The organism is Pseudomonas sp. D4002 (assembly GCF_013385665.1).
In the GTDB taxonomy this organism is placed as follows: domain Bacteria; phylum Pseudomonadota; class Gammaproteobacteria; order Pseudomonadales; family Pseudomonadaceae; genus Aquipseudomonas.
The window spans coordinates 394,084-448,835 of sequence record NZ_JACAPN010000018.1 but is presented as its reverse complement, the minus strand read 5'-3'; the positions used below and the strand labels follow the sequence as shown (position 1 = coordinate 448,835).

At 60.7% G+C, this 54,752-nt stretch carries 43 protein-coding genes and 1 pseudogene (1 of these 44 running past the window's edge); 16 read left to right on the top strand and 28 right to left on the bottom strand.

The features are described 5' to 3' along the window. Positions 1–96 precede the first annotated feature (96 nt). Together HX824_RS13855 and HX824_RS13850 are read right to left on the bottom strand one after the other, a co-directional pair. Positions 97–1,722 carry a methyl-accepting chemotaxis protein gene (locus HX824_RS13855; protein WP_003210555.1) on the bottom strand — a complete coding sequence of 542 codons (1,626 nt, stop codon included), beginning with the start codon at positions 1,720–1,722 and terminating at the stop codon, positions 97–99. Positions 1,723–1,870: 148 nt separating this feature from the next. Continuing rightward, a complete protein-coding gene (locus tag HX824_RS13850) occupies positions 1,871–2,875 on the bottom strand; it encodes an amidohydrolase family protein (protein WP_008434016.1) in 1,005 nt (334 codons plus the stop codon). A gap of 140 nt (positions 2,876–3,015) precedes the next feature. Here HX824_RS13850 and HX824_RS13845 point away from each other — a divergent pair, with 140 nt between their 5' ends. Together HX824_RS13845 and HX824_RS13840 are read left to right on the top strand one after the other, a co-directional pair. Then, positions 3,016–3,432: an OsmC family protein gene (locus tag HX824_RS13845; RefSeq protein ID WP_003210558.1), complete on the top strand. Its 417-nt coding sequence runs from the start codon at positions 3,016–3,018 to the stop codon at positions 3,430–3,432. A 64-nt stretch (positions 3,433–3,496) separates the two neighbouring features. Next, the gene (locus tag HX824_RS13840) at positions 3,497–4,369 is read left to right on the top strand and encodes a pirin family protein (RefSeq protein ID WP_177054676.1); all 873 of its coding nucleotides are present in this window, start codon (positions 3,497–3,499) and stop codon (positions 4,367–4,369) included. 135 nt (positions 4,370–4,504) lie between these two features. Here HX824_RS13840 and HX824_RS13835 read toward each other — a convergent pair whose 3' ends face one another. The 4 genes from HX824_RS13835 to HX824_RS13820 form a co-directional block, all read right to left on the bottom strand. Beyond that, on the bottom strand, positions 4,505–5,233 hold the full coding sequence (locus HX824_RS13835; protein ID WP_008434010.1) for a dienelactone hydrolase family protein: 729 nt from the start codon (positions 5,231–5,233) through the stop codon (positions 4,505–4,507). A gap of 66 nt (positions 5,234–5,299) precedes the next feature. Continuing rightward, the gene (htpG, locus tag HX824_RS13830) at positions 5,300–7,204 is read right to left on the bottom strand and encodes a molecular chaperone HtpG (RefSeq protein WP_177054675.1); all 1,905 of its coding nucleotides are present in this window, start codon (positions 7,202–7,204) and stop codon (positions 5,300–5,302) included. An 89-nt stretch (positions 7,205–7,293) separates the two neighbouring features. Then, a complete protein-coding gene (locus HX824_RS13825; protein ID WP_003210562.1) occupies positions 7,294–7,746 on the bottom strand; it encodes a PaaI family thioesterase in 453 nt (150 codons plus the stop codon). Beyond that, positions 7,743–8,219 carry a PaaI family thioesterase gene (locus HX824_RS13820; protein WP_003210563.1) on the bottom strand — a complete coding sequence of 159 codons (477 nt, stop codon included), beginning with the start codon at positions 8,217–8,219 and terminating at the stop codon, positions 7,743–7,745. Before HX824_RS13820 ends, HX824_RS13825 begins: the two co-directional genes overlap by 4 nt. A 157-nt stretch (positions 8,220–8,376) precedes the next feature. Here HX824_RS13820 and HX824_RS13815 point away from each other — a divergent pair, with 157 nt between their 5' ends. Beyond that, positions 8,377–8,619 (top strand): hypothetical protein, encoded by a 243-nt coding sequence (locus HX824_RS13815; protein WP_003210564.1) that lies wholly within the window; start codon positions 8,377–8,379, stop codon positions 8,617–8,619. A 149-nt stretch (positions 8,620–8,768) separates the two neighbouring features. Here HX824_RS13815 and brnQ read toward each other — a convergent pair whose 3' ends face one another. The 10 genes from brnQ to sdhC all read right to left on the bottom strand — a co-directional run bounded on the left by brnQ (position 8,769) and on the right by sdhC (position 21,896). After that, positions 8,769–10,082 carry a branched-chain amino acid transport system II carrier protein gene (gene brnQ, locus HX824_RS13810; protein WP_177054674.1) on the bottom strand — a complete coding sequence of 438 codons (1,314 nt, stop codon included), beginning with the start codon at positions 10,080–10,082 and terminating at the stop codon, positions 8,769–8,771. Positions 10,083–10,499: 417 nt separating this feature from the next. After that, the gene (gene sucD, locus HX824_RS13805; RefSeq protein WP_003210566.1) at positions 10,500–11,381 is read right to left on the bottom strand and encodes a succinate--CoA ligase subunit alpha; all 882 of its coding nucleotides are present in this window, start codon (positions 11,379–11,381) and stop codon (positions 10,500–10,502) included. Beyond that, entirely contained in the window at positions 11,381–12,547 is a 1,167-nt protein-coding gene (sucC, locus tag HX824_RS13800) for an ADP-forming succinate--CoA ligase subunit beta (RefSeq protein WP_003210567.1), read from the bottom strand. The genes sucD and sucC overlap by 1 nt, the downstream gene beginning before the upstream one ends. Positions 12,548–12,761: 214 nt before the next feature. Then, complete coding sequence (lpdA, locus tag HX824_RS13795) at positions 12,762–14,198, bottom strand: dihydrolipoyl dehydrogenase (RefSeq protein WP_003210568.1); 1,437 nt, start codon at positions 14,196–14,198, stop codon at positions 12,762–12,764. Between the two features lie 95 nt (positions 14,199–14,293). Continuing rightward, positions 14,294–15,526: a 2-oxoglutarate dehydrogenase complex dihydrolipoyllysine-residue succinyltransferase gene (gene odhB, locus HX824_RS13790; RefSeq protein ID WP_008434003.1), complete on the bottom strand. Its 1,233-nt coding sequence runs from the start codon at positions 15,524–15,526 to the stop codon at positions 14,294–14,296. Between the two features lie 44 nt (positions 15,527–15,570). Continuing rightward, positions 15,571–18,402, bottom strand: a complete 2,832-nt coding sequence (locus HX824_RS13785) for a 2-oxoglutarate dehydrogenase E1 component (RefSeq protein WP_003210570.1) — start codon at positions 18,400–18,402, stop codon at positions 15,571–15,573. A gap of 262 nt (positions 18,403–18,664) precedes the next feature. Beyond that, positions 18,665–19,369: a succinate dehydrogenase iron-sulfur subunit gene (locus HX824_RS13780; RefSeq protein WP_003210571.1), complete on the bottom strand. Its 705-nt coding sequence runs from the start codon at positions 19,367–19,369 to the stop codon at positions 18,665–18,667. An 11-nt stretch (positions 19,370–19,380) separates the two neighbouring features. Then, positions 19,381–21,156 carry a succinate dehydrogenase flavoprotein subunit gene (sdhA, locus tag HX824_RS13775; protein WP_003210572.1) on the bottom strand — a complete coding sequence of 592 codons (1,776 nt, stop codon included), beginning with the start codon at positions 21,154–21,156 and terminating at the stop codon, positions 19,381–19,383. 3 nt (positions 21,157–21,159) lie between these two features. Then, positions 21,160–21,528, bottom strand: a complete 369-nt coding sequence (gene sdhD / locus HX824_RS13770; protein WP_177054673.1) for a succinate dehydrogenase, hydrophobic membrane anchor protein — start codon at positions 21,526–21,528, stop codon at positions 21,160–21,162. Then, complete coding sequence (gene sdhC / locus HX824_RS13765) at positions 21,522–21,896, bottom strand: succinate dehydrogenase, cytochrome b556 subunit (protein ID WP_008433998.1); 375 nt, start codon at positions 21,894–21,896, stop codon at positions 21,522–21,524. The genes sdhD and sdhC overlap by 7 nt, the downstream gene beginning before the upstream one ends. A 363-nt stretch (positions 21,897–22,259) precedes the next feature. On the opposite strand from sdhC, the gene gltA reads away from it, so the two are divergent. Then, positions 22,260–23,549, top strand: coding sequence for a citrate synthase (gene gltA, locus HX824_RS13760; RefSeq protein WP_003210575.1), 1,290 nt, complete (start codon positions 22,260–22,262; stop codon positions 23,547–23,549). A 162-nt stretch (positions 23,550–23,711) separates the two neighbouring features. Here the strand turns inward: gltA and HX824_RS13755 are convergent, their stop codons facing one another. The 3 genes from HX824_RS13755 to HX824_RS13745 all read right to left on the bottom strand — a co-directional run bounded on the left by HX824_RS13755 (position 23,712) and on the right by HX824_RS13745 (position 26,770). Then, positions 23,712–25,370, bottom strand: coding sequence for a cation acetate symporter (locus HX824_RS13755; RefSeq protein WP_003210576.1), 1,659 nt, complete (start codon positions 25,368–25,370; stop codon positions 23,712–23,714). Next, a complete protein-coding gene (locus tag HX824_RS13750) occupies positions 25,367–25,678 on the bottom strand; it encodes a DUF485 domain-containing protein (RefSeq protein ID WP_003210577.1) in 312 nt (103 codons plus the stop codon). Before HX824_RS13750 ends, HX824_RS13755 begins: the two co-directional genes overlap by 4 nt. 240 nt (positions 25,679–25,918) lie before the next feature. Further along, a complete protein-coding gene (locus tag HX824_RS13745) occupies positions 25,919–26,770 on the bottom strand; it encodes a glycine betaine ABC transporter substrate-binding protein (protein ID WP_008433997.1) in 852 nt (283 codons plus the stop codon). Between the two features lie 330 nt (positions 26,771–27,100). Between HX824_RS13745 and HX824_RS13740 the strand changes: the two genes are divergently transcribed. Then, complete coding sequence (locus HX824_RS13740) at positions 27,101–28,654, top strand: glycosyl hydrolase family 17 protein (protein ID WP_177054672.1); 1,554 nt, start codon at positions 27,101–27,103, stop codon at positions 28,652–28,654. A gap of 98 nt (positions 28,655–28,752) precedes the next feature. On the opposite strand, the gene HX824_RS13735 is transcribed toward HX824_RS13740, so the two are convergent. After that, on the bottom strand, positions 28,753–29,121 hold the full coding sequence (locus tag HX824_RS13735) for a hypothetical protein (RefSeq protein WP_003210580.1): 369 nt from the start codon (positions 29,119–29,121) through the stop codon (positions 28,753–28,755). A gap of 236 nt (positions 29,122–29,357) precedes the next feature. Between HX824_RS13735 and HX824_RS13730 the strand changes: the two genes are divergently transcribed. Together HX824_RS13730 and HX824_RS13725 are read left to right on the top strand one after the other, a co-directional pair. Continuing rightward, positions 29,358–30,656, top strand: coding sequence for a hypothetical protein (locus tag HX824_RS13730; protein WP_003210581.1), 1,299 nt, complete (start codon positions 29,358–29,360; stop codon positions 30,654–30,656). Further along, positions 30,649–31,437, top strand: coding sequence for a VacJ family lipoprotein (locus tag HX824_RS13725; protein ID WP_003210582.1), 789 nt, complete (start codon positions 30,649–30,651; stop codon positions 31,435–31,437). The genes HX824_RS13730 and HX824_RS13725 overlap by 8 nt, the downstream gene beginning before the upstream one ends. Before the next feature lie 30 nt (positions 31,438–31,467). On the opposite strand, the gene HX824_RS13720 is transcribed toward HX824_RS13725, so the two are convergent. The 7 genes from HX824_RS13720 to HX824_RS13690 all read right to left on the bottom strand — a co-directional run bounded on the left by HX824_RS13720 (position 31,468) and on the right by HX824_RS13690 (position 44,279). After that, the gene (locus HX824_RS13720; RefSeq protein ID WP_177054671.1) at positions 31,468–33,459 is read right to left on the bottom strand and encodes an FUSC family protein; all 1,992 of its coding nucleotides are present in this window, start codon (positions 33,457–33,459) and stop codon (positions 31,468–31,470) included. 71 nt (positions 33,460–33,530) lie between these two features. After that, positions 33,531–34,514: a GlxA family transcriptional regulator gene (locus tag HX824_RS13715; RefSeq protein WP_134327091.1), complete on the bottom strand. Its 984-nt coding sequence runs from the start codon at positions 34,512–34,514 to the stop codon at positions 33,531–33,533. A 34-nt stretch (positions 34,515–34,548) separates the two neighbouring features. Then, positions 34,549–35,454, bottom strand: coding sequence for a DUF808 domain-containing protein (locus HX824_RS13710; protein ID WP_177008362.1), 906 nt, complete (start codon positions 35,452–35,454; stop codon positions 34,549–34,551). A gap of 66 nt (positions 35,455–35,520) precedes the next feature. Continuing rightward, positions 35,521–36,942, bottom strand: a complete 1,422-nt coding sequence (locus HX824_RS13705; protein ID WP_177054670.1) for an efflux transporter outer membrane subunit — start codon at positions 36,940–36,942, stop codon at positions 35,521–35,523. Further along, complete coding sequence (locus HX824_RS13700; RefSeq protein WP_177054685.1) at positions 36,939–40,064, bottom strand: efflux RND transporter permease subunit; 3,126 nt, start codon at positions 40,062–40,064, stop codon at positions 36,939–36,941. Before HX824_RS13700 ends, HX824_RS13705 begins: the two co-directional genes overlap by 4 nt. Before the next feature lie 5 nt (positions 40,065–40,069). Next, positions 40,070–43,138, bottom strand: a complete 3,069-nt coding sequence (locus HX824_RS13695; protein WP_177054669.1) for an efflux RND transporter permease subunit — start codon at positions 43,136–43,138, stop codon at positions 40,070–40,072. A gap of 13 nt (positions 43,139–43,151) precedes the next feature. Then, positions 43,152–44,279 (bottom strand): efflux RND transporter periplasmic adaptor subunit, encoded by a 1,128-nt coding sequence (locus HX824_RS13690; protein ID WP_177054668.1) that lies wholly within the window; start codon positions 44,277–44,279, stop codon positions 43,152–43,154. Positions 44,280–44,520: 241 nt separating this feature from the next. Here HX824_RS13690 and HX824_RS13685 point away from each other — a divergent pair, with 241 nt between their 5' ends. Continuing rightward, complete coding sequence (locus HX824_RS13685) at positions 44,521–45,126, top strand: TetR/AcrR family transcriptional regulator (protein WP_003210590.1); 606 nt, start codon at positions 44,521–44,523, stop codon at positions 45,124–45,126. A gap of 211 nt (positions 45,127–45,337) precedes the next feature. Continuing rightward, positions 45,338–45,795: pseudogene (locus HX824_RS13680) on the top strand (transposase). Positions 45,796–45,921: 126 nt separating this feature from the next. Here HX824_RS13680 and HX824_RS13675 read toward each other — a convergent pair. Then, positions 45,922–46,362: a heme-binding protein gene (locus HX824_RS13675; protein WP_003210592.1), complete on the bottom strand. Its 441-nt coding sequence runs from the start codon at positions 46,360–46,362 to the stop codon at positions 45,922–45,924. 267 nt (positions 46,363–46,629) lie between these two features. On the opposite strand from HX824_RS13675, the gene gcl reads away from it, so the two are divergent. The 7 genes from gcl to HX824_RS13640 all read left to right on the top strand — a co-directional run. Then, a complete protein-coding gene (gene gcl, locus HX824_RS13670; RefSeq protein WP_063028181.1) occupies positions 46,630–48,405 on the top strand; it encodes a glyoxylate carboligase in 1,776 nt (591 codons plus the stop codon). Between the two features lie 10 nt (positions 48,406–48,415). Continuing rightward, positions 48,416–49,198: a hydroxypyruvate isomerase gene (hyi, locus tag HX824_RS13665; RefSeq protein ID WP_003210594.1), complete on the top strand. Its 783-nt coding sequence runs from the start codon at positions 48,416–48,418 to the stop codon at positions 49,196–49,198. Positions 49,199–49,374: 176 nt separating this feature from the next. Continuing rightward, positions 49,375–50,265 (top strand): 2-hydroxy-3-oxopropionate reductase, encoded by an 891-nt coding sequence (locus HX824_RS13660; protein WP_003210595.1) that lies wholly within the window; start codon positions 49,375–49,377, stop codon positions 50,263–50,265. A 152-nt stretch (positions 50,266–50,417) separates the two neighbouring features. Further along, entirely contained in the window at positions 50,418–51,713 is a 1,296-nt protein-coding gene (locus HX824_RS13655) for a glycerate kinase (RefSeq protein ID WP_003210596.1), read from the top strand. Continuing rightward, positions 51,703–53,118 carry a pyruvate kinase gene (gene pyk / locus HX824_RS13650; RefSeq protein ID WP_003210597.1) on the top strand — a complete coding sequence of 472 codons (1,416 nt, stop codon included), beginning with the start codon at positions 51,703–51,705 and terminating at the stop codon, positions 53,116–53,118. Before HX824_RS13655 ends, pyk begins: the two co-directional genes overlap by 11 nt. 129 nt (positions 53,119–53,247) lie before the next feature. After that, complete coding sequence (locus HX824_RS13645) at positions 53,248–54,123, top strand: urea transporter (protein ID WP_177054667.1); 876 nt, start codon at positions 53,248–53,250, stop codon at positions 54,121–54,123. 31 nt (positions 54,124–54,154) lie between these two features. After that, a protein-coding gene (locus HX824_RS13640; RefSeq protein WP_008434745.1) for an ion transporter crosses the window boundary here: on the top strand, positions 54,155–54,752 show its 5' portion. 227 nt of this gene lie beyond the right edge of the window; the window shows 598 of its 825 coding nt (coding positions 1–598); it begins with the start codon at positions 54,155–54,157; its stop codon lies beyond the right edge, outside the window.

The following is a 54,752-nucleotide window of genomic DNA, read 5'->3' as shown; positions in this document are numbered from 1 at the left end:
TTTGGTTACTTTGCCGCTTTTTTGCAAAGTGACTCGCTGTAAGAGCGAAACCATAAGCCGCCGTGACCGCAGCAACGGATATGCCCCCCCAACAACCTAAACCGAAAACCGAGCCACCATCGTGTTGAGATCCACCGCCAACCGCGACAACTCCTGGCTCGCCGCACTGGTCTGGTTCGCCCCCGCCGACGTCTGCTGTGCCAAATCGCGAATATTCATCAAATTGCGATCCACCTCCCGCGCCACCGCCGCCTGTTCTTCCGAGGCACTGGCAATCACCAGGTTGCGCTCATTGATCAGGGTAAACGCCGAAGCAATCTCCTCCAGCGCCGTCCCCGCCGACTTGGCGATATCCAACGTTGACCGCGCCCGAGTATTGCTCTGCTGCATGGAGCTGACAGCCTGATCAGTCCCCTGCTGAATCCCACTGATCATCTGCTCGATTTCCTGGGTCGACTGCTGCGTACGATGCGCCAAGGCACGCACCTCATCCGCCACCACCGCAAACCCACGCCCGGCATCCCCAGCTCGCGCCGCTTCGATGGCGGCATTCAGCGCCAGCAAATTGGTCTGCTCGGCAATCGAACGAATCACATCCAGCACCTTGCTGATGCCATATACCTTCTGCGCCAGGTCCTCCACCTGAGTCGCATTGGCCGTCACATCATCCGCCAGGGACTCAATCGACAACACCGTCTGATGCACCTGCTCGCGCCCGTGCTGAGCGATACGATCCGACTCCCGCGATGCCTGGGACGTAGCCACCGCGTTGCTCGCCACCTCCTCCACCGCCGCCGTCATCTGGTTCACCGCAGTAGCCGCCTGCTCGATTTCCTGACTCTGCTGATGCAACCCACGGGTGGCATCTTCGGTCACGCAACTAAGCTCTTCGGAAGCCGACGCCAACTGGCTGGACGAATCGGAAATACGCCGAATGGTTTCCCGCAGGCTCTCCTGCATGCTTTTCAGCGCCTGCTGCAAACGCGCCGGCTCATCCTGGCCGCTGACAGTAATCACCCCGGTCAGATCGCCACTGGCCACACCCTGGGCGACTTTCAAAGACTGGGATAACGGCAGCACAATACTGCGGGTCAGCAACAATGCCAGGCCGATGGTGATCAGCGCCGTCACGGCAATCATGCCAACCACCCAACTGCGCGATTGCGTGAACACACTTTGCGCCAGGCTCGCCGCCTGATTGGCACTGACCTTGTTCAACGTCACCAGCTCACGCAGGGTGCCGGCCAGTTCGTCGGCCAACTGGTTCATCTCGCCGTTGACCACCTTGATCGCGTCTTCCAACTGATTCGCCCGGGAAAACGCCATCACCTGTTCCTGGCGCTGCAGGTAACGCTCTTCCTCGGTTTTAAAGCGATCGAACAGCACCCGCTCTTCAGGCAGCACGATCAAACCTTCATAGAGGGACTGAGCCTTGTGCAGGCCGCTTTTCAGCTCGGTGATTTTCTGCTCATTCTGCGTGATTGCCTGCGGGTCGCGGTTAAGCAGCAGCCGCAACGTCAGGGCCCGCACCCGCAGCAGGTCCTGATTCATCTCGCCGACCGCCATCACGCTGGGCAGCCAGTTGTTTTCCACCTGGTCAGACTGCTGGCGCATATTGCCCATCTGCAACAAGGCGAACCCGCCCAGGGCAAACACCATCAGCGCCAGCAAACCAAACCCCAGGCCGGCGCGAGGGGCGATATTCAGACTTCTGATATTCATGCTCGGAATCCTTCCAAAAGCGCTGCATCCACCTGCAGCGGGCTCTTGAAAGGTATCGGCGAGTTGAGACGTTTGCCTAAGACGAAAACGCGATATCAAAACGCCTTATGATCGCCCCGCCCCGGCTGTAGCGATTCAGCTAAACCCATCACCTGGGCTTGGGCAGAATCGCCAGGAAATTGTCCCGTGCGACCTTTCTGGCCACATCCTCAGGCAACGCATCGAGGAACGGGTCAAAGCTGCGCATTTCCTTACCGAGCTTGTTGAAGCGTCCTACCACGTCTGAGCCAAGCATGAAGCGGTCCGGGAAGCGCTCCACCAGTTTTACCCACTCAGGGCGTGCCTTTCCCGCCTCATCCAGCAAGTAAGGCGTGAGCACGCTCCAGGACAGGTCGACGTACAGGTTCGGGTAAGCCTCCAGCATGCGCGCCAGGGTCGGCAGCAAAAAATCCATCTGCGTCTGGTGCCGATGGATCTCCATGCTGCTGCCCGCATGGGCCCAGATAAACCGGGTGTGCGGGTGATTACGTAGCGGCTCTTCCATTTCCGCCAGGTACAACGGATTTTTCTCACGCTTGGAGGTGATGTTGGAATGCACCATCACCGGCAGATCATTCTCCGCGGCCAGGTGATAGATGCGGGTCATCGCCTCATTGTTGGCCCTTGGGGTGTCGCCGGAGGTCAACGCGGTCAGGTCATCGTGACGGGTGAAGACTTCGCCGATGCCTTGCCAGAGCCCAGGATTGAGGTCGAGCATGCGCTGGATATGGGATGCAGCATTTTTATCGTTGGGATTGAAACCACTGAGGAACGGATGAAAGCGCTGACGTTGCTCCGGGCTCAGTTTATTGACCGCATCGGCGACGAACACGTCGGTGGCGCTGTACCAATAGGCGTCGGCGTCGTCCCCGGCGTAATAGCGCGGCCGCTTGGGTTCGTCCTCATGCCATTTCTTGGCCACCGGTATGCCGGAAATCATCACGTGCTCGATGCGATTATCGGCCATGGCCTTGAGTAATTTATCCATGCCCGCCGACTCCTGGAAGAAATCGACGTAATGCAGGTGTGCATCGCTGTAGGCATAGTCGCGAGCCTGCACCGCAAGGCTTGCGGCGGTCAGCAACAGGGCAATACTCAGGCGGGTCCGGCGCACGGGGGTATCTCAAACAAGGGCTAATGCCGGTAGACCTCGGACCGCGCCTGCGGGTTCAGCGGTAAACAACGGGGAACACCAACGTGCCAGCATGCTCTATAACTGCATGAGCTTCTTCCTGCCACCCTGTGAGGTTTGCCATGCCTGTTACCGTGAACACGCTGAACGCCGAAAACTTCCGCCACAGCGTCAATATCAATAACCACGAGCTGTTTACCGACCTGCCCAAGAGCTTGGGCGGCGACGATTCGGCGCCCTCCCCCCACGATTACTTCGACGCCGCACTGGCGTCCTGCAAGGCCCTGACCGTCAAGCTCTATGCGCAGAAAAAAGACATACCGCTGACCGGCGTGACCGTGGAAGTCACCCATGACAGCACCGAAGAGCAAAAGGGCAAATACAAGCTCAACGTCAAACTGACCCTCAAGGGCGTACTCACTGACGAGCAGCGCGACGAGCTGCACCGCGTGGCGGATCGCTGCCCGGTGCACAAGCTGATGACCACGGCCGAAGTCACCATCGAGACCCGGCTCTCCGAAGGCGCCTTCAGCCAGTAGCGGCAACCTCCCGTCGAGCGGGTTATGCTCAGTACCATCAGACCCGCTCAGACTGGGAAGCACCATGACCACCGTGACCGTGATTCGCCCGCGCGCCGAAGATGTGGAAGGCCAACCGATCCTGCGCCCACTGCCCTCCAGGCAATGTCGCAGCGTCGGGCCTTTCGTGTTTTTCGACCATATGCTGCAAACCCGTTATGCCCCGGGTACCGGCATGAACATTCGCCAACACCCGCACATCGGCCTCTCTACCCTGACCTACCTGTTTGAAGGCGAACTCCTGCACAAGGACAGCCTCGGCTCCGATCAGGTGGTCAAGGCCGGGGACGTCAGCTGGATGACAGCCGGCAGTGCCATTGCCCACGTTGAACGCAGCCCCGAGGCGTTGAAGGCCAGTGGTTTCAGCCTGCACGGGTTGCAAGTGTGGCTGGCCTCCCCCAAGGAACATGAACAAGGGCCTGGGCATTACAGCCATCATCCGGCCGCCAGCTTGCCGGTGAGCGATAACCTCGGCGTGCAGATTCGCCTGATTGCCGGCAGTGGCTTTTGCCTCGAATCGCCGGTGCCGGTGTTGTCGCCCACCTTGTATGCCGAGGTGCGGATGCAGACGGCTACCACCCTGCTGATCCCGGATGAGCATGAAGAACGGGCGGTGTATGTGCTGGAGGGTGAGGCGCAGTTGGATGGCGAAGCGCTGGAGGTGCATAGCCTTGTGGCGTTGCCGGCAGGCGCAAGCATGGGGCTGTTTGCCGAGACTGATTGCCACCTGGTGGTGTTCGGCGGCGCGGCGCTGGATGGGCCACGGCGGATTAACTGGAATTTTGTCGCGAGTGATCCGGCGTTGATCGAGCAGGCTCGGCAGCGTTGGGCGGCTGGGGATTGGCCGACAGTGCCGGGGGAAAGTGAGCGGATCGAGTTGCCTGGAGGCAAGGCTTAAGCGCTTTATTGCCTGTGAAACAGCCTTCGCGAGCAAGCCCGCTCCCACATTTCGACCGCGTTCCTTCAGGATGTACACGGTTAAAATGTGGGAGCGGGCTTGCTCGCGAAGGGGCCAGCTCAGGCAACCGAACTATCAGCCCTTGAACACTTCATCCAGCAAGTTATGCATCGACTGAAAGGCCCGCGCAGCGGTCTTCGCGTCATACATCATCTTGCCCGGCACATTCGCGTGCGGGTCGGTAAACGAGTGCACCGCACCGCCGTAGCTCAGCAATTGCCAATCCACACCGGCGGCGTTCATTTCGTCTTCAAACGCCGGCAGTTGCTCCTTCGGCACCAACGGGTCGGAAGCACCGTGCAACACCAGCACGGAACCCTTGATGTTTTTTGCATCGGCCGGGTTCGGCGTGTCGAGGCTGCCGTGGAACGAAACGGCAGCTTTCAACGGTGCACCGGTACGTGCCAGCTCCAGGGAGCAGCAACCACCGAAGCAGAAACCAAAGGTCGCCAGCTTCGAGGTATCCACCGCCGCTTCAGTCTGGGTTTTCAGGTGATCAAGCGCGACCTGCATGCGCTTGTTCAACAGCGGCCGGTCATTCTTCAACGGCATCATCGCCGCACCCGCTTCATCGCCGTTCGAAGGGCGGACGGTTTGCCCGTACAGGTCGGCAAGCAGCACCACGTAGCCCTTGCTGGCCACGCTCTTGGCGATCTCTTCAGCGCCGGCACTGACACCCATCCAGTTCGGCGCCATCAACAACCCTGGCAGCGGGCCCTTATGACTGGCATCAAATGCCAGGCGGCTTTCATAAGACTGGCCATCAATCTGATAGACCACGGAACGCACGGTGATTTGGCTCATCATTTACTCCAGGTGAAAGGCTCCAGAACGAAAAAACCCGCCGAAGCGGGTTTTTCTACAACGGTGTTAAACCGACAGTTCAACCAACAGCTTGTTCAGTCGGCGCACATAAGCGGCCGGGTCTTTCAGGCTGTCGCCGGCAGCCAGGGCTGCCTGGTCGAAGAGGATGTGCGACAGGTCGCCAAACCGCTCTTCGCTCTGCTCGCCGTCGAGTTTCTCGATCAGCGGGTGCGCCGGGTTGAATTCAAAGATCGGCTTGGAATCCGGAACCTTCTGACCGCTGGCTTCCAGGATCTGACGCATCTGCATGCCCAGGTCCTGCTCGCCGATGGCCAGGATCGCCGGGGAATCGGTCAGACGGTGGGAAACCCGCACTTCGCTGACGGCATCGCCCAAGGCGGTCTTGATTCGCTCAACCAGGCCCTCTTTGGACTTGGCCACTTCTTCAGCGGCTTTCTTGTCCTCTTCGGAATCCAGGTTGCCCAGGTCCAGGTCGCCGCGGGCGACGTCAACAAAGCTCTTGCCGTCGAAGTCGCTGAGGTAGCTCATCAGCCACTCGTCGATGCGGTCGGTCAGCAGCAGCACTTCGATGCCTTTCTTGCGGAAGACTTCCAGGTGCGGGCTGTTCTTGACCTGAGCGTAGGTTTCACCGGTCAGGTAGTAGATCTTGTCCTGACCTTCCTTGGCGCGCGCCAGGTATTCGGTCAGGGAAACGTTCTGCTCGCCGTCGTCACCGTTGGTCGATGCGAAACGCAGCAGGCCGGCGATTTTTTCCTTGTTGGCGAAATCTTCTGCCGGGCCTTCTTTCATGACCTGGCCGAAGTTTTTCCAGAAGCCCTTGTATTGCTCAGGCTCGTTTTTCGCCAGCTTCTCCAGCATGTCGAGGACACGCTTGGTCAGCGCCGACTTCATCGAGTCGATGATCGGGTCTTTCTGCAGGATTTCCCGCGACACGTTCAGCGACAGGTCGTTGGAGTCAACCACGCCCTTGATAAAGCGCAGGTACAACGGCAGGAACGATTCCGCCTGGTCCATCACGAATACGCGCTGCACATACAGCTTCAGGCCTTTCGGCGCTTCACGCTGGTACAGGTCGAACGGAGCACGGGCCGGTACGTAGAGCAGCGAGCTGTATTCCAGCTTGCCTTCGACCTTGTTGTGGCTCCAGCTCAGCGGGTTTTCGTAATCGTGGGCAATGTGCTTGTAGAACTCCTGGTATTCCTCGTCCTTGACTTCGGTACGAGGACGGGTCCACAGGGCGCTGGCGCGGTTGACCACTTCCCATTCCTGGGCTGGGGCTTCTTCGCCTTCGGCCGCCGCTTGTTCTTTCGGCAACTCGATCGGCAACGCGATGTGGTCGGAGTACTTCTTGATGATATTGCGCAGACGCCAGCCATCGGCGAACTCGTCTTCACCGGACTTCAGGTGCAGGACGATGCGGGTACCACGATCAGCCTTGTCGACAGTGGCGATTTCAAATTCACCCTCGCCCTTGGAAGACCAGTGCACGCCTTCGCTGGCGGCAAGGCCGGCACGGCGGCTGAATACTTCAACCTTGTCGGCAACGATGAAGGCCGAGTAGAAGCCCACGCCGAACTGGCCGATCAGGTGCGAATCTTTCTTCTGGTCGCCCGACAGGTTCTTCATGAAATCAGCGGTGCCGGATTTGGCGATGGTCCCCAGGTGGGTGATCGCATCGTCACGGCTCATGCCGATACCGTTGTCTTCGAGGGTGACGGTTTTCGCGTCCTTGTCGAAGCTCACACGGATTTTCAGTTCCGCGCCACCTTCCAGCAACTCAGGCTTGGACAGGGCTTCGAAACGTAATTTGTCGACAGCGTCAGAGGCGTTCGAGATCAATTCGCGAAGGAAAATTTCCTTGTTGGAATACAGCGAATGGATCATGAGGTGCAGCAGTTGCTTCACCTCGGTCTGGAAGCCCAGGGTTTCCTTTTGAGTTTCCACACTCATGGTCATCAAACTCCAATTGGATGGCAGTGGCCGCGCCCTTGAGGGTTGGCGGCGGGTTGTCATCAAAGTTGGGGGCTAAGACCAGGATTTCAAGGGCGAGCCGGTTCCTCAATCTTGAAATGCGCACGGGCGGTGGCAATCGGTTCGGCCGGGGTACTTTGCCACGCGGTAATCGCCACGTTGGCCACCCGCCGACCCTGGCGCCACACCTGGCATTTGGCGTAGGTGTCGCGAAACTGGCCGGCGCGCAGGTAATCCAGGGAGAAATCGATGATCTTGGGAACGCCAGGCGCACCGGTGAATACCAGCAAATGCAAGGCTGCGGACAGCTCCATGAAGCCCGCGATCACCCCGCCGTGGATCGCCGGCAATATCGGGTTACCAATGTTGTCCTTGTTGGCCGGCATGCGGAACAGCAATTCATCCCCCAGGCGCGTGCATTCGATACCGATCAGCCTGGCGTAGGGAATCAGGTTGAGCAGCGCTTCATAGTTGCCGCGCTCGTGGGCTTGCTGCAGACGGGTCTTGAATTGATGGGTCATGCCTGTTCTCCCTTGATTGCATTGCCCAGGCCCTGGCTGCCCTTGAGGCGCTTGCCCATGCGCATGAACGTACCCACCACGTGGGCAATCGGTTGCTGCGGATCGTCCTGGTAGGCGAAGCCGCGGGTGAAGATCACGTCGGTGGTCACCCGGTAGCACTGGGCAAAGCCGAATACCGGTTTATGGGGCTCGGCCGGGTGCATGTAGTCGATGCGCAGGTCCAGGGTCGGGCAAACCTCGAACTCCGGCAGTACGCACAAGGTAGCCATGCCACAGGCGGTGTCCATCAAGGATGTGATGGCGCCGCCGTGGATCACGCCGGTCTGCGGGTCACCGACGATATGCGGAGCATAGGGCAGCACCAGCGTCATGCCGTCCTCACTGGCGGCGTGCACCTGGATGCCCAGCACCTGGCAGTGGCGCAAGGCTGAAACAAAGCGCGTGGCACGGGATAAAAGAGGATTTTCGGTCATTCGTTAAAGACTCTTATTAGTGTGGAGCCGGCGGAGTAGACAACCTTGCTGAAAGTTCCCTAGGGAAAAGCCTTATATATCTGTGAGATTTAAGGAACTAAGCGTTGGGCATAGGCTCGAAAGGCCAGTAGATATCTTCAATAAGGAGAAACACCCCATGCGCAAGACTTTAGCTATTTCCATGATGCTGGCTGCTGCCCTCGGCCTCGCTGCCTGCGACAAAAAATCCGAAGACAAAGCCCAAGACGCCGCAGCCCACTCTGAGCAAGCTCAGAAAGACATGGCGAAAGCACAGGATAAAGTGAACGACGCTGCGAAAGAAAACGCCGATGCTGCCAAAGCTCAGGCTGAATCGAACGAAGCTGCTGCGAAAGAAGCAACACCTGCAACCGGTTCTTGAGTCTGACGACTTGAACACTGTGACGTGAAAAGTCATGTTGCAAAAGAAAGCCCGCTTAATAGCGGGCTTTACTTTGTCCGGTGTTTTTAACCCGGCCGGGCAGCTCGAAACTTCGAACTAAACCTCGGCACAAGTTAGTGGCTAAACGTTTAAGCCATCGCTTCACTGCGTTTGCCCAGCAGGCGGTCAATCACCACCGCAACCACCAGCGTCATCACCGAAGGCACCAGCCACGCCAGGCCCTGCTCGCTCAGCGGCAGGTGAGCCAGTTGCGATGGCATCCAGTCAGCCAGGCCCGCGCCCTTCAGCGCGTCAATGCAACCGAAGATGAACGACACCAGCATCACCGGGCCAACGATCCGGCCCTGCTCCTGCCAGAAGTCCTTACAGAAGCTCAGGGCCACCAGCACGATGCACGGCGGGTAGATGGCTGTCAGCACCGGGATCGAGAACGCGATCAGCTTGGTCAGGCCCAGGTTGGACACAAACAGCGAGAATACCGCCAGGATCACCACCAGGGTCTTATAGGACAGCGGCAGTACGCGGCTGAAGTACTCGGCGCAGGCGCAGGTCAGGCCCACCGCGGTTACCAGGCACGCCAGGGAAATCAGCACGGCGAGGAAGCCGCTGCCCAGGGAGCCGAAGGTGTGCTGGACGTAGGCGTGCAGCACGGCGGCGCCGTTGGCGGCACCGGCCGCCACTTCGTGGCTGCCCGAACCGAGGCGGAACAGGCTGATGTACACCAGCGCCAGGCCCACACCGGCAATCAGCCCGGCGATGATCGCGTAGCGGGTGATCAGCTTCGGCGACTCGACGCCACGGGAGCGGATCGCGTTGACGATCACAATGCCGAATACCAGCGCGCCGAGGGTATCCATGGTCAGGTAACCATTGATAAAGCCCTGGGAGAACGGTGCGGCCACGTACTCAGGGGTGGCAACACCCACATCGCCGGCCGGCAAGGCAAAGGCAGCAATGCCCAATACGGCCAGGGCGATGATCTTCAACGGTGCCAGGAAACGACCAACCGTATCCAGCAGACGGCCCGGGTACAGGGAGATGAAGAACACCAACAGGAAGTACACCGAGCTGTAGAGGAACAGCGCCAGCGGGCTTTCACCGGTCAGCGGCGCCAGGCCCACTTCAAAGGAAACGGTGGCGGTTCGCGGGGTGGCGAACAACGGGCCGACAGCCAGGTAGGCCGCCGCTGCCAGCAAGCCACCGGCGATCTTGCCGATCGGACTGCTCAACGCGTCCATGCCACCACCGACCTTGGCCAGGGCGATAACGGTGATCACCGGCAAACCGACCGCGGTGATCAGGAAGCCCAGCGCCGCCATCCAGACATGAGGCCCGGACTGCAAACCGACGATTGGCGGGAAGATGATGTTGCCGGCGCCCACGAACAGGGCAAAAGTCATAAAGCCCAACGCCAGGATGTCCTGGCTTTTCAACACTTTCATTTGAGGAAATACCACACTACTGAATCGGAATTTAGAGAGGGCTTCCCTATGGATGAGGGAAATACTGCCGGTCCGGATGGGGACCGACCGGTCTGGCGCGAGGCTTCCTTTTGGGAGGCACACGCATAAAGAGGCGGCTAGCCTAACGAATTTGCGGGTCAAACGCACTGTTGCGGGGCGAACTGTCCGATAAGCGACATTTTTATGTCGCGTTTTTATATCTAAATTTTGAAATACGATCGAATGTGGGAGCGGGCTTGCTCGCGAAAGCGGTGTATCAGCCACTCATGAGCTGACTGACACACCGCTTTCGCGAGCAAGCCCGCTCCCACATGTTGATCTCCACCAACCTTCAGAATGCACAAAGGCCACCCGAAGGTGGCCTTTGTGGGGTGAAGCGTCAGTTAAGCGCGAGGCTTACTTGACAGCCCAACCGGTCAGCTCGGACAAAGCCTTGCCGATGTCTGCCAGCGAACGCACGGTTTTAACGCCTGCGTCTTCCAGGGCAGCAAACTTCTCGTCTGCAGTACCCTTGCCGCCAGAGATGATTGCGCCCGCATGGCCCATGCGCTTGCCAGCAGGGGCAGTCACACCAGCGATGTAGGAAACAACCGGCTTGGTCACGTGTGCCTTGATGTAGGCAGCCGCTTCTTCTTCAGCCGAACCGCCGATCTCACCGATCATTACGATCGCTTCGGTCTTCGGGTCTTCCTGGAACAGCTTCAGGATGTCGATGAAGTTCGAGCCTGGGATCGGGTCACCGCCGATGCCGACGCAAGTCGACTGACCGAAACCGGCGTCAGTAGTCTGCTTGACAGCTTCGTAGGTCAGGGTGCCGGAACGGGAAACGATACCGACTTTACCTGGCAAGTGAATGTGACCTGGCATGATGCCGATCTTGCATTCGCCTGGAGTGATCACGCCTGGGCAGTTAGGGCCGATCAGGACTACGCCCAGCTCGTCGCACTTAACTTTAGCGTCCAGCATGTCCAGGGTAGGAATGCCTTCGGTGATGCAAACGATCAGCTTGATGCCGCCGAATGCTGCTTCCAGGATGGAGTCCTTGCAGAAAGGAGCTGGAACGTAGATCACGCTGGCGGTGGCGCCAGTGGCAGCTACAGCATCTTTCACGGTGTTGAACACTGGCAGGCCCAGGTGCTCGGTGCCGCCTTTACCAGGAGTAACGCCACCCACCATCTTGGTGCCGTATTCGATGGCTTGCTGGGTGTGGAAACTACCTTGGGAACCGGTAATACCCTGGCAGATAACCTTGGTGTCTTTATTGATCAGGACGCTCATTATTTGCCCTCCGCAGCTTTGACAACTTGTTGAGCAGCGTCGGTCAGGCTGGTAGCAGCGATGATGTTCAAACCGCTTTCTGCCAGTACTTTAGCGCCCAGTTCAGCGTTGTTACCTTCAAGGCGCACAACAACCGGGATTTTAACGCCGACTTCTTTCACTGCACCGATGATGCCTTCGGCAATCATGTCGCAACGAACGATGCCGCCGAAGATGTTGACCAGTACTGCAGCGACGTTGGAGTCGGACAGGATGATCTTGAACGCTTCGGTAACGCGTTCTTTGGTGGCACCGCCGCCTACGTCGAGGAAGTTGGCTGGTTTGCCGCCATGCAGGTTGACGATGTCCATGGTACCCATGGCTAGGCCAGCACCGTTGACCATGCAACCGATGTTACCTTCCAGGGCTACGTAGTTCAGTTCGAACTTGGCAGCGTGCGCTTCGCGCGGATCGTCTTGCGACGGATCGTGGAAAGTCTTCAGCTTAGGCTGACGGTACATGGCGTTGGCGTCGATGTTGATCTTGGCATCGAGGCAATGCAGATCGCCGTCAGCCTTGATCACCAGCGGGTTCACTTCCAGCAGGGCCAGATCGTGATCCTGGAACAGTTTGGCCAGACCTACGAAGATCTTGGCGAACTGGGCAACTTGCTTGCCTTCCAGACCCAACTGGAATGCCAGCTCGCGACCCTGGAATGGCTGAGCGCCAACCAGTGGATCGATAGTGGCTTTCAGAATTTTTTCTGGGGTTTCTTCAGCGATCTTCTCAATGTCCACGCCACCTTCGGTGGAGGCCATGAACACGATGCGACGGCTCGAACGGTCAACGACAGCGCCCAGGTACAGCTCTTTAGCGATATCAGTGCACGATTCAACCAGGATCTTGGTGACTGGCTGGCCATTGGCATCAGTCTGGTAAGTCACCAGACGCTTGCCCAGCCACTGCTGAGCGAAGGCTTTGGCGTCTTCTTTGCTGCGAACCAGCTTAACGCCGCCCGCTTTACCGCGACCACCAGCGTGGACCTGGGCTTTGACAACCCACTCGGTGCCGCCGATTTTGTCGCAAGCTTCTGCTGCTGCTTCCGGGGTGTCTACTGCGTAACCCTTGGATACTGGCAGGCCGTATTCAGCGAACAGCTGCTTACCCTGATACTCGTGAAGATTCATGCTTATTACCGTCTTCGTTAGGTACTGCGCATTCGGCGCTGCGCTCTTTATTGAGTGCCGCGCCACCTGTGACTGCTGCTTGCACAGTCAAACCACCAAAGGCCTGAACCCTGGGTGGTGAAACTGCGCAAGACTGCGTCCAGCGGATATTCCGCGGTGAGTCTTGCGCACAAGGCTCACGACGGGCAACCGCCGTGGTTTCTTATTATCTCGCTTAGCGCTTCTTCTTGTTGGCGATGTGGATGGCATGGCCATTCACTGCCAACGCGGCTTCGTGCAGCGCTTCGGACAGGGTCGGATGGGAGAAAACCATCATGCCGATGTCTTCGGCGCTGGTGCCGAATTCCATACCGATTGCGCCTTGCTGAACCAGTTCTGCTGCGCCTGGGCCGATCACGTGGACGCCCAATACGCGGTCAGTCTTGGCATCAGCGATGACTTTGACAAAACCACCGGTGTCGTTGGCTGCCATGGCACGGCCAGAAGCGGCAAACGGGAAGGTGCCGACGTTAACTTCAACGCCTTCAGCTTTCAACTGCTGTTCGTTCTTGCCGACCCATGCAATTTCCGGGTGGGTGTAGATAACAGACGGGATCAGGTCGTAGTTCATCTGGGTCTTGTGACCCTTGATGCGCTCGACAACCATGATGCCTTCTTCGGAAGCCTTGTGCGCCAGCATCATGCCGCGAACCACGTCGCCAATGGCGTAGACGCCCGGCACGGTGGTAGCGCAGTGATCGTCAACGTGGATGAAACCACGCTCGTCGATGTTCACGCCGCTGTCGGAAGCCAGCAGGTCAGTGGTCACCGGACGGCGACCTACGGCTACGATCAGCTTGTCGAAAGTGATGGTCTGTTCGCCATCCTTGTCGGTGTAGGTCACGACAACTTCTTCGCCGTTAACCTTGGAACCGGTAACACGAGCGCCCAGCTTGATGTCCAGACCTTGTTTGGTCAGGGTTTTCAGCGCTTCTTTGGACACTGCGGTGTCGGCAGCCAGCAGGAACGTGTCCAGGGCTTCCAGCACGGTCACTTCGGAACCCAGGCGGGACCAGACCGAACCCAGTTCCAGGCCGATCACGCCAGCGCCGATCACGCCCAGACGTTTTGGAACCGCTTGGAATTCCAGGGCGCCGGTCGAATCAACGATCACGTTCTGGTCGACCGGAGCCGGTGGAATGTCGATTGGACGCGAACCTGGAGCCAGGATCACGTTCTCGGCTTCGATGATTTCGGTCGAACCGTCAGGCTTGGTGATTTCAACTTTCTTGCCGGCCAGCAGTTTGCCGTGGCCTTGCAGGGAAGTAACGCCGTTGGCCTTGAACAGGGTAGCAACGCCGGAAGTCAGGCCTTTAACGATGTTGGCCTTGCGGCCGACCATCGCTGGCACGTCCATGGTCACGCCAGCGTGGTTGATGCCGTGGATGGCAAAACCGTCTTGCGCTTCGTGGAATTTCCAGGAGCTGTCCAGCAGCGCCTTGGAAGGAATGCAGCCAACGTTCAGGCAAGTACCGCCCAGCGCCAGTTTGCCTTCCTTGTCGGTGTATTTTTCGATGCAAGCAGTCGAGAGGCCCAGTTGTGCGGCCTTGATGGCGGCAACGTAGCCGCCAGGGCCTGCGCCAATCACTACAACGTCAAATTTCTGCGACATGAAAAAAAATCCTCTTTAGCTAAAAGCTTCAAGCCGTGAGCCGCACTCCGGCCTGCCTCGCGGCAGACCGGGTGGTACGGCGCACCGCCGCTTTATCAGATATCCAGCAGCAGACGAGCCGGGTCTTCCAGCAGGTTCTTGATGGTCACCAGGAAAGTCACGGCTTCTTTACCATCGATCAGGCGGTGATCGTACGACAGCGCCAGGTACATCATCGGGCGGATAACCACTTGGCCGTTGATCGCCATAGGACGCTGCAGAATGTTGTGCATGCCCAGGATCGCAGCTTGTGGCGGGTTGACGATCGGAGTCGACATCATCGAACCGAAAGTACCACCGTTGGTGATGGTGAAGGTACCACCGGTCATCTCGTCGATGGTCAGTTTGCCGTCACGGGCCTTCTTGCCGAAGTTGGCGATGCCGCCTTCGATTTCAGCCAGGCTCATCAGCTCGGCGTTACGCAGAACCGGTACCACCAGGCCACGGTCGCTGGAGACGGCAACGCCGACGTCAGCATAACCGTGGTAAACGATGTCGCCGCCGTCGATGGAAGCGTTGACTGCCGGGAAGCGTTTCAGCGCTTCGGTGGCCGCTTTCACGAAGAACGACATGAAGCCCAGGCGTACGCCGTTGTGGGACTTCTCGAACAGGTCCTTGTACTTCGAACGCAGGGCCATGACTTCGGTCATGTCGACTTCGTTGAACGTGGTCAGCATCGCCATGTTCGACTGTGCTTCAACCAGGCGCTTGGCCACGGTGGCACGCACGCGGGTCATCGGTACGCGCTTCTCGGTGCGGTCGCCAGCGGCGAACACAGGAGCAGCGGCAGCCGGGGCGGCAGCCTTGGCAGGCGCAGCAGCTGGAGCGTTTTTCTTGGCTTCAACGGCGGCAACCACGTCTTCCTTGGTCACACGGCCATCTTTGCCGGTGCCCTTGATGGACGCCAGGTTGATGCCGTTTTCGTCAGCCAGCTGACGCGCAGCCGGTGCAGCGATTGGATCTTCGCCACCCGCAGCCGGTGCAGCAGCTGGAGCTGCGGCAGCAGCCGGTGCAGCAGCGGCGGCAGGAGCAGGAGCAGCGGCAGCAGCACCGCCCTCTTCGATCGAGCCCAGTACCTGGTTCGACAGGACGGTAGCGCCTTCTTCGGCAACGATTGCGCCCAGCACGCCGTCAGCTTCAGCCAACACTTCGAGCACGACCTTGTCGGTTTCGATGTCGACGATCAGGTCGTCACGCTTGACGGCCTCGCCTGGTTTCTTGTGCCAGGTGGCAACGGTGCCATCGGCAACCGATTCCGGGAATGACGGGGCTTTGATTTCGATAGCCATTATCTGTGGGTCCTTAAAATTCGGTTTCAGTCAGCGCGAAGGCGTTAAACAGTGAAAGCATCTTGCAGCAGTTTTTCCTGCTGTTCGGCGTGCATCGACGCATAACCACACGCAGGTGCAGCAGAAGCATCACGACCGGCGTACTCCAGGCCCAGTGCCTGTTTGTGATTGCCGATGCTGCGACGCAGATGATGCTGGCTGCTGTACCACGCGCCCTGGTTCATCGGTTCTTCCTGACACCACACCACATTGGTGAGGTTGGTGTAAGGCGCGATGGCCTCCATCAGGTCGTCTTCCGGGAACGGGTAAAGCTGCTCGATCCGCACGATGGCGATGTCTTCGCGGCCTTCGGCACGGCGTTTTTCCAGCAAATCGTAGTAAACCTTGCCGCTGCACAGGATCAGGCGAGTGACCTTGGCCGCGTCGAGGGTATCGATTTCTGAAATAACGGTCTGGAACGAACCATCCGCCAGATCTTCCAGGGTCGAGATGGCCAATTTATGACGCAGCAGCGATTTCGGCGTCAGCACTACCAGCGGCTTGCGCAGCGGGCGGATCACCTGGCGACGCAGCAAGTGGTAGATCTGGGCCGGGGTAGTCGGCACGCACACCTGGATGTTGTGCTCGGCGCACAATTGCAGGTAACGCTCCAGACGGGCCGAGGAGTGCTCCGGACCCTGACCTTCATAACCGTGTGGCAGCAGCATGGTCAGACCGCACAGACGGCCCCACTTGTGCTCGCCGCTGGTGATGAACTGGTCGATAACCACCTGGGCACCGTTGGCGAAGTCGCCGAACTGGGCTTCCCAGATCACCAGCGCCTGAGGCGTGGTGGTCGAGTAACCGTATTCGAACGCCAGTACGGCTTCTTCGGACAGGAACGAATCGTACAGGTCGAAACGTGGCTGGCCTTCGTACAGGTTCTGCAACGGGATGTAGGTGCCCGCGTCTTTCTGGTTGTGCAACACAGCGTGACGGTGCGAGAACGTACCGCGGCCGATGTCCTGGCCAGTCATGCGGATCGGGTGACCTTCGAACGCCAGGGTCGCGTACGCCATGGTTTCAGCGTAACCCCAGTTGATCGGCAGGCCGCCGGCTTGCATCTTCTGACGGTCTTCGTAGATCTTCGCAACCTGGCGCTGTACGACGAAACCGTCTGGGATTTCCAGCAGCTTGGCCGACAGTTCCTGCAGGGTCTTCAGATCGAACGAGGTGTCGTGACGCGCAGTCCAGGCGTGGCCCAGGTACGGACGCCAGTCAACGAACAGCTCTTTGTTCGGCTCCTTGACCAGGCTTTTCACGACATGCAGGCCGTTGTCCAGCGCGTTGCGGTATTCATCGATCTTCGCCTGAACACGTGCATCGTCCACCACGCCGGCCTTGATCAGGCTATCGGCATACAGCTCACGGGTGGTGCGCTGCTTGGTGATTTGCTGGTACATCAACGGTTGGGTGCCGCTAGGCTCATCCGCTTCGTTGTGACCGCGACGACGGTAGCAGACCAGGTCGATGACCACGTCACGCTTGAACTGCATGCGGTAATCGATGGCCAACTGGGTCACGAACAACACGGCCTCCGGATCATCACCATTCACATGGAGGATCGGCGCCTGAATCATCTTGGCAACGTCGGTCGCGTACTCGGTAGAGCGTGCGTCCAGCGGGTTGCTGATGGTGAAGCCCACCTGGTTGTTGATGACGATGTGAACGGTCCCGCCGGTCTTGAAGCCGCGAGTCTGCGACATCTGGAACGTTTCCAGGACCACACCCTGACCGGCGAACGCCGCGTCACCGTGGATGGAAATCGGCAGGACCTTCTCACCGGTGGAATCGTTACGACGATCTTGGCGCGCACGTACCGACCCCTCGACCACTGGAGAAACGATCTCCAGGTGGGATGGGTTGAACGCCATGGCCAGGTGAACTTCACCGCCGGTGGTCATTACGTTGGACGAGAAGCCCTGGTGATATTTAACGTCACCGGAACCCAGCTCGACCTTCTTCTTGCCTTCGAACTCGTCGAACAGCTCGCGCGGGTTCTTGCCGAAGGTGTTGACCAGCACGTTCAAACGGCCACGGTGGGCCATGCCGATCACGATTTCCTTGGTGCCGTAGGAACCGGAACGCTGGATCAGCTCGTCGAGCATCGGGATCAGGCTTTCGCCGCCTTCCAGGCCGAAACGCTTGGTGCCCGGGTATTTGGTGCCCAGGTATTTTTCCAGGCCTTCCGCTGCAGTGACGCGCTCGAGCAAGTGGCTCTTGACGTCCGCAGACAGCACCGGGCGACCACGCACGCCTTCAAGGCGGTGCTGGAACCAGTGGCGCTGCTCGGAATCAGTGATGTGCGTAAATTCGGCACCGATGGTGCGGCAATATGTCTGCTGCAACGCTTCGTGAATTTCGCGTAGGCTCGCTTCCTCTTTGCCGATGAACAGGTCGCCGGCACGGAAGGTCGTATCAAGATCGGCATTGGTCAAGCCGTAATGATTGATCGACAGGTCTGCAGGTGCAGGACGCTGCCACAGCCCCAGCGGGTCAAGCTGGGCTGCCTGGTGGCCACGCATACGGTAGGCCTGGATCAGTCGCAGTACTTCAACTTGCTTCTTCTCGTGCTCACTGCTCACGCTTGCGGCAGAAACCGGCTGGGCGCGGCGCTGGTTCTTTGCCAGCAGCACGAACTGATCGCGAATTGTTGCGTGCGATACATCGGTGGCAGCGTTGCCGTCTGAAGACAACGTCTGAAATTTGGTGCGCCATTCTTCTGGCACAGCGTTAGGGTCGTGCAGGTAGAGCTCATAAAGCTCTTCCACATAGGCAGCGTTACCACCTGAAAGATAGCCGCTGTTCCACATGCGCTGCATCACGCTTTCTTGCATGCTTGGTCACCCTCGATTTGGGGACACCACCGGCGAAAACACCGAGTTTGCTTGCAAAAGGCCAAGTGCAGCGACCAAAACAAGCCACTTAGGATCACGCTGATAGTTCGGGTACCAACCCGAATGCCCCTGCTTGTCTCATTTCTTCAAAATAAGAGCCGCGTCTTTGTAAGTCGCTGCTCAAGTTAAAACTACGGCGCCGGTTGAAGCCTGCGCCGTAGCATCTACGGGCACAACGGTCCTGCTTTTACTACAACGTCGGTTACACGCCGCTTTGCAGCAGCATGCTACGTACGTGACCAATGGCCTTAGTCGGGTTCAGGCCTTTGGGACATACGTTGACGCAGTTCATGATCCCGCGGCAGCGGAATACGCTGAACGGGTCATCCAGCGAAGCCAGACGCTCGGCAGTCTTGGTGTCACGGCTGTCTGCCAGGAAGCGGTACGCTTGCAGCAGGGCAGCTGGGCCCAGGAACTTGTCGGGGTTCCACCAGAAGGACGGGCAGGAAGTCGAGCAGCAAGCGCACAGGATGCACTCGTACAGACCGTCCAGCTTCTCGCGCTCTTCCGGAGTCTGCAGACGCTCGATGGCCGGAGCCGGCGTGTCGTTCTGCAGGAATGGCTTAACCTTCTCGTATTGCTTGTAGAAGATGCTCATATCGACGACCAGGTCACGGATAACCGGCAAACCTGGCAGCGGACGAACAACCAACTTGTTGCCTTTCACCACGGAAGACAGCGGCGTGATGCACGCCAGGCCGTTCTTGCCGTTGATGTTCATGCCGTCGGAGCCGCAGACACCTTCACGGCAAGAGCGACGATAGGAGAAACCCTCGTCCTGCTCTTTAACCAGGGCCAGCACGTCCAGCACCATCAGGTCCTTACCACCGGTATCGACCTGGAATTCCTGCATGAACGGCGCAGCGTCCTGATCAGGGTTGTAGCGATAAACACTGACTTTCAACATGGCAGCCACCCTTAGTAAGTCCGAATCTTCGGTTCAAACGTCGGAACCGTCTTCGGCGAGAAGTTCACGGCACGCTTGGTTACGCGCTTGTCACCCGGGAAGTACAGGGTGTGGCACAACCAGTTTTCGTCGTCGCGGTCTTCATAGTCTTCACGAGCGTGAGCACCACGGGATTCTTTACGAACCTCGGCGGCGATCGCAGTCGCTTCAGCCACTTCCAGCAGGTTTTGCAGCTCAAGGGCTTCGATTCGAGCGGTGTTGAACGCCTGGCTCTTGTCGTTGATCTTGACGTTGGCGATGCGCGTACGCAGGTCAGCCAGCTGGGCGATACCTTTCTGCATGTATTCGCCGGTACGGAACACACCGAAGTAGTTCTGCATGCAGCTTTGCAGCTCTTTGCGCAGGGAGGCGACGTCTTCGCCATCGGTACGCGAGTTCAGGCCATCCAGACGTGCCAGGGCAGCGTCGATGTCGGACTGGCGTGGACGAGCGTAATCAACGCCTTCCTTCAGGGTCTGTTCCAGGAACAGGCCGGCAGCACGACCGAATACCACCAGGTCGAGCAGCGAGTTGCCGCCCAGACGGTTGGCACCGTGAACCGATACGCACGCCACTTCACCTACCGCGAACAGACCAGGGATGATCTGGTCAACGCCGTCGGCGTCCTGGGTGATCGCCTGGCCATGAATGTTGGTGGCAACGCCGCCCATCATATAGTGGCAAGTTGGAACAACCGGGATCGGCGCAACAGCCGGGTCAACGTGGGCAAAGGTCTTGGACAGCTCCATGATGCCTGGCAGACGGCTGTGCAGCACTTCTTCACCGAGGTGATCGAGCTTCAGCATCACGTGGTCGCCATCGGGACCACAGCCGTTACCGGCGATGATCTCTTTAACCATGGAACGGGCTACAACGTCACGACCGGCAAGGTCTTTGGCGTTCGGAGCATAACGCTCCATGAAGCGCTCGCCGTTCTTGTTGATCAGGTAACCACCTTCACCACGGCAACCTTCTGTAACCAGTACACCGGCGCCGGCGATGCCGGTCGGGTGGAACTGCCACATTTCGATGTCTTGTACCGGAACGCCTGCACGCAGGGCCATGCCGATACCGTCACCGGTGTTGATCAGGGCGTTGGTAGTCGAAGAGTAGATACGGCCTGCACCGCCGGTCGCCAATACGGTGGCGTTAGCCCGCACGTAAGAGGTTTCGCCGGTTTCGATGCAGATAACGATCATGCCTACAAAGGCACCGTCTTCGTTCTTCACCAGGTCGACGCCGTAGTATTCGTTGAGGAATACGGTGCCGGCCTTCAGGTTGGCCTGGTACAGGGTGTGCAACAGCGCGTGACCGGTACGGTCGGCTGCGGCACAGGTACGAGCGGCCTGGCCACCCTTACCGAAGTCTTTCGACTGACCGCCGAACGGACGCTGGTAGATGCGACCCTGTTCGGTACGGGAGAACGGCAGACCCATGTGCTCCAGCTCGAAGACCGCTTCCGGGCCTACGGAGCACATGTATTCGATAGCGTCCTGGTCACCGATATAGTCGGAACCCTTGACGGTATCGTACATGTGCCAGCGCCAGTCATCGTTTGGATCGGCGGACGCGATGGCGCAGGTGATGCCACCCTGGGCCGAAACGGTGTGGGAACGGGTCGGGAACACCTTGGTGATCACGGCAGTCTTGTGACCGCCCTGGGCCAGTTGCAGCGCAGCGCGCATGCCGGCACCGCCGCCGCCAATGATGATGGCGTCGAATGAAAGCGTATTAACTGTGTTAGCCATGAATCAGATACCCCAAAGAATCTGCACACCCCAGACGAAGTAAGCGAACATCGCGACGCCGCATACTGCCTGGAAGAGAAACCGTACTGCTGTCGCGGACTTGCCCAGCGCCATCGGCGTCAGGTAGTCGGTCGCGATGGTCCACATGCCAACCCAGGCGTGAGCGCCCAGGGCTACAAGGGCCAGCAGACTGAAGATGCGCATCCCGTTGTGAGCGAACAGGCCGTGCCATTGGGCGTAGCCAATGGCAGGGTTCGCCGCGAGGTACCCGATCAGGAAGATGAAATAAGCCGCGAGAACAACCGCAGACACACGTTGCGCCATCCAGTCATAGAGGCCCGAACGCGACAGGTTCGTAACGCTGGTTACCATATCCAAACTCCCGCCAGAACGATCAGCACCACGGAAATGGCGATGACGATTTTCGAGCCCAGCTTGCCGCCTTCCAGCGTCTCACCGATACCCATGTCCATGATCAAGTGGCGAATACCGGCCACAAGGTGATAAAGCAGAGCGGACAGGAGGCCCCAGGCGACGAATTTGGCCAGCGGACTGGTCAAGCATGCCTTCACCTCGGCGTACCCTTCTTCCGAACCCAGGGATTTGCTCAATGCATAAAGCATGATGCCCAGGCCAAGAAACAGGATGATGCCGGATACACGGTGCAGGAACGACGTTACGCCGGTGATGGGGAGTTTGATGGTCCTTAGGTCTAGGTTTACAGGTCGTTGGCTATTCACGGCTTTTTTTCACACTGAAGAGCCCCTAACAATCAGGGCAAAGTTGTTGGGGAGTGCACTGGTCAGGTAACCACCACCCAGGGAGTGCGACCCCCATCAAAACGGGCCCAAAAGCCCCTGGCGGTCGGAGGCCGAGTATAGACAGTTAGGCAACTAATGACAACGCGCACTCCTCACCCTAATAGCGCATTGCGCTGGCGGCATAAAAGGCGTAAACGGCAGGTAATTTCGAGGAAAAAGTACGGTTAAAGCCTTCTGGAGCAAGACTTTAGGCAAATTGACATCTGAATTTATCTCACTATAGTGGTGCGGGCCCTGCGTGGGGGGTCTGTCTGATGATTTGAAGCATAAATAGGAGGCCACATGGCTGACAAAAAAGCGCAGTTGATCATCGAGGGCGCAGCCCCCGTCGAGCTGCCCATTTTAACCGGCACCGTTGGTCCCGATGTTATCGACGTACGGGGCCTGACGGCCACGGGCCGTTTTACATTCGACCCAGGCTTCATGTCGACCGCCTCATGCGAGTCGAAGATCACCTATATCGACGGTGATAACGGTATCCTGCTGCACCGCGGCTACCCGATCGAACAGCTTGCTGAACAGTCGGACTACCTGGAAACCTGCTACTTGCTGCTTAATGGCGAATTGCCAACAGCTGAGCAAAAGGCCCAGTTTGTCAGCACCGTGAAGAACCACACCATGGTTCACGAGCAGTTGAAGACCTTCTTCAACGGCTTCCGTCGCGACGCCCACCCGATGGCCGTCATGTGCGGCGTAGTCGGCGCCCTGTCGGCCTTCTATCACGACTCCCTGGACATCAATAACCCGCAGCATCGCGAAATCTCCGCGATCCGCCTGGTTGCCAAGATGCCGACCCTGGCCGCAATGGTTTACAAGTACTCCATGGGCCAACCCATGATGTACCCGCGCAACGACCTGACGTACGCGGAAAACTTCCTGCACATGATGTTCAACACCCCGTGCGAGATCAAACCGATCAGCCCGGTGCTGGCCGCCGCGATGGACAAGATCTTCATCCTCCACGCCGACCACGAACAGAACGCCTCGACGTCTACCGTGCGCCTGGCGGGCTCCTCGGGCGCCAACCCGTTCGCTTGTATCGCCGCCGGTATCGCCGCACTGTGGGGCCCTGCCCACGGCGGCGCGAACGAAGCCGTATTGACCATGCTCGATGAAATCGGCGATGTCTCGAACATCGACAAGTTCATCGCCAAGGCCAAGGACAAGAACGATCCGTTCAAGTTGATGGGCTTCGGTCACCGGGTCTACAAGAACCGCGACCCGCGCGCCACCGTAATGAAGAAGACCTGCGACGAAGTGTTGAAGGAACTGGGCATCAAGAACGATCCGCAACTCGAACTGGCCATGCGCCTGGAAGAGATCGCCCTGACCGACCCGTACTTCATCGAGCGCTCGCTGTACCCGAACGTCGACTTCTACTCGGGGATCATCCTCAAGGCGATCGGCATTCCAACCAGCATGTTCACCGTGATCTTCGCCCTGGCGCGGACCGTGGGCTGGATCTCCCACTGGAAAGAAATGCTCTCCAGCCCGTACAAGATTGGCCGTCCGCGCCAGCTGTACACCGGCTACGAGTCGCGTGACATCACCAAGCTGGAAGACCGCAAGTAAGCTGATCGCTACTTGGCTACACCGAAAACGGCCTCCCTTGATAGAGAGGCCGTTTTTATTTGTGCCGGATTTGAGAAACAGTTTTGTCGTATCTGTTACCAATAAAGGCAAAAAAAAGCCCCGATCTCACGACCGGGGCATTTTTTTGTAACTGTTACAGGCTTAGTGGCTAACCGCCCCACTCGCCCCCAGGCCAGTCTGCGAACGCACAAACTGCGGGAAGTACAGCGCACGTTCCTTCTCTGCCGCCGCCGACTTGTCGGTGATGGAGAAGAACCAGATGCCGATGAACGCAATGATCATCGAGAACAGCGCCGGGTACTCGTAAGGGAAGATCGCCTTCTCATGGTGCAGGATCGAGACCCAGATGGTTGGACCGAGGATCATCAGGCCAACGGCACTGATCAAGCCCAGCCAGCCACCAATCATCGCACCGCGGGTAGTGAGGTTTTTCCAGTACATGGAAAGCAGCAGCACCGGGAAGTTACAGCTGGCCGCAATGGAGAACGCCAGGCCCACCATGAACGCGATGTTCTGGCTTTCAAACAGGATGCCCAAGCCAATCGCCAGCACTGCCAGGGCGATGGTGGTGATCTTCGATACGCGAATCTCATCCTTCTCGTTGGCCTTGCCTTTCTTGATCACGCTGGCGTACAGGTCATGGGACACCGCCGAAGCACCCGCCAGGGTCAAACCGGCAACCACTGCCAGGATGGTGGCAAACGCCACGGCCGAGATGAAGCCCAGGAAGATACTGCCGCCCACCGCGTTGGCCAGGTGCACCGCCGCCATGTTGTTACCGCCGAGCAAGGCACCTGCAGCATCCTTGAACGCCGGGTTGGTGCTGACCAGCAGGATCGCGCCGAAGCCGATGATGAAGGTCAGGATATAGAAGTAGCCGATGAAGCCAGTGGCATACAGCACGCTCTTGCGCGCTTCCTTTGCGTCACTCACAGTGAAGAAGCGCATCAGGATGTGCGGCAGGCCGGCGGTACCGAACATCAGTGCCAGGCCGAGGGAGAACGCCGAAATCGGGTCTTTCACCAGGCCGCCCGGGCTCATGATCGCTTCACCTTTAGGGTGAACCTTGATCGCCTCGGCAAACAACATGTTGAAGTCGAAGTTGACGTGTTTCATCACCATCAGCGCCATGAACGAGGCACCGGACAGCAACAGCACTGCCTTGATGATCTGCACCCAGGTGGTCGCCAGCATGCCGCCGAACAACACATAGAGGCACATCAGGATGCCTACCAGGATCACCGCGACGTGATAATCCAGGCCGAACAGCAGCTGGATCAGCTTGCCCGCGCCAACCATCTGCGCGATCAGGTAGAACGCCACCACCACCAAAGAGCCACAGGCCGACAGGCTGCGGATCTGGGTTTGCCCCAGGCGATAGGACGCCACGTCGGCAAAGGTGTATTTGCCCAGGTTACGCAGGCGCTCGGCGATCAGGAACAGAATGATCGGCCAGCCCACCAGGAAGCCGATGGAGTAGATCAGGCCATCGTAGCCGGAGGTGAACACCAGCGCGGAAATCCCCAGGAAGGAGGCTGCCGACATGTAGTCACCGGCAATCGCCAGACCGTTCTGGAACCCGGTGATCTTGCCGCCGGCCGCATAGTAGTCGGCCGCCGACTTGTTGCGCTTGGACGCCCAGTAGGTGATGCACAAGGTCGCGCCGACGAAGGCCACGAACATCAGGATCGCTGCGATATTCAGCGGTTGTTTATGCACTTCGCCGGTCAGTGCATCGGCCGCCCAAACGGCAGGTGCAAAGGCCGAAGCGCCGAGTACAGCCAATAGACGACGGATCATTGCGCAGCCTCCTTGAGAATCGCGTTGTTCAAGTCGTCGAATTCGCCGTTGGCGCGTCGTACATAGATGCCGGTGAGGACGAAGGCCGACACAATCAGCCCGACCCCGATCGGGATCCCCCACGTGATGGACGAACCGGGGCTGATCTTGGCCCCCAGTATTTGCGGCCCATAGGCAATCAGAAGAATGAAAGCGGAGTAAAGCCCAAGCATGATTGCCGAGAGAATCCAGGCGAATCTTTCCCTTTTACTAACCAGCTCCTTGAAACGCGGGCTGTTTTGAATCGAGAGGTAAATGCTGTCGTTCATTGTTTTTATCCTCGCAGCACAGCTTTTTATTATTGGAACATATCCACTGTATGCGGCTGAGGAACAGGTTCCAGACGACCTTAGTAGTAGAAGGAGTGTAGCGAGGGTTTACGGGTGTGCAGAAACAATTGTAGGAGCGAGCTTGCTCGCGAAAAACGTCAACGGTAACGCGTTCATTCTGGATGATCGCGGTGCCCTTGCGTTCTTCGCGAGCAAGCTCGCTCCTACAGTTTTAACGCCTTATTTAGCGGTCCACTCGGCGACACGTTCAGGGTGCTTGGCCACCCAGTCCTTGGCCGCCGCTTCAGGCTTGGCGCCCTCTTGGATCGCCAGCATGACTTCGCCGATTTCATCCTTGGAGGCCCACTGGAATTTCTTCAGGAACGCCACGACCTCCGGGGCTTTCTTTTCCAGGCCTTTGCTGCCGATGCTGTTGACGGTCTCAGCAGCACCATAAATTCCTTTTGGGTCGTCCAGGAAACGCAGTTTCCACTTGGCGAACATCCAGTGTGGCACCCAGCCGGTGACCGCAATGGATTCCTGTTTGTCTTCGGCACGGGTCAACTCGGCGATCATCGCCGCGCCCGAGCTGGCTTGCAGCTTGTAGTCCAGGCCATAGGCCTTGATTGCTTCGTCGGTCTTGAGCATCACACCTGAACCGGCGTCGATACCCACGATCTTGTTCTTGAAGGTGGTGTCGGTCTTGAGGTCTTCGATGGATTTGGCTTTCACGTACTCAGGCACGATCAGGCCGATCTTGGCGTCCTTGAAGTTGGGGCCGTAGTCGACCACCTTGTCCTTGTTCTTGGCCCAGTATTCACCGTGGGTCACCGGCAACCAGGCGGAGAGCATGGCGTCGAGTTTGCCGGTGGCCACGCCTTGCCACATGATCCCGGTGGCGACCGCTTGCAGTTTCACGTCATAACCGAGCTTTTGCTTGATCACTTCTGCCGCCACGTGGGTGGTGGCGACACTGTCCGACCAGCCATCCACATAGCCGATGCTCAGGGTTTTGCTGTCGGCGCTGGCCAGTGTGGAGCTCATCGCAACTACCAGAGTGGCAGCTGCGCCCAAGAGTCGTCGCATCTTCATAGTGCTTCCCCGAAAGTGCTGCGCCCGGCGGATGCCGAGCGACGTCAACCTGTTGTTATGTGGTGCACCGCGCCCCCTTCACGCGCATCGATCACGTGGGTGCCTCATCAGTGGAGGGCTGACACTTCGATCATCAACCTGCTGCCACAAGCGACCTGCTCTGACTGCGACCTCAGGTAAGCAAGAAACGACATCACATCGCCAGCAGGATGATTTGTAGGACATTCACCGACGATCCCGCCCGAACTTTGCATGTCAAAATTATGCGGCCCCACTGGGACGGCTCAAATCCGGGTAAGATGCGCGCCTTTGCCCCCAGACGGCCTGATCATGCCCGCGACTGCACGTTTCCCGCTCCTGCCCTATTTATTTGCCCTGATCCTCGGTGTGCTGGCCCTCGGCGGCTATTGGTACGGCCTTGGCCAACCGGTGGTGCTGCCGGACGTGGCCAGCGCCAGCCACAAGCTGCAATGTGCGTCCTACACGCCCTTCGACAAAGACCAGTCGCCATTCGACCAGCCGTTCAAACTGCGCCCCGAGCGCATGGATGCCGACCTGGCGTTGCTGTCCACCCGTTTCGAATGCATTCGCACCTACTCCCAGACCGGCCTTGAAGACTTGCCGGCACTGGCGCGCAAACACGGCCTGAAGCTGATGAGCGGCGCATGGGTCAGCAGTGATCCGGTGGCCACCGCCAAGGAAGTCGAGGCACTGATCGCTTCGGCCAATGCCAACCCCGACGTCGTCACCTCGGTGATCGTCGGCAACGAAACCCTGCTGCGCAAGGAAGTCACCGCCGGGCAGTTGGTCAAGTTGATCCATCACGTCAAGGACCATATCAAGCAACCGGTCACCTATGCCGATGTGTGGGAGTTCTGGCTGCAACACCCGGAAATCGCCCCGGCCGTGGACTTCCTGACCATCCACCTGCTGCCGTACTGGGAAGATGACCCCTCGGGCATCGACCAGGCGCTCAAACACGTGGGCGATGTGCGCCAGACCTTCGGCAACAAGTTCGCCCCCAAGGACGTGATGATCGGCGAGACCGGCTGGCCGAGCGAAGGCCGCCAGCGGGAAACGGCGGTGCCGAGCCGGGTCAACGAAGCGAAATTCATGCGCGGGTTCGTGGCCATGGCCGAAGCCAATGGCTGGCACTACAACCTGATCGAAGCCTTTGACCAGCCGTGGAAACGTGCCAGTGAAGGGGCGGTGGGGGGTTACTGGGGCCTGTTTGATGCGGACCGCCAGGACAAGGGCGTGCTCGCCGGCCCGGTGACCAATGTGCCGTACTGGCCGCTGTGGCTGGGGGTTGGCGGGATCATCCTGCTGGGCACGCTGCTGCTGGGTGGCCGCGTGCGCACGACCCGGGCTGCGTTGTTGTTGCCATTGCTGGGCGCCGTGGCGGCCTGCTCGATCGGCACCTGGGCCGAGTTGAACCGGGTCACCGCGCGCTTCACGGATGAGTGGGTGTGGGCTGGATTGCTGGTGGCCTTGAACCTTGCGGTACTGGCTCACGCCGCCCTGGCGTTGAGTACGCGAGAAGGTTGGCGCGAACGCGCCTTCAACTGGCTGGAGCAGCGCGCTGGCTGGCTGGTGGCAATCGCCGGGTTTGCCGGTGCGGTCATGATGCTGGCGCTGGTATTTGACCCGCGTTACCGCAGCTTCCCGAGTGCCGCGCTGGTGCTGCCGGCGCTGGTGTACCTGGTGCGTCCGGTGAGCGGGCTGCGGCGGGAGATTGCATTGCTGGCGTTCATCATCGGTGCCGGTATTGCGCCGCAGTTGTTCCGTGAAGGGTTGATGAACCAGCAGGCGTGGGGTTGGGCGGTGGTGAGCCTGCTCATGGTCGTAGCCTTGTGGCGTTGCTTACGGGTGCGCAAGGCTTAAGACCGCTTTCGCGAGCAAGCCCGCTCCCACACTCGACCGCATTCCAAGGGATGTACTCGGTCAAATGTGGGAGCGGGCTTGCTCGCGAAGAGGCCCTGTCAGGCAACGCGAGGCTTACGGACCAACCGCAACCCCGCAATCACCACCGCAAACACCGCAAACGTCGTGTTGTACAACGCCAACGCCGGAAATCCGAACACCAGCGCCAACACCGCCAAACCCCACCCGGCCCGGCCCGGCACGAAAAACGCCAGCACCGCCGTGACCAGCGCCGCCCAGCCCAGCACCTTGAAGTGAATCATCAACCCCAGGTTGGAACGCACCTGGCATTCCCAGCGGCTGGCTTCGTCAGCGCAAATGCCCACCCAACGGCCATCCTCCATGAATCCGTAACGCGCGCCATAACTGGCGGCCAGCCAAAGCGGCAGGGCAATAAGCAACAGGATCAGCGGAAAACGGCGGGACATGGGGCACTCCGATAGGCGAAAACGGCGCCCAGCTTAATCCCCCGGTGGCCGTTGGCAAGTTTTGCAAACAGATAAGTGTTCATTAAGGCGTGCCAAAGTGTATCGTCTCGCTACTATTACCCCGATTCCGACGTTTTTTCCGACTTTTAGTGCCGAAGGCTGGCACTTCGGCAGCAACGCGGTGGTCATAGCCTGCGAACTCCACTTCAGCACGTTTTCCTCTTAGGGATTTAGTCATGCTCCGTTCCTTGCGCTGTGCGGCCCTGTTGGGCAGCCTTTTTCTGAGTGCGTCAGCACTGGCGGTCGATATCGACCAGGCCAGCTATGGCTACCCTTTGACCAACCCGTTTGAAGCGACCATCGCCACCACCCCGCCGAACCTGCGGCCGGAACTGCCATCGGACGATCAAATCAATCAGTCCGACTACACCCTGACGATGCGTCCCGAGCGCGAGTTCAGCCTGCCTGACAACTTCTGGGCGGTGAAGAAACTCACCTACCGCATCGCCAAGCAGGACCGTGCCGCACCGCTGATCTTCCTGATCGCCGGCACCGGCGCACGCTTTGACAGCACCATCAACGAATACCTGAAAAAGCTCTACTACAAGGCCGGCTACCACGTCGTCCAGCTGTCGTCCCCCACCAGCTTCGACTTCATCGCCGCCGCCTCGCGCTTCGCCACTCCCGGCATCAGCCAGGAAGACGCCGAAGACATGTACCGCGTGATGCAGGCCGTACGCGCGCAAAACCCGACGCTGCCCGTGACCGACTTCTACCTCACCGGCTACAGCCTCGGCGCCCTCGACGCAGCCTTTGTCAGCAAGCTGGATGAAACCCGTCGCAGCTTCAACTTCAAGAAAGTCCTGCTGCTGAACCCGCCGGTCAACCTCTATACCTCGATCACCAACCTCGACAAGCTGGTGCAGACCGAGGTGAAGGGCATCAACAACAGCACCACCTTCTATGAGCTGGTGTTGAACAAACTGACCCGCTACTTCCAGCAAAAGGGCTACATCGACCTCAACGATGCCCTGCTCTACGACTTCCAGAACTCCAAGGAACACCTGACCAACGAACAGATGGCGATGCTGATCGGCACCTCGTTCCGCTTCTCGGCGGCCGACATTGCCTTCACCTCGGACCTGATCAACCGTCGCGGCCTGATCATCCCGCCCAAGTACCCGATCAGCGAAGGCACCAGCCTCACGCCGTTCCTCAAGCGTGCGCTGCAGTGCGACTTCGACTGCTACCTCACCGAACAGGTGATCCCGATGTGGCGCGCCCGTTCCGACGGCGGCAGCCTGCTGCAACTGGTTGACCAGGTCAGCCTGTATGCCCTCAAGGACTACCTGCACGACAGCCCGAAAATTGCCGTCATGCACAACGCCGACGACGTGATCCTGGGCCCGGGCGACCTTGGCTTCCTGCGTAAAACCTTCGGCGATCGCTTGACCGTCTACCCCCTGGGCGGCCATTGCGGCAACCTCAACTACCGCGTCAACGCCGACGCCATGCTGGAGTTCTTCCGTGGCTAAATATCTTCTGCTGCTCGCCGCCCTGATGTGCGCGGGCGTGGCCAATGCCGACAACAGCAAGGCCCACACGCCAACCGTAGTGGACTCCGACGGCTTCAAGGAGCCCCTGAGCCACCTCAAGTTCAACCCTGGCCTGGACCAGCGTGAGTTCGAGCGCTCGTCGGTCAACGCGCTGAATGTCTACGACCCGCTGGAGTCGTGGAACCGCCGGGTCTACCACTTCAACTACCGCTTCGACCAGTGGGTGTTCCTGCCGGTGGTGGACGGTTACCGCTATGTCACCCCGAGCTTCCTGCGTACCGGCGTCAGCAACTTCTTCAACAACCTCGGGGATGTACCCAACCTGCTGAACAGCCTGCTGCAGCTCAAGGGCCATCGTTCCCTGGAAACCACCGGCCGCCTGCTGCTCAACACCACCATCGGCATCGCCGGCCTGTGGGACCCGGCCACCGCCATGGGCCTGCCGCGCCAGAGCGAAGACTTCGGCCAGACCCTGGGCTTCTACGGTGTACCGGGCGGCGCCTACCTGGTGCTGCCGCTGTTTGGTCCGTCGAACCTGCGGGATACCACCGGCCTGCTGGTGGACTACGGCGCCGAGACCGAGATCAACTTCCTGAACGTGTCCAAGGTCAGCGAAAACCACCCGGAAATCTGGGCCCTGCGCGCCGTCGACAAGCGCTACCAGACCAGCTTCCGCTACGGCCAGATGAACTCGCCGTTCGAGTATGAAAAGGTGCGCTACGTGTACACCGAGGCGCGCAAGTTGCAGATCGCCGAGTAATGCCCCGTGTAGGCGCTGGCTTGCCAGCGCCTACATCCCCCGCCGACACCACTTACGCCACGTAAACCGCAGTTGCAGCACCGCCGCCCTGGCCATTTCCCGATCCTGCTCCGCCAATCCCGAAGGCTGTTCAAGCGCTTCAAGCATCGCAACGCTGGCCGCATCCATCAGCGACTCATTCGCCACGCTCGGTCCACCCTCCTCCAACACCGACTCCAATGCCCGCAAATAGCGATCGCGCTCAATCGCCAACGCACCCCGGCTGTCCGCCAGGCAGGCGCGCAACTCCAGCAACTCATCCCCCAGGTCCAGCCCCAGCAATCCGTTATCCCAGTGGACACGGCGATCGGCAGGCAAGGTTTCGCTGTAGCGCGACAAGCGAATCAGCCGGTCCGCCATGCGCCCGCCAAACCAGCTTTCAGCCTGCTCCAGGGGACGGGAAGTCAATTGCGCCAGGTCGAACAATGAAGCCTTGAACATCCGCCGATAGTGATGCTCGCCGGGATTGAGCTGGATCAGCCGAAACACCACCACGGCAATCCCGACCCCCACCAGCGTCGCGATGGCCTTGTTGAGGAACGCGGCGAAGTCATAGGTCATCACATTGCTGGGCCCTACGTTGTTGACGAAAAAGATGCAGAACGCCGAGGCCGTGGCCGCCAGCTTGAGGCGGCTCATGCACAACGAGGCGAAAAACAGCGGCACTCCCAACGCCAGGCATAACAAGGGAAAGCCATCGAAGCCGGGCAACAGCACGAAGCACACAAAACCGGCCACCGGGATCGACAGCGCTATGCCCTTGAGGAAGTTAAGGCTGGAAGCCGACGGGTTTTCCCGCGCTGCAAACAGGCTCAACACCACGCCACAAATCGATACCGCGCCCAAACCCGAAGGCCATGCCGTAAAGATCCAGAACGCCGCGACCGCCAGAAACGCCAACGCACTGCGCAGCCCACCAAGCACCCCCTGCTCGATATCCCGGTGCCAGGACATCGCCCCCGGTGCGCCGGGCGGCACCCTGCCCTGCTCGACCGCCGACAGCGTCAATGCACCCAGCTCAATCAAGCGCAACACCTGCGCCAGTTGCACCAGGCAAAAGTGCGCCTCCTGGCCAAGCTGCGGATCCTGCAACGCCAGGCCAAGCCGTTGTGACAACCCGGGCAGCTCATCAAGGCGCTCCTGCTGCAACGCCAAAGCCACCGCTTCAATCAGTGGCCCGACCGCCGCCGTTTCATCGAGCATCATCCGCTGGCGCGCCACGCCCCGCGCCGCCCGCAGCAGGCTAAGCAGATCACGGCTGAGCACCCGCAAGGCCTGGGAGCGGCGCCGGCCCTTGGGCCCTTCAAACCAGGCATGGTCGCGCTGGCTGTCCACCGCCACCAGGCGGCTCAATGCTTCGAGCAAGCCTTTACGCTGGTCGGTACCCAACAGCTCCGAAGCGGCAGCCCGCACCCCGGCCTGCCAGGCGGCGCGCGCCTGAACCGCCAGCACCTGCTCGACCCGGCGCGGCCATAGAATCGTACTGGCGATGGAGGCACAAAGAATCCCCAGGCTGATCTCCTGGCAGCGTGCCACCGCCTCATCGAACACTCCCAGCGGTGCCGCCGTAGCGGGTAGCGCAATAATCGCCGTGGTGTAACCCGCCAGCACAAACCCATAGGACGCATGATTGCGCAGCAAGGATGCCCCCGTGGTGCAGAACGCCAGCCACAGCGCCATGCACAGCAGGAACAACAACGGCGCCTGGCCAAATACACCGATCATCGCGATGGAAACCATGGCCCCGACAAACGTACCCACCAGCCGATAGGCGCCTTTGGCCAGGACCATGCCGCTGGTGGACTGGCCCACGATAAATACGGTGGTCAGGGCCCATTGCGGTTGCTGCAAGTCAAAACAGAAGGCCAGGTACAACGCGACCCCGCCGGCGATCATGTTGCGCAAGGCAAACAGCAGATCGCTACGGGACGGGGTCAACGTCGCCTGCCAGAAATCAGGGAGCTGGAAGGTGGAGGATTTCATTAAACCTACATATAGATAGCAAGCTAATGATTAGCATCGTATCTATATTTGTGGCGAATGCCAATCTCAGGCTATTTGACCAGGCGCTTTTCCTTGGATGGCCTGTAGCCAAAGTAGGCGCTGTAGCACTTGCTGAAATGGCTCGGCGAGACAAACCCGCAGGCCACCAGCACGTCCACCTGGGACAGCTCGGTGTGTTGCAGCAGCCGACGGGCCTCGGTGATGCGCAGTTCCAGGTAATAACGCTGGGGCGTGGTGCCAAGCTGCTCCTTGAACAAACGCTCCAACTGGCGTCGGGAACGGCCCGCATAAACGGCCAGTTGCTCAAGCTCCAGAGGCTCTTCGAGGTTGGCGTCCATCAGGTTGACCACCTCGCGCAGGGGTGCGCTCAAGCACACGTTTTCCGTGGGTTTCACCCGCCGGTAGCGCGACTCCTCAAACGCCAGGATGTCCTCGATTCCCTCCACCAGCGCTTTGCCGTACAGCCCCTTGATCCAGTCCAGCGCCATATGAAATGCACCGGAAGGGCTCGACGCCGTCAGCCGGTCGCGATCAATCACATAGGGTTCGCTGCTGACCTGCGTCGCCTTGCAGAAATCAGCGAGGGCCGGGCGATGTTCCGGGTGCACGGCGCAGCGGTAGCCGCCCAGCAACCCCGCACGCCCCAGGAACCACGCACCATTCCACAAACCGGCCAGGCTCACACCCTGCTCCGAGGCGCTTTTCAGCAGGTGGATAAACTCCTCCGCAGCCTTCAGTTCAGTGCGATAGCCACCGCATATCACCAACAGGTCCAACTCTTTAAGCACCGAAGACTCAAGCCGCGCATCGGGCCGGATCACCAGCCCCAGGTCACTGATCACCTCGCCTTCCCGCAAGCCGAAGGTCGAGGTAGAAAAAGAAGCGGGCCGCAGCAGGTTGGCGGTGATCAGCGTATCCAGCGCCTGGGTAAACGCCGGCAGCGAGAAATGTTCGAGCAACACAAATCCCGCACGCACCGTCTGACGGGCCTCGCCGGGATTTTCATTCAGGTAGCGGAGGTTTTTGCCTTTCATGCCTCCGCTGAATTGCCGTCGCTCGATCAAATGCCTATGCCCTCACACGCTTCCAGAGGTTACCCACCACGCTGACCACCGCCAACACCACGGCCCCGGCAATGATCCCCGCCACGGCATTGAGCAACGTCGGCATCAACCACGCCAGGCCGCCAGTACTCTGGCTCACGGTCTCGATCCAGTGATGCACCACCGGCACACCGTGGGTCAGGATCCCACCGCCGACCATGAACATCGCCGCCGTACCGATCACCGACAGGCTTTTCATCATGTACGGCGCCGCCCGCAGGATCGCCCCGCCGATGCTGCGCGCCGCCTGGCCGGGCTTCTGGGTGAGCCACAGGCCCAGGTCATCGAGTTTGACGATACCGGCCACCAAGCCGTAGACGCCGATGGTCATGACGATGGCGATACCCGACAACACGATCACTTGCTGCATCAGCGGTGCATCGGCCACGGTACCGAGGGTGATGGCGATGATTTCGGCGGAGAGGATGAAGTCGGTACGGATCGCGCCCTTGATCTTGTCCTTCTCGAAGGCCACCAGGTCCGTGGCCGGATCCGCCACGGCTTCCACCAGGTGCGCCTGCTCTTCGGTGCGTTTGTGGAAGAAGCTATGGGCGAGTTTTTCGAAACCTTCAAAACACAGGTAAGCGCCGCCCAGCATCAACAACGGCGTGACCGCCCACGGCGCAAACGCGCTGATCAGCAACGCAGCCGGCACCAAAATCAGCTTGTTGACGAACGAGCCCTTGGCCACCGCCCACACCACCGGGATTTCCCGCTCGGCGCGCACCCCGGAGACTTGCTGGGCATTCAACGCCAGGTCATCCCCCAACACGCCGGCGGTTTTCTTCGCGGCCATCTTGGTCATCAACGCCACATCATCGAGCACCGCGGCGATGTCGTCGATCAATACCAGCAAACTGCTTCCTGCCATGGCTCAGGCTTCCGTGATTCAAAGTGCGCCGAGAATAACGCGGCGCACACCGGGTTAGCGAGCCGTTCAGCGCGCAGGCGTTTGCCAGCCCCCGCCAAGGCTCTGGATCAGCGCCACACTGCCCTGGCTGAGCTGGCCCTGGGTGTCGCGAAGATTCTGCTCGGCTTGCAGCAACACCAGTTGCTGGGTCAGCACGGCCTCCTGGCTCACGGTGCCGGCGCGCAACTGTGCTTCCTGGCTGCCGAACAGTTGCTGATTACGCTGGTACACCTGCTGGAACGCATCGGCCTGGGTTTGCAGGTGGTTGATTGCCGACAGGTTGTCTTCAACGTTCTGCAAGGCGCTGAGCACGGTGCCCTTGTAGGTCGCGGCGATCTGGTCATAGCTGGCCTCGGCCTGCTTGACCGCCGCTTCGCGGGCGCCGCCGTCAAACAGGGTTTCCGCCAGCGCCGGGCCCAACGTCCAGATGCGATTGGGCAGGGAGAACAACCCGCCCAACGCACTGCCGCGGTAACCGGCCTCGGCAGTCAGATCCAGCGTAGGGAAGAACGCAGCTTCGGCCACGCCGATTTTCGCGTTGGCCGCCGCTGCCGAGCGCTCCGCCGCCACCACATCGGGACGCCGTTGCAGCAGGGTAGACGGCAAGGTCAACGGTGGCCGCGGGACCACGAAGCTGTAGTCATTGCGCACCGCCACGCTGAATTCACTCGGCGCCACGCCCACCAGCACGGCCAGCGCGTGTTCGTATTGCTCGCGGTCGCGCAGGGAGGTCTGCAAGTCGGCAATCGAGGTGGTCAACTGGTCCTGAGCCACCAGCAACTGGTCGTTGGTGGCGACGCCCTGGGTGAACTGCACCTGGATCATGTCCAGCAGTTGCTGGTTGATCTTCTGTTGTTGCTGCAACAGGCGCACGTCGATGTCCATCTGCCGCAGGGCGAGGTAGTTACTCGCCACGCTGGAACTGATGGACAGCCGCACCCCGGCCAGCAACGCATCCGATTGCTGGGCCGTCGCCTGGCTGGACTCTATCCCGCGCCGCACCAGGCCCCACAGGTCCGGCTCCCAACTGGCGGTCAAGGTTGCGCTGACGCTGTTCGCGACGCCGCCCGTCGTGGTGCCGGTAGTCGACGTACCGCTGCCGCTGCCCGCCGTTCCCCGCGAACCCGACAACCCTACGCCAACGGTGGGCCACAACCCTGCCCGGCTGGACGCCACCTGCGCCTGGGCCAGACGATAAGCCGCCTCCGCCGCGATGATCGACTGGTTGGCCTTGGCCGAGCGCGCCACCAAATCGTTCAGTACCGGATCCTGATAAGCCAGCCACCACTGACTGTCCATCGCCCCTTGGGGGTTAGCCGCCGCGCGCTGCCACTGCGCGCCTTCCTTGAACGACAGCGGCAGCTCCATGGCGGGCTTCTGGTAATCGGGCCCGACCATGCAGCCGCCGAGCAGCAGGCTGATGCAAAGCACGCTGTATTTCACGTTCATAACCTTGCTTCCTTACGCCGACCCAGGCGCTGTGACGCCCGGTCGAGCCACAGGTAGATCACCGGGGTGGTGTACAGCGTCAGCACCTGGCTGAACAGCAGGCCACCAATAATCGAAATCCCCAACGGCCGGCGCAACTCAGAGCCATAACCGGTGCCGAGCACCAGCGGCAGCGCGCCAAGGATCGCCGCCAGGGTGGTCATCATGATCGGCCGGAAACGGATCAAGCACGCCCGGCGAATCGCTTCCTTGGCCGTGAGGCCGAACTCCCGCCGCTCGGTGATCGCGAAGTCGATCATCATGATCGCGTTTTTCTTCACGATACCAATCAACAGAATCACCCCCACCAGCGCAATGATCGACAGCTCGGTGCCGGTCAGCAGCAAGGCGATCAACGCACCGACGCCGGCCGAGGGCAGGGTCGACAGAATGGTCAGCGGGTGCGTCAGGTTTTCGTAGAGGATGCCCAGCACGATATACACGCACAGCAACGCAGCGACGATCAGCAGCGGCTCACTGGCCACCGACGACTGGAACACCTGGGCCGTACCGGCAAACTGGCCGACCACACTGGCGGGCATGCGCAGCTGCTTCACCGCATCGTCCACCATCGCCGTGGCCTGGCCGATGGACGTGCCGGGCGCCAGGTTGAACGAGACTGTCACCGCCGGGAACGTGCCCTGGTGACTGATGGAAATTGCGGTGCGCGCCACCGTGTTATCCGCCAGTGCCGAGAGTGGCACCAGGGTCTGCCCGGTGGTCAGGTTGGGCGCCGCCGTGGTGCCCTTGGTGGTCGTGGCCTGGGTGCCCGTCGGCACATAAATGCCCTTGAGCGCGGAAGGGTCGGTCCAGTATTCCGGCGCGATTTCCATCACCACGTGGTACTGGTTAGCCGCGCGATACAGAGTCGCGACCTGGCGCTGGCCAAAGGCGTCGTACAGCGTCTGGTCGACCGCCGAGACACTCACCCCGAGGCGCGCCGCCGTGTCCCGGTTGATTTGCACATTGGCCAGCAAGCTGTTGTCTTGCTGGTCGGTATTGAGGTCGGTGAGTTGCGGCAATTTGCGCAGCACCGCCACCACCTTGGGCACCCATTCGTCCAGCGACTCCTGGTCATCGGCGGTCAGGGTGTATTGGTATTGCGCGCCACTTTGCCGGCCACCCACGGTGATGTCCTGGGCCGACTGCAAATACAGCTTGGTGCCCGGCAAGTCGCCGAGGCTGCGGCGGATCTGGCCGATGATTTCGGTGGCGTTGTCCTTGCGCTCGCCCAGGGGCTTGAGCAATACAAACATCTGCGCGCTGTTGACCGCCCCGCCGCCCCCTCCGCCACCGCCGACAAACCCGGCGACGGTTTCGACGTTCGGGTTTTTCATCACCTTGCGGTTGATCTCGGTGAAGTCCTTCTGCATCGCCCCATAGGAAATGCTCTGGTTCGCCAGGATGCTGCCCTGCAAGCGCCCGGTATCTTCCTGGGGGAAAAAACCCTTGGGCACCAGCACGTACAACACGCCGGCGAGCACGATCACCAACACCGTCACAAAACCCATCAGCACCGTATGGTCGATCACCCAACCGAGGGTGCGATCGTAGAAGCGGTGAAAGCGCGAATCCGGGTGTTCATTGCCTTCATGAATCTCTTTCGGCGCGCGCAGCAGCACGCTGGCGAGCATCGGTGTAACCGTCAGCGAGATCAGCATCGAGATCACGATGGCCACCGACAACGACACCGAAAACTCGCGGAACAGCCGCCCGACAATCCCGCCCATCAGCAGCAGCGGAATAAACACCGCCACCAGCGACACGCTGATGGTCAGTACCGTGAAGCCGACTTCCTGGGCACCGGCCAGCGCCGCTTCCACCCGGGTCTTGCCGCGCTCCAGGTGGCGCATGATGTTTTCCACCACCACAATCGCATCGTCCACCACAAAGCCGGTGGAAATCGTCAGCGCCATGAGTGACAGGTTGTTCAGGCTGTAGCCGAGGAAGTACATCGCGCCGAAGGTGCCGAGCAGCGACAGCGGCACCACAATCGCCGGCACCAGGGTGCTGCGCCAGTCGCGGAAGAAGCCGAAGGTCACCAGGGTCACCAGCAGGATCGACACCAGCAACGTGATCTCGACGTCATGCAACGAGGCGCGAATGGTGGTGGTGCGGTCCATCAGCAGGTTGAGCTTGATCGTCGCCGGAATCGAGCTTTGCAGGAACGGCAGCGAGGCCTTCACCGCGTCCACCGTCTCGATCACATTGGCGCCCGGCTGCTTGAACACCACCAGCAATACCGCCGGCTTGCCGTTGGACAGGCCGAAGTTGCGCAGGTCCTGCACGTCTTCGCGCACGTAGCCCAGGTCGGCGATATGGATCAGGTCGCCGTTGTGGGCCTTGACCACCAGCGGCCCGTAGTCCTTTTCATCGAGCAACTGGTCATTCGCCGCAATGCCGTAGTTACGGTCGCCGATGGCCACGTTGCCCTTGGGCAAGTTGACGTTGGAGGCGTTGATCACCTGGCGCACCTGCTCCAGGCTGACGCCGTACTGGTTGAGCCGATCGGGGTTCAATTCCACCCGCACCGCCGGCAGCGCGCCGCCGCCCACCGTCACGTCACCGACCCCGGTGGTCTGCAACAACTTCTGCTCCAACAGGGTCGAGGCCACGTCATACATCTGCCCCGGCGTGGCGCTGTCGGAGGTCAGGCTGATGATCAGAATCGGCGAATCCGCCGGGTTGACCTTGCGGTACGTCGGGTTGCCGGACAGGTCGCTGGGCAGGTTGCTGCGGGCGGCATTGATCGCCGCCTGCACATCCCGCGCGGCGCCGTCGATGTCGCGATTCAGGTCGAACTGCAAAATGATCCGCGCCGAGCCCAAGCTGCTGGACGAGGTCATCTGCGTGACCCCGGCAATCTGCCCGAACTGGCGCTCCAGGGGCGTGGCCACTGAACTGGCGACGGTGGTCGGATCGGCGCCGGGCAACGAGGCGCTGACGCTGATGGTGGGGAAATCCACCTCCGGCAACGGCGCCACCGGCAACAGCATGAAGGCCAGCGCGCCAAACAGCGCGAGGCCGGCCGCCATCAAGGTGGTTGCAATCGGGCGGCGAACAAACGGCGCGCTGAGGTTCATTGCCATCAGACCGCTTCAGCCGGGCGGCGGCTGAAGCGCTGCCCCAGGCCGTGCATGGCGAGGAAGATCACCGGCGTGGAAAACAGCGTCAGCAACTGACTGAGCAACAACCCGCCGATAATCGCGATGCCCAGCGGGTGACGCAGCTCCGAACCAATCCCCGTACCGAGCGCCAGCGGCACCGCGCCGAACAGCGACGCCATGCTGGTCATCAGGATCGGCCGGAACCGCAACTCTGCCGCCTGGCGGATCGCGGCCGTGGGGCTCAGGCCGCCCTCGCGTAACAACTCCAGGGCAAAGTCGACCATCATGATGCCGTTTTTCATCACGATACCGATCAGCAACACAATGCCGATCAGGCCGATGATGTCGAACTGCGTGCCCGTCACCAGCAGCGCCAGCAAGGCCCCGAGTGCTGCCGAGAGCAGCGTCGAAAGGATCGTCACCGGGTGCACGAAGCTTTCGTACAGAATCCCCAGCATCAGGTACACCACCACAATCGCCGCCACCACCAGGAATACCTGGTTGGACAGCGACTGTTCGAACGTCGCCGCCGCGCCTTCCAGGTTGGCCTGCACCGACAGCGGCAAGCCGACCTTGGCCTCGATGTCCTTGAGCCGCGTCACCGCCGCGCCAAGGGTCTGGCCGGGCGCTAGGTTGAACGAAACGTCGGCATACGGAAACTGGCCCAGCCGGTTGATGGTGACGGGCGCCCGCACCACCTGCAGGGTCGCCATGCTCGACAGCGGCGCCACACCGCCACCGGGAATGTCCACGTACAACCCGGTGAGCAGGTCCGGCAAGTTGCGCGGCGGATGGTCGGTGGCGATCACCACGTGGTACTGGTTGAGCTGGGTGTAGATCGTCGAGACCTGGCGCTGGCCGAAGGCGTCATACAGCACATCGTCAATCGCCTGGGGCGTGATACCGAGTCGCGAGGCGGTGGCGCGGTCAAAGGTCAGCTGGATCTGATTGCCGAATTGCATCGCCTGGCTTTGCACGTCGGTGAACATCGGGTCTTGCTTGATCGCCGCCAGCAGCTTGTTGGTCCACGTTTCCAGCTCGTCCGGATCGGTGGCTTGCAGGCCCAGGCGGTAGCTGGTGGTGGACACCGTGGCGTCGAGGGTCAGGTCCTGTACCGAGTGCAGGTACAGGCGGATCCCGGCGTCGTCGGCGTTGGCGTTGGCATCGGAGAGCCGGCGGATCACCTCGGTGGCACTATCGCGCTCGCCGCGGGGCTTGAGGTTGATCAGCAGGTTGCCCTGGTTGATGGTCGGGTTGGTCTGGTCGATCCCGACGAAGGACGACAGGCTTTGCACCGCCGGGTCCTTGAGGATTCGCGCGGCCAGGCGCTGTTGTTCGGTCTGCATCTGCTGGAATGAAACCGTCGGCGCCGCCTGGGAAATACCCTGGATCAGCCCGGTGTCCTGGTCGGGGAAAAAGCCCTTGGGCATGATCACCAGAATCATCAGGGTCAGCGCGGCGGTGAGCGCTATCGAGATCAGGGTCAAGGTGCGGTGCGCCAACACCCAGTCAAGGCCACGCACGTAGTGGGTGTTGATGCGGTCGAAGAAATCCGCGCGGCGTTCCTGGTGCTTATTCTTGAGCATCCGCGCGCACATCATCGGCGTGAGGGTCAGGGAGATGAACGCCGAGATAACGATGGTCACGGCCACGGTCATGGCGAATTCGCGGAACAGCCGGCCGACCACATCGCCCATGAACAGCAGCGGGATCATCACTGCAATCAGCGCAATCGACAGCGAAATAATCGTGAAGCCGATTTGCTCCGACCCCTTGAGCGCCGCCTCCAGCGGCGAGTCGCCCGCCTCGATATAGCGCGTGATGTTTTCGATCATCACGATGGCGTCGTCCACCACGAACCCGATGGCGATAGTCAGCGCCATCAGTGTCAGGTTGTTCAGGGAGAAGCCCAGCGCATAAGCCACCGCCAGGGTGCCCACCAGCGTCAGCGGCACGGTGACTGCCGGAATAACCGTCGCCGCAACGTCGCGCAGGAAAATGAAAATCACGATCACCACCAGCAGCACCGCCACCGCCAGTTCGTACTGCACATCGGTGACCGAGGCGCGGATGGTTTGCGTGCGGTCGGTCAGCACATCGACCTTCAAGGTACCCGGCAAACTGGCCCGCAGCTTGGGCAGCAATTGCTGCACGCGGTCGACCACCTGGATCACATTGGCGCCTGGCTGGCGCTGGATGTTCAGCACAATCGACGGCGTGCTGTTGGTCCACGCAGCCTGGCGCGGGTTCTCCGGGCCCTGGGAGGAACTGGCGATCTGCGACAGGCGAATCGGCGCGCCATTTTTATAGGCGATCACCAGGTCGCGGTATTCCTCGGCCGATTGCAGCTGGTCGTTGGCACCAATCGAATACGCCTGGAACTTGCCGTCGATATTGCCCTTGGCCTGGTTGACGTTGGCCGTGCCGAGGGAGGTGCGCAGGTCATCAATGGACAGGCCGAGGCTATTGAGCGCTGAGGTATTCGCCTCGACCCGCACCGCCGGGCGCTGACCGCCGCTGATGGTCACCAGGCCGACGCCGGTGATCTGCGAGATCTTCTGCGCCAGCCGTGTATCCGCCAGGTCCTCGACCTTGGTCAGCGGCAACACATCGGAGGTCAGGGACAGGGTCAGCACCGGCGCATCCGCCGGATTGACCTTGCTGTATACCGGTGGGTACGGCAGGTTGGCCGGCAGGAAGGTGCCGGCGGCGTTGATCGCGGCCTGCACTTCCTGCTCTGCCACGTCCAGGGACAGCGACAGGTCGAATTGCAGGGTCACCACCGAAGCGCCGTCGGAGCTGGTGGAGTTCATCGACTTGAGGCCCGGCATCTCGCCGAGCTGGCGCTCCAGCGGCGCGGTGATCGAGGAGCTGACCACGTCCGGGCTGGCGCCGGGGTATTGGGTGAAGACCTGGATGGTCGGGTAGTCGACTTCAGGCAACGCCGACACCGACAACAGGTGATACCCCAACATGCCCAGCAACAGCACCGCGACCATCATCAAGGTGGTGGCGACGGGACGTTCGATAAAGGGCCGCGAAATGTTCATGCTCGGCAGCTCCTCACTGGGCGACGACCTTCACGGCCGAGCCGTCATCCAGTTTGTCGGCGCCTTCGGTGATCACCTGCTCGCCTGGCTTGACCCCGTTTTCGAGCACCGCCGACACATCGCCCATCGATGGGCCGGTCTTGATGTTGCGCAGGCTGGCCTTGTCGCCATTCACCACGAACACGAAATCGCCCTTGCTGCCATGCTGGATCGCCCGGGTGGGCACCACGGCAACCTGGGCCAGGGTGTCGGCCTTCAGGCGCGCATTGACGAACTGGTTGGGGAACAGCGCACTGCCCGAATCATCGAACTGCGCCTTGACCTTGATGGTGCCGGTGGAGGTGTCTACCTGGTTGTCCAGGGCCAACAGGCTGCCGGTGGCCAGCAGGGCTTTCTTGTTGCGGTCGTAGGCCAGCACCGTCACGGCGCCACGGCCCAGGGCCTGGTTGATAGCGCCCAAGTCGTCCTCGGGGACCGCGAACACCACGGTGGCCGGGTTCATCTGGGTAATCACCACGATGCCGGTGGTGCTGGTGGTGGTGACGTAGTTGCCGGGGTCGACCAGGCGCAGGCCCACCACACCGTCGACCGGCGAGGTGATGGTGCAGTAGCCGACCTGCACTTCAAGGTTCTGCACATTGCCCTGGTCGGCGGCCACGGTGCCCAGTTGTTGCTGGACCAAGGACGCCTGGGTGTCGACGGTTTGCTGGCTGGTAGAACCGGCCTTGACCAGTTCGCGGTAGCGCACCAGATCGCGCTGGGCATTGCTCAACACAGCCTGGTCGTGGGCCAGGGTACCCTTGGCCACGGCCAGTTGGGCCTTGAGGGCGCGGTCATCGATCCGCGCAATCACCTGGCCCTTGCTGACGTGCTGGCCCTCCTTGAATTCCACGCTGCTGAGGATGCCATCGACCTGGGTGACCACGGTCACACTGCGGGTGGGGGTGACGGTGCCGAGGGCGTCGATATACACCGGCACGTCCTGCAACACCACCGGCACCACGGCCACCGGTTCGCCGGTGGCGGGAGGCCGGCCTTTGTGCCCGCCTGCAAAGAAGTGCAAACCCAGGGCAATCAACAATGCTACCAGTAACAACGTGCCAACGGCCCAGGCGAACGTACGTCGTCTGCTTTTCTCCACGGGTTTCTCTCTCGAACGCCGAAAACAGGAAGCGGTGGCCAGGCTAAATGGCCGCTCGCTGCCTGAACTCTAGCAGCGCGCTCGAGCTGTGCCTGTACGACCGTGAATGCGTTCAGCATCAAGACAGACAAAGTCAGCTGGGCGCCCCGCCATGCAAGGGCTGCGGCGGGATTCTTGAGCCCTGCGCAAAGCCGGTGCTACCATGCCAGACCGCCTGTCTTGGCAAGGAACCTCCTGGTCTATGAGCACCATTCGCGAGCGCAACAAAGAACTGATCCTGCGGGCTGCCAGTGAGGAGTTTGCCGACAAGGGCTTCGCCGCGACCAAAACCAGCGACATCGCCGCCAAGGCCGGGCTGCCCAAGCCCAACGTCTACTACTACTTCAAGTCCAAGGACAACCTCTATCGCGAGGTGCTCGAAAGCATTATCGAGCCGATCCTGGCGGCCTCCACACCGTTCAATCCTGATGGCGACCCTTCGGCCGTGCTGAGCGGGTACATCCGCTCGAAGATCTGCATCTCCCGGGATTTGCCGTTTGCCTCGAAAGTGTTTGCCAGTGAGATCATGCACGGCGCCCCGCATTTAAGCCCCGAGCAGGTGGAACAGCTGAATGCCCAGGCCAAGCACAACATCGACTGCATCCAGAGCTGGGTGGACCGTGGGCTGATTGCGCCGATTGATCCGCATCACCTGATGTTCAGCATTTGGGCGGCGACGCAGACGTATGCGGATTTTGACTGGCAGATTTCGGCGGTGACCGGGAAGGCGAAGTTGGATGAAGCGGATTATGAGGCGGCGGCGCAGACGATTATTCGGTTGGTGTTGAAGGGGTGTGAGCGGGACTGATAGACCGCAGCGTCTTCAAGATTCGCGAGCAAGCCCGCTCCCACATTTGAATTTGTGCCAGACATAAATTGTTTAAACGCCGCAGATCCAATGTGGGAGCGGGCTTGCTCGCGAAAGCGCCCTCCCAGACACATCCTGCACAAAGCCAAACCATCATCTCCAGATTCCCCGATCTAGCCTCTCAGAACCCCACCTGAAGAGAGGCAAAGGAATCCCTGATCCAGCTGCTTCACATCGCCTGCGCATCGGGCGATTCAGCGAGTCCAACCGCATCTACCTGATCACCACCAACACCCACGAACGCGCGCCGATATTCAGTGATTTTTATCTCGGCCGCCTGGTGGTCTGGCAATTCCGGCTCGCCCAGTATCAAGGGCTGGCGAACTCCCTGGCCTGGGTGGTCATGCCCGACCACTTTCACTGGTTGATTGAGCTGCAAAAAGGCTCATTGGGAGACCTGATGTGCCAGGTGAAGTCCAAAAGCACTCGAACCGTTAATGGCGCTACGGGCCGCAAAGGGCGGCTATGGCAAACCAGCTTTCATGATCGTGCGCTGCGCAAGGACGATGACTTGGTGAAGATGGCTCGGTATGTCGTGGCCAACCCATTAAGAGCAGGGTGGTGGAGCGGATTGGCGACTATCCGCTGTGGGATGCGGTTTGGGTTTAGGTCCGGGACCGAGTCGCCCCTTTCGCGAGCAAGCCCGCTCCCACATTTGACCGAGTCCCAGCCTTGGAATGCAGTCAAATGTGGGAGCGGGCTTGCTCGCGAAGAGGCCCGACCAGTCACCTCACATCAAGCAGTAACCCCCGCATCCGCCAACAACCCCAACCCCTCGATCGCACTGATCGCACACTGCTCGTCAATATCCGACGTATCCCCGCTGATCCCGATCGCGCCCAGCACCACACCCGCCTGATCCCGGATCAACACCCCGCCCGGTGCCGGCACCACGCTGCCCTGCCCCAGGCTGTTCAGCGCGGCAATAAACGCCGGCCGTTGCTGTGCGTCCAGCGCCAGCAAGCGCGAGCCCTTGCCCAGGGCTATCGCGCCCCAGGCCTTGCCAATCGCGATCTGCGGGCGCAGCAGGCTCGCGCCATCCTCGCGCTGCAACGTTATCAAATGCCCGCCGCTGTCGAGTACCGCAACGGTCAGCGGTGCCGCCGAAATGGTGCGGCCTGCCGCGATGGCGTGGCTGGCCAGGTTGACTGCGACTTTCAAGGTTAAAGCGCTCATGGGTGCCGTCCTTATCTTGTTATGGGAAAGCCGTGGGGCTCTGTCTGATCAGAAGCTCGATCAAACAAATAGAACACAATAGATTTATTTTTTGTATACAATATTTCGAAACATACGCACCACACGTCGAAATATTCCCGTCCATAAGCCTTCCGACGAACGTAAAGGCCACCCAAGAAAATGGATTGACCTGCCCCGCTCGCCGTGAATACACTTCGGACCAACACCACTTGTATACAATTACAAAACGCAAGAGGCACCAAAACCATGAGCAAAATGAGAGCAATCGAAGCCGCTGTCCTGGTGATGCGCCGTGAAGGGGTCGACACCGCCTTCGGTATCCCGGGCGCCGCGATCAACCCGCTGTATTCGGCCTTGCAGAAGGTCGGTGGCATCGATCACGTCCTTGCTCGCCACGTTGAAGGCGCCTCGCACATGGCCGAGGGCTACACCCGCACCAAGGCCGGCAATATCGGCGTGTGCATCGGCACCTCGGGCCCGGCGGGCACCGACATGGTCACCGGCCTGTACAGCGCCTCGGCGGACTCGATCCCGATCCTGTGCATCACCGGCCAGGCGCCACGGGCACGCATGCACAAGGAAGACTTCCAGGCTGTCGACATCACCAGCATCGTCAAGCCGGTGACCAAGTGGGCGACCACCGTCCTGGAACCCGGCCAGGTGCCGTATGCCTTCCAGAAGGCCTTCTATGAAATGCGCTCCGGCCGCCCCGGCCCGGTGCTGATCGACCTGCCATTCGACGTACAAATGGCCGAGATCGAATTTGACATCGACGCCTACCAACCACTGCCCCTGGCCAAGCCTTTGGCGACCCGTATCCAGGTGGAAAAAGCCCTGGCCCTGCTGGACCAGGCCGAGCGCCCATTGCTGGTGAGCGGTGGTGGCGTGATCAACGCCGACGCCAGCGAACTGCTGGTGGAATTCGCCGAGTTGACCGGCATCCCGGTGATCCCGACTCTGATGGGCTGGGGCACGATCCCGGACGATCACCCGCAGATGGTGGGCATGGTCGGCCTGCAAACGTCCCACCGTTATGGCAACGCCACGATGTTGAAATCGGACGTGGTGCTGGGCATCGGTAACCGCTGGGCCAACCGTCACACCGGTTCGGTGGAGGTGTACACCGAGGGCCGCAAATTCATTCACGTGGACATCGAGCCGACGCAAATCGGCCGCGTGTTCACCCCGGACCTGGGCATCGTTTCCGACGCCGGCTCTGCATTGACCATGTTCATTGAAGTGGCCCGCGAGTGGAAAGCCGCCGGCAAGCTCAAGGACCGCAGCGCCTGGCTCCACGATTGCCAGCAGCGCAAGGCCACCCTGCACCGCAAGACCCACTTCGACAACGTGCCGGTCAAGCCGCAACGGGTGTACGAAGAGATGAACCAGGTGTTCGGCAAAGACACCTGCTACGTCAGCACCATCGGCCTGTCGCAGATTGCCGGCGCGCAGTTCCTGCACGTCTACAAACCACGCCACTGGATCAACTGCGGCCAGGCCGGCCCGCTCGGCTGGACCATTCCGGCGGCACTGGGTGTGGTCAAGGCGGACCCGACCCGCAAAGTCGTGGCACTGTCCGGCGACTATGACTTCCAGTTCATGATCGAAGAGCTGGCCGTGGGCGCACAGTTCAAGCTGCCGTACATCCACGTGGTGGTGAACAACTCCTACCTGGGGCTGATCCGCCAGGCCCAGCGCGGGTTTGAAATGGACTACTGCGTGCAGCTGTCCTTCGACAACCTCAACGCACCGGAACTCAACGGTTACGGCGTCGACCACGTGGCCGTCGCCGAAGGCCTGGGTTGCAAGGCCCTGCGGGTGTTCGAGCCGGGCCAGATCCAGCCGGCACTGCGCAAGGCTCAGGAAATGATCGAAGAATTCAAGGTTCCGGTGATCGTTGAGATTATTCTGGAACGGGTGACCAATATTTCCATGGGCACCGAGATCAACGCCGTCAACGAATTCGAAGATCTGGCACTGGTGGGCAACGACGCGCCGACTGCCATTTCACTGCTCGATTAAGGAGAACCCCATGCCGCGTTTTGCCGCCAACCTGTCCATGCTGTTTACCGAACAGGACTTTCTTGCCCGTTTCAAAGCCGCCGCCGATGCGGGGTTCAGTGGTGTGGAATACCTGTTTCCCTACGAATTCAGCTCAGCTGAAATCAAGGCGCAACTCGATGCCCACGGCCTGACCCAAGTGCTGTTCAACCTGCCGGCCGGTGACTGGGCCAAGGGCGAACGCGGCCTGGCCTGCCACCCGGACCGGGTCGAGGAGTTCCGTGCCGGGGTCAACCTGGCCATCGCCTACGCCCAGGTACTGGGCAATACCCAGGTCAACTGCCTGGCGGGGATTCGTCCTGCCGGCGTGGATGACGCGACGCTTGAAAAAACCTTCGTCGCCAACCTCAAGTACGCCGCCGACAAGTTGCAGGCGGTGGGCATCAAGCTTGTGATGGAGATGATCAACACCCGCGACATCCCGGGCTTCTACCTGAACAACACGGCGCAGGCCCTGTCGATTCGCGAGCAGGTGGGCAGTGCCAACCTGTTCCTGCAATACGACATCTATCACATGCAAATCATGGAAGGCGACCTGGCCCGCACCATGGCTGCGCACCTGGGTGAGATCAACCACATCCAGCTGGCGGACAACCCGGGGCGCAACGAGCCGGGCACCGGTGAGATCAACTACCGCTTCCTGTTCGAACATTTGGACCGCATCGGTTATCAGGGTTGGGTCGGCTGTGAGTACAAGCCGTTGACCACCACCGAAGCGGGTTTGGGTTGGCTCAAAAGCCACAACGCGATCTAACTGAACAAACACAGCACCCAATGTGGGAGCGGGCTTGCTCGCGAAAGCGGTGGATCAGTCGACATCAATGCTGAATGTCGGCCCCCATTCGCGAGCAAGCCCGCTCCCACAGTGGATCTCCTGTGTTTAGCAGGCCGCGCCAGGCCTGCACACCTAACAATAAGAGGATTTTCGTCATGGCTAAAATCGGATTTATCGGCACCGGCATCATGGGCCAACCCATGGCTGCCAACCTGCAAAAGGCCGGTCACCAACTGTTTCTTTCCGAGCATCACGGCAAGGCGCCGGCTGAACTGATCAGCGCTGGTGCGGTGGCCCTGGCCAACCCGCAGCAAGTGGCCCAGGAAGCCGAATTCATCATCGTCATGGTGCCCGACACTCCGCAGGTCGATGATGTGCTGTTCCGCGCCGACGGCGTTGCCGCAGGCCTTGGGCCGAACAAAGTGGTGATCGACATGAGTTCGATCTCGCCCACCGCCACCAAGGCCTTCGCCGCGAAGATCAACGAGACCGGCGCACGTTACCTCGACGCCCCGGTGTCCGGTGGTGAAGTCGGTGCCAAGGCCGGCACCCTGAGCATCATGATCGGCGGCGACCCGCACACCTTCGAACGCGCCCTGCCGCTGTTCCAGGCCATGGGCAAGAACATCACCCTGGTGGGCGGCAATGGCGATGGCCAGACCGCCAAGGTGGCCAACCAGATCATCGTTGCGTTGAACATCCAGGCGGTGGCGGAAGCGCTGCTGTTCGCCTCGAAGAACGGCGCCGACCCGGCCAAGGTGCGTGAAGCACTGATGGGGGGGTTTGCTTCGTCGAAAATCCTCGAAGTGCATGGCGAGCGCATGATCAAGGGCACCTTCGATCCGGGCTTCCGCATCAACCTGCACCAGAAGGATCTGAACCTGGCCCTGGCCGGTGCCAAGGAGCTGGGGATCAACCTGCCGAACACCGCCGGCACGCAGCAGGTGTTCAGCACCTGCACCGCCATCGGTGGCGGCAACTGGGACCACTCGGCGCTGATCAAGGGCCTGGAACATATGGCGAATTTTTCGATTCGCGATAAATAACCCCCTGATCGTTCCCACGCTCTGCGTGGGAATGCAGCCGTGACGCTCCGCGTCACAACAGCGGACGCAGAGCGTCCAGTGATTCATTCCCACGCGGAGCGTGGGAACGATCTGATGCACCCCTAATAACAAGAATCCCCGGGAGCCCGCTTATGTCGGTCGATCCGCAACACCTGCTTCGCGAGCTGTTTGCCACAGCCATCGACGCCGCCCACCCCCGGCAAGTCCTCGAACCCTATCTGCCCGCCGACCGCAGCGGCCGGGTCATCGTGATCGGCGCCGGCAAAGCCGCCGCCGCCATGGCGCTGGTGGTGGAAAACTGCTGGCAAGGCGAAGTCTCGGGCCTGGTGGTCACCCGCTACGGCCACGGCGCACCCTGCAAGAAAATCGAGGTGGTCGAAGCCGCGCACCCGGTGCCGGACGCCGCAGGCCAGGCCGTGGCCAAGCGTGTGCTGGAGCTGATCAGTAACCTGGGCGAAGACGACCGCGTGATCTTCCTGCTCTCCGGCGGCGGTTCTGCACTGCTCGCCCTTCCGGCCGCCGGCATCACCCTGGCGGACAAGCAAGCGATCAACAAGGCCCTGCTCAAATCCGGCGCCACCATTGGCGAGATGAACTGCGTGCGCAAGCACCTCTCGGCGATCAAGGGCGGGCGCCTGGCCAAGGCAAGCTGGCCTGCCACCGTCTACACCTACGCGATTTCCGATGTACCGGGCGACCAGGCCACGGTCATCGCTTCCGGCCCCACTGTTGGCGACCCCAGTACCTCGCAACAGGCGCTGGCGATTCTCAAGCGCTACCAGATTGAAATCCCGGCGTCGGTGCGCACCTGGCTGCAAAGCCCGGAGTCGGAAACCGTCAAGCCCGGGGACCCGGTGCTGGCCCGCAGCCATTTCCAACTGATCGCCCGTCCGCAGCAATCCCTGGAAGCGGTGGCGGTGAAAGTCCGCCAGGCCGGTTTCAGCCCGCTGATCCTCGGCGACCTGGAAGGCGAAGCGCGGGACGTGGCCAAGGTGCACGCCGGTATCGCCCGGCAAATCATCCAGCACGGCCAACCCCTGGCGGCGCCTTGCGTGATCCTCTCCGGCGGCGAAACCACCGTCACCGTACGCGGCAATGGCCGTGGCGGACGCAACGCCGAATTCCTGCTGAGCCTCACCGACAGCCTCAAGGGCCTGCCCGGCGTCTACGCCCTGGCGGGTGACACCGACGGCATCGACGGCTCGGAAGACAACGCCGGCGCGATCATGACGCCCACCAGCTACGCCCGCGCCGAAGCCCTGGGCTTGAGCGCCAGTGACGAGCTGGACAACAACAATGGCTACGGTTACTTCGCGGCCCTCGACGGCTTGATCATCACCGAGCCGACCCGCACCAACGTCAACGATTTCCGCGCCATTCTGATTCTTGAAAGCCCTGAAAGAGAGTCCCCTGAACATGACGCCTGACAAGAAGGTCAAGATCCTCGCCACGCTGGGCCCGGCCACCGACAGCATCGACGACATCCGCGAGCTGGTGGAAGCCGGGGTGAATATCTTTCGCCTGAACTTCAGCCATGGCGATCATGCCGACCACGCCCAACGCTACCAGTGGATTCGCCAGGTGGAGCGCCAGCTCAATTATCCCCTCGGCATCCTGATGGACCTGCAAGGGCCGAAGCTGCGGGTGGGGCGTTTTGCCGAAGGAAAAGTGCAACTGATTCGCGGCCAGGCCCTGCGCCTGGACCTCGACCCGACACCCGGTGACCAGCGGCGAGTCAACCTGCCCCACCCGGAAATCATCGCGGCCCTGCAGCCCGGCATGGACCTGCTGCTGGACGACGGCAAGCTGCGCCTGCGGGTGATCACCAAGCACGCCGATGCCATCGACACCACCGTGCTCAACGGCGGCGAACTGTCGGACCGTAAAGGCGTGAACGTACCCCAGGCATTGCTGGAGCTCAGCCCGCTGACCGCCAAGGACCGCCGCGACCTGAGCTTCGGCCTGGAACTGGGGGTGGACTGGGTGGCGCTGTCGTTTGTGCAACGCCCGGAAGACATCCGCGAAGCCCGCGAGTTGATCGGCGACAAGGCGTTCCTGATGGCCAAGATCGAGAAGCCCTCGGCGGTGCAGCGCCTGCAGGAAATCGCCGAGTTGAGCGACGCGATCATGGTCGCCAGAGGTGACCTGGGGGTGGAAGTGCCGGCGGAAAGCGTGCCGCAAATCCAGAAGGACATCATTGGTGTGTGCCGCCAGTTGGGTAAACCGGTGGTGGTGGCCACGCAGATGCTTGAATCCATGCGCTTCTCCCCGGCGCCGACCCGTGCCGAAGTCACCGACGTGGCCAACGCAGTGGCGGAAGGGGCGGATGCGGTGATGCTGTCGGCGGAAACCGCTTCCGGTGAATACCCGTTGGAGGCCGTGCTGATGATGAGCAAGATCATTCGCCAGGTGGAAAATGGCCCGGATTACCAGACCCAGCTGGACGTCAGCCGGCCCAAGGCGGATGCCACGGTGTCGGACGCCATCAGCTGTGCGATCCGCCGTATCAGCAGCATCCTGCCGGTGGCAGTGCTGGTGAACTACAGCGAGTCGGGCAGCTCCACCTTGCGGGCGGCGCGGGAACGGCCGGCGGTGCCGATTCTGAACCTGACACCGAACCTGTCGACGGCGCGACGCTTGAGCGTGGCGTGGGGCGTGCATTCGGTGGTGAACGATCGGCTGCGGCAGGTGGATGAGGTGTGTTCCACGGCGTTGGAGATTGCCCAGGCACAGGGTATGGCGGAGCGTGGGGATACGTTGGTGATTACTGCTGGGGTGCCATTCGGGCAGCCAGGGTCGACCAATTCGTTGCGGATCGAGACATTGATCTAATCCCCTGTGGCGAGGGAGCTTGCTCCCGCTGGACTGCGCAGCAGGCCCATCTTTTGGGGCCGCTGCGCGCCCCAGCGGGAGCAAGCTCCCTCGCCACAAGATTCGGTGCTTTCCTGCAGATTATTGATCATGCCCAACCAACCCTGCCCCGACTGGGCCGAAGCCCTGCTCAACGGCTTCAGCCAGATATTCCTGCAGCGCCACCCGCTGTGTGGCCTGCTCTGCCTGCTGGCGATCCTGGTCGGCGCCCCGGCCCTGCTCGGCGGCGCGCTGCTGGGCGGTGTCGCCGGCTTGCTGACCGCCCAACGCCGCGGCTATCCCAAGGCCGAACGCCAGGCCGGTCTCTATAGCTACAACGGCGTGCTGCTCGGCTTGCTGATCAGCCAGCACTTCAGCTGGTCGGCACTGCTGCCGCCGTTGATTCTCGCCTGCGGTGGCCTCAGCGCAATCCTCACTCGCCAGTGGCTCAAACGCGCCGCCAACCCCGATGACCTGCCCGCCTACACCGCACCGTTTGTGGTACTCGGCTGGCTGCTGCTGGGCACCACCTCGCCCGCCGCATTTGCCGCCAGCGAACCCCGCACCTGGGCGCTACTCTGCGCGCCGTTCACAGGTCTGGCCCAAGTCATCCTGATGGACCACCCCCTCGCCGGCCTGCTGATCGCCCTCGGTCTTGTAATAGCCAGCCGCCGCGCGGCCTTGTGGGCGCTGACCGGCGCGAGCCTCGGCGTGTTGATCGCCCTGTTGATGGACGAGCCCGCCAGCGCCCTGCTCGGCCTGCACAGCTATAACCCGGCGCTGGCCGCCCTGGCCCTCAGCCAGTATCGTCGCCAACCCTGGCTGCCGCTGATCGGCATCCTGCTGGCGATCATCCTCACGCCCGGCTTCACCGGCCTGAACCTGCCCGCGCTGACCGCGCCGTTTATCCTCGCCACCTGGCTGGTGCGCGCCAGTCAGCGGGTGATGCAGAAAACCTGCATGGACAGCCCCTTCGAATCCCCCTAGGCTTCGCTGATCTTCGATTCAGGCGACTTCCATGGACAGCAACAAGCACTGGCGTGAGCGTCTCTACGTCATGGTTTTCCAAAGTGACACCCCGGCCGGCCGACGCTTCGACAGCACCCTGTTGCTGATCATCCTGGCCAGCCTGGTGATCGTGATCCTCGACAGCATCCAGGCAGTCCACGACAACTACGCCAACGTGCTGGCCTATATCGAGTGGGGCTTCACCATCATCTTCGCCATCGAATACGGCCTGCGGCTGTATTGCTCGCCCAAGCCGTTGCGCTATGCCTTCAGCTTTTATGGGCTGGTGGATTTGCTGGCGATCGTGCCCGGGATCCTCGCGCTGTACTACAGCGACGCGCAGTACCTGCTGATTATCCGAATCATCCGGATGCTGCGGATTTTCCGCGTGCTCAAGCTCGGCCCGTACCTCAAGCAGGCCAACTACCTGATGTCGGCGCTGCGGGGCAGCAAGCAGAAGATCGTGGTGTTCCTGGTCAGCGTCTGCACCCTGGTCACGGTGTTCGGCACCTTGATGTACGTGATCGAAGGCCCGGAGCACGGGTTTACCAGCATTCCCAAGGGCATCTATTGGGCAATCGTGACGCTGACCACCGTGGGTTTTGGCG

Coding starts and splice junctions, on each gene's coding strand:
- htpG (WP_177054675.1), bottom strand. CDS start 7,204: ATGAGTGTGGAAACTCAAAAGGAAACCCTGGGCTTCCAGACCGAGGTG.
- HX824_RS13840 (WP_177054676.1), top strand. CDS start 3,497: ATGACCACCGTGACCGTGATTCGCCCGCGCGCCGAAGATGTGGAAGGC.
- HX824_RS13745 (WP_008433997.1), bottom strand. CDS start 26,770: ATGAAGATGCGACGACTCTTGGGCGCAGCTGCCACTCTGGTAGTTGCG.
- HX824_RS13685 (WP_003210590.1), top strand. CDS start 44,521: ATGAGCACCATTCGCGAGCGCAACAAAGAACTGATCCTGCGGGCTGCC.
- HX824_RS13675 (WP_003210592.1), bottom strand. CDS start 46,362: ATGAGCGCTTTAACCTTGAAAGTCGCAGTCAACCTGGCCAGCCACGCC.
- HX824_RS13755 (WP_003210576.1), bottom strand. CDS start 25,370: ATGATCCGTCGTCTATTGGCTGTACTCGGCGCTTCGGCCTTTGCACCT.
- HX824_RS13695 (WP_177054669.1), bottom strand. CDS start 43,138: ATGAACATTTCGCGGCCCTTTATCGAACGTCCCGTCGCCACCACCTTG.
- HX824_RS13730 (WP_003210581.1), top strand. CDS start 29,358: ATGCTCCGTTCCTTGCGCTGTGCGGCCCTGTTGGGCAGCCTTTTTCTG.
- HX824_RS13855 (WP_003210555.1), bottom strand. CDS start 1,722: ATGAATATCAGAAGTCTGAATATCGCCCCTCGCGCCGGCCTGGGGTTT.
- lpdA (WP_003210568.1), bottom strand. CDS start 14,198: ATGTCGCAGAAATTTGACGTTGTAGTGATTGGCGCAGGCCCTGGCGGC.
- HX824_RS13715 (WP_134327091.1), bottom strand. CDS start 34,514: ATGAAAGGCAAAAACCTCCGCTACCTGAATGAAAATCCCGGCGAGGCC.
- HX824_RS13835 (WP_008434010.1), bottom strand. CDS start 5,233: ATGAGCCAAATCACCGTGCGTTCCGTGGTCTATCAGATTGATGGCCAG.
- brnQ (WP_177054674.1), bottom strand. CDS start 10,082: ATGAAAGTGTTGAAAAGCCAGGACATCCTGGCGTTGGGCTTTATGACT.
- gcl (WP_063028181.1), top strand. CDS start 46,630: ATGAGCAAAATGAGAGCAATCGAAGCCGCTGTCCTGGTGATGCGCCGT.
- odhB (WP_008434003.1), bottom strand. CDS start 15,526: ATGGCTATCGAAATCAAAGCCCCGTCATTCCCGGAATCGGTTGCCGAT.
- HX824_RS13825 (WP_003210562.1), bottom strand. CDS start 7,746: ATGACCCATCAATTCAAGACCCGTCTGCAGCAAGCCCACGAGCGCGGC.
- HX824_RS13785 (WP_003210570.1), bottom strand. CDS start 18,402: ATGCAAGAAAGCGTGATGCAGCGCATGTGGAACAGCGGCTATCTTTCA.
- HX824_RS13815 (WP_003210564.1), top strand. CDS start 8,377: ATGCGCAAGACTTTAGCTATTTCCATGATGCTGGCTGCTGCCCTCGGC.
- HX824_RS13710 (WP_177008362.1), bottom strand. CDS start 35,454: ATGGCAGGAAGCAGTTTGCTGGTATTGATCGACGACATCGCCGCGGTG.
- HX824_RS13780 (WP_003210571.1), bottom strand. CDS start 19,369: ATGTTGAAAGTCAGTGTTTATCGCTACAACCCTGATCAGGACGCTGCG.
- pyk (WP_003210597.1), top strand. CDS start 51,703: ATGACGCCTGACAAGAAGGTCAAGATCCTCGCCACGCTGGGCCCGGCC.
- HX824_RS13740 (WP_177054672.1), top strand. CDS start 27,101: ATGCCCGCGACTGCACGTTTCCCGCTCCTGCCCTATTTATTTGCCCTG.
- HX824_RS13720 (WP_177054671.1), bottom strand. CDS start 33,459: ATGAAATCCTCCACCTTCCAGCTCCCTGATTTCTGGCAGGCGACGTTG.
- sucD (WP_003210566.1), bottom strand. CDS start 11,381: ATGAGCGTCCTGATCAATAAAGACACCAAGGTTATCTGCCAGGGTATT.
- sdhD (WP_177054673.1), bottom strand. CDS start 21,528: ATGGTAACCAGCGTTACGAACCTGTCGCGTTCGGGCCTCTATGACTGG.
- HX824_RS13700 (WP_177054685.1), bottom strand. CDS start 40,064: ATGAACCTCAGCGCGCCGTTTGTTCGCCGCCCGATTGCAACCACCTTG.
- HX824_RS13820 (WP_003210563.1), bottom strand. CDS start 8,219: ATGACCGAAAATCCTCTTTTATCCCGTGCCACGCGCTTTGTTTCAGCC.
- HX824_RS13750 (WP_003210577.1), bottom strand. CDS start 25,678: ATGAACGACAGCATTTACCTCTCGATTCAAAACAGCCCGCGTTTCAAG.
- sucC (WP_003210567.1), bottom strand. CDS start 12,547: ATGAATCTTCACGAGTATCAGGGTAAGCAGCTGTTCGCTGAATACGGC.
- gltA (WP_003210575.1), top strand. CDS start 22,260: ATGGCTGACAAAAAAGCGCAGTTGATCATCGAGGGCGCAGCCCCCGTC.
- hyi (WP_003210594.1), top strand. CDS start 48,416: ATGCCGCGTTTTGCCGCCAACCTGTCCATGCTGTTTACCGAACAGGAC.
- HX824_RS13655 (WP_003210596.1), top strand. CDS start 50,418: ATGTCGGTCGATCCGCAACACCTGCTTCGCGAGCTGTTTGCCACAGCC.
- HX824_RS13735 (WP_003210580.1), bottom strand. CDS start 29,121: ATGTCCCGCCGTTTTCCGCTGATCCTGTTGCTTATTGCCCTGCCGCTT.
- HX824_RS13845 (WP_003210558.1), top strand. CDS start 3,016: ATGCCTGTTACCGTGAACACGCTGAACGCCGAAAACTTCCGCCACAGC.
- HX824_RS13645 (WP_177054667.1), top strand. CDS start 53,248: ATGCCCAACCAACCCTGCCCCGACTGGGCCGAAGCCCTGCTCAACGGC.
- HX824_RS13660 (WP_003210595.1), top strand. CDS start 49,375: ATGGCTAAAATCGGATTTATCGGCACCGGCATCATGGGCCAACCCATG.
- HX824_RS13705 (WP_177054670.1), bottom strand. CDS start 36,942: ATGAACGTGAAATACAGCGTGCTTTGCATCAGCCTGCTGCTCGGCGGC.
- sdhA (WP_003210572.1), bottom strand. CDS start 21,156: ATGGCTAACACAGTTAATACGCTTTCATTCGACGCCATCATCATTGGC.